This window comes from Archangium sp. Cb G35 (assembly GCF_001896145.1).
GTDB lineage: Bacteria > Myxococcota > Myxococcia > Myxococcales > Myxococcaceae > Archangium > Archangium violaceum.
In genome coordinates this window covers 1-56,281 of record NZ_MPOI01000007.1, presented here as the reverse complement: position 1 = coordinate 56,281, position 56,281 = coordinate 1, and the positions used below count along the sequence as shown (strand labels likewise).

The 56,281-nt window shown below is 67.9% G+C and carries 53 protein-coding genes and 1 pseudogene (1 of these 54 cut by a window edge); 21 read left to right on the top strand and 33 right to left on the bottom strand.

Translation table 11 applies throughout. The annotated features are described in order from the left end of the window. Window positions 1–283, bottom strand: the beginning of a protein-coding gene (locus BO221_RS21755; protein WP_073562417.1) for a hypothetical protein. 1,634 nt of this gene lie to the left of the window's left edge; the window shows 283 of its 1,917 coding nt (coding positions 1–283); it begins with the start codon at window positions 281–283; its stop codon lies off the left edge, out of view. 96 nt (window positions 284–379) lie between these two features. Beyond that, on the bottom strand, window positions 380–700 hold the full coding sequence (locus BO221_RS21750; RefSeq protein WP_073562416.1) for a hypothetical protein: 321 nt from the start codon (window positions 698–700) through the stop codon (window positions 380–382). Between the two features lie 128 nt (window positions 701–828). Here BO221_RS21750 and BO221_RS21745 point away from each other — a divergent pair, with 128 nt between their 5' ends. Then, window positions 829–1,257 carry a hypothetical protein gene (locus BO221_RS21745; RefSeq protein ID WP_073562415.1) on the top strand — a complete coding sequence of 143 codons (429 nt, stop codon included), beginning with the start codon at window positions 829–831 and terminating at the stop codon, window positions 1,255–1,257. Between the two features lie 31 nt (window positions 1,258–1,288). Here the strand turns inward: BO221_RS21745 and BO221_RS21740 are convergent, their stop codons facing one another. Beyond that, window positions 1,289–2,506 carry a hypothetical protein gene (locus BO221_RS21740; RefSeq protein ID WP_073562414.1) on the bottom strand — a complete coding sequence of 406 codons (1,218 nt, stop codon included), beginning with the start codon at window positions 2,504–2,506 and terminating at the stop codon, window positions 1,289–1,291. A 173-nt stretch (window positions 2,507–2,679) separates the two neighbouring features. Here BO221_RS21740 and BO221_RS21735 point away from each other — a divergent pair, with 173 nt between their 5' ends. The 3 genes from BO221_RS21735 (at window position 2,680) to BO221_RS21725 (ending at window position 4,629) form a co-directional block, all read left to right on the top strand. Continuing rightward, the gene (locus BO221_RS21735) at window positions 2,680–3,315 is read left to right on the top strand and encodes a hypothetical protein (protein ID WP_143195605.1); all 636 of its coding nucleotides are present in this window, start codon (window positions 2,680–2,682) and stop codon (window positions 3,313–3,315) included. 117 nt (window positions 3,316–3,432) lie between these two features. Then, window positions 3,433–4,137 (top strand): hypothetical protein, encoded by a 705-nt coding sequence (locus tag BO221_RS21730; RefSeq protein WP_073562412.1) that lies wholly within the window; start codon window positions 3,433–3,435, stop codon window positions 4,135–4,137. 201 nt (window positions 4,138–4,338) lie between these two features. Beyond that, on the top strand, window positions 4,339–4,629 hold the full coding sequence (locus BO221_RS21725; protein ID WP_073562411.1) for a hypothetical protein: 291 nt from the start codon (window positions 4,339–4,341) through the stop codon (window positions 4,627–4,629). Between the two features lie 15 nt (window positions 4,630–4,644). On the opposite strand, the gene BO221_RS21720 is transcribed toward BO221_RS21725, so the two are convergent. The 15 genes from BO221_RS21720 to BO221_RS21650 form a co-directional block, all read right to left on the bottom strand. Beyond that, window positions 4,645–5,220 carry a hypothetical protein gene (locus tag BO221_RS21720; RefSeq protein WP_073562410.1) on the bottom strand — a complete coding sequence of 192 codons (576 nt, stop codon included), beginning with the start codon at window positions 5,218–5,220 and terminating at the stop codon, window positions 4,645–4,647. A 213-nt stretch (window positions 5,221–5,433) separates the two neighbouring features. Continuing rightward, the gene (locus BO221_RS21715; protein WP_073562409.1) at window positions 5,434–5,658 is read right to left on the bottom strand and encodes a hypothetical protein; all 225 of its coding nucleotides are present in this window, start codon (window positions 5,656–5,658) and stop codon (window positions 5,434–5,436) included. Window positions 5,659–5,868: 210 nt separating this feature from the next. Next, a complete protein-coding gene (locus tag BO221_RS21710) occupies window positions 5,869–7,851 on the bottom strand; it encodes a hypothetical protein (protein WP_233166198.1) in 1,983 nt (660 codons plus the stop codon). A 459-nt stretch (window positions 7,852–8,310) separates the two neighbouring features. Then, entirely contained in the window at window positions 8,311–8,958 is a 648-nt protein-coding gene (locus BO221_RS21705) for a hypothetical protein (RefSeq protein WP_073562407.1), read from the bottom strand. Continuing rightward, a complete protein-coding gene (locus tag BO221_RS21700) occupies window positions 8,955–10,865 on the bottom strand; it encodes a hypothetical protein (protein WP_073562406.1) in 1,911 nt (636 codons plus the stop codon). The genes BO221_RS21705 and BO221_RS21700 overlap by 4 nt, the downstream gene beginning before the upstream one ends. Then, the gene (locus tag BO221_RS21695; protein WP_073562405.1) at window positions 10,865–11,701 is read right to left on the bottom strand and encodes a hypothetical protein; all 837 of its coding nucleotides are present in this window, start codon (window positions 11,699–11,701) and stop codon (window positions 10,865–10,867) included. The genes BO221_RS21700 and BO221_RS21695 overlap by 1 nt, the downstream gene beginning before the upstream one ends. Then, complete coding sequence (locus tag BO221_RS21690) at window positions 11,691–13,694, bottom strand: hypothetical protein (protein WP_073562404.1); 2,004 nt, start codon at window positions 13,692–13,694, stop codon at window positions 11,691–11,693. Before BO221_RS21690 ends, BO221_RS21695 begins: the two co-directional genes overlap by 11 nt. A gap of 14 nt (window positions 13,695–13,708) precedes the next feature. Next, entirely contained in the window at window positions 13,709–15,589 is a 1,881-nt protein-coding gene (locus BO221_RS21685) for a hypothetical protein (RefSeq protein WP_143195604.1), read from the bottom strand. Continuing rightward, window positions 15,589–16,215, bottom strand: a complete 627-nt coding sequence (locus BO221_RS21680; protein WP_073562402.1) for an OmpA family protein — start codon at window positions 16,213–16,215, stop codon at window positions 15,589–15,591. The genes BO221_RS21685 and BO221_RS21680 overlap by 1 nt, the downstream gene beginning before the upstream one ends. 9 nt (window positions 16,216–16,224) lie before the next feature. Beyond that, window positions 16,225–16,932, bottom strand: coding sequence for a MotA/TolQ/ExbB proton channel family protein (locus BO221_RS21675; RefSeq protein WP_073562401.1), 708 nt, complete (start codon window positions 16,930–16,932; stop codon window positions 16,225–16,227). A 15-nt stretch (window positions 16,933–16,947) separates the two neighbouring features. Further along, window positions 16,948–17,577, bottom strand: coding sequence for a tetratricopeptide repeat protein (locus tag BO221_RS21670; protein WP_073562400.1), 630 nt, complete (start codon window positions 17,575–17,577; stop codon window positions 16,948–16,950). Further along, window positions 17,574–18,536 carry a hypothetical protein gene (locus BO221_RS21665; RefSeq protein ID WP_073562399.1) on the bottom strand — a complete coding sequence of 321 codons (963 nt, stop codon included), beginning with the start codon at window positions 18,534–18,536 and terminating at the stop codon, window positions 17,574–17,576. The genes BO221_RS21670 and BO221_RS21665 overlap by 4 nt, the downstream gene beginning before the upstream one ends. Further along, window positions 18,527–19,732, bottom strand: coding sequence for a hypothetical protein (locus BO221_RS21660; protein ID WP_073562398.1), 1,206 nt, complete (start codon window positions 19,730–19,732; stop codon window positions 18,527–18,529). Before BO221_RS21660 ends, BO221_RS21665 begins: the two co-directional genes overlap by 10 nt. Further along, window positions 19,729–20,370, bottom strand: a complete 642-nt coding sequence (locus BO221_RS21655; RefSeq protein ID WP_073562397.1) for a hypothetical protein — start codon at window positions 20,368–20,370, stop codon at window positions 19,729–19,731. Before BO221_RS21655 ends, BO221_RS21660 begins: the two co-directional genes overlap by 4 nt. Then, complete coding sequence (locus tag BO221_RS21650; protein ID WP_233166197.1) at window positions 20,370–21,086, bottom strand: hypothetical protein; 717 nt, start codon at window positions 21,084–21,086, stop codon at window positions 20,370–20,372. The genes BO221_RS21655 and BO221_RS21650 overlap by 1 nt, the downstream gene beginning before the upstream one ends. Window positions 21,087–21,399: 313 nt before the next feature. Here BO221_RS21650 and BO221_RS21645 point away from each other — a divergent pair, with 313 nt between their 5' ends. Beyond that, on the top strand, window positions 21,400–22,962 hold the full coding sequence (locus tag BO221_RS21645; RefSeq protein WP_073562395.1) for a ricin-type beta-trefoil lectin domain protein: 1,563 nt from the start codon (window positions 21,400–21,402) through the stop codon (window positions 22,960–22,962). Here BO221_RS21645 and BO221_RS21640 read toward each other — a convergent pair. After that, window positions 22,959–24,221 (bottom strand): radical SAM protein, encoded by a 1,263-nt coding sequence (locus BO221_RS21640; RefSeq protein WP_073562394.1) that lies wholly within the window; start codon window positions 24,219–24,221, stop codon window positions 22,959–22,961. The two genes, BO221_RS21645 and BO221_RS21640, sit on opposite strands and share 4 nt — an antisense overlap. Window positions 24,222–24,251: 30 nt before the next feature. Next, window positions 24,252–24,440, bottom strand: a complete 189-nt coding sequence (locus BO221_RS21635; protein WP_073562393.1) for a hypothetical protein — start codon at window positions 24,438–24,440, stop codon at window positions 24,252–24,254. A 127-nt stretch (window positions 24,441–24,567) separates the two neighbouring features. On the opposite strand from BO221_RS21635, the gene BO221_RS21630 reads away from it, so the two are divergent. Further along, window positions 24,568–25,980, top strand: a complete 1,413-nt coding sequence (locus BO221_RS21630; RefSeq protein WP_073562392.1) for a hypothetical protein — start codon at window positions 24,568–24,570, stop codon at window positions 25,978–25,980. 13 nt (window positions 25,981–25,993) lie between these two features. On the opposite strand, the gene BO221_RS21625 is transcribed toward BO221_RS21630, so the two are convergent. Then, window positions 25,994–26,689, bottom strand: a complete 696-nt coding sequence (locus BO221_RS21625; RefSeq protein WP_073562391.1) for a pirin family protein — start codon at window positions 26,687–26,689, stop codon at window positions 25,994–25,996. 132 nt (window positions 26,690–26,821) lie between these two features. Between BO221_RS21625 and BO221_RS21620 the strand changes: the two genes are divergently transcribed. From BO221_RS21620 to BO221_RS21610, 3 genes are all read left to right on the top strand, one after another. Continuing rightward, window positions 26,822–27,205, top strand: coding sequence for a VOC family protein (locus BO221_RS21620; RefSeq protein ID WP_073562390.1), 384 nt, complete (start codon window positions 26,822–26,824; stop codon window positions 27,203–27,205). Window positions 27,206–27,274: 69 nt separating this feature from the next. After that, window positions 27,275–27,700 (top strand): YeeE/YedE family protein, encoded by a 426-nt coding sequence (locus BO221_RS21615; protein WP_073562389.1) that lies wholly within the window; start codon window positions 27,275–27,277, stop codon window positions 27,698–27,700. Window positions 27,701–27,712: 12 nt separating this feature from the next. After that, on the top strand, window positions 27,713–28,240 hold the full coding sequence (locus tag BO221_RS21610) for a DUF6691 family protein (RefSeq protein ID WP_073562388.1): 528 nt from the start codon (window positions 27,713–27,715) through the stop codon (window positions 28,238–28,240). On the opposite strand, the gene BO221_RS21605 is transcribed toward BO221_RS21610, so the two are convergent. Further along, on the bottom strand, window positions 28,194–29,015 hold the full coding sequence (locus BO221_RS21605) for a hypothetical protein (RefSeq protein WP_073562387.1): 822 nt from the start codon (window positions 29,013–29,015) through the stop codon (window positions 28,194–28,196). The genes BO221_RS21610 and BO221_RS21605 overlap by 47 nt on opposite strands. A 173-nt stretch (window positions 29,016–29,188) precedes the next feature. On the opposite strand from BO221_RS21605, the gene BO221_RS21600 reads away from it, so the two are divergent. Next, window positions 29,189–30,658: an MDR family MFS transporter gene (locus BO221_RS21600; RefSeq protein ID WP_073562386.1), complete on the top strand. Its 1,470-nt coding sequence runs from the start codon at window positions 29,189–29,191 to the stop codon at window positions 30,656–30,658. A gap of 83 nt (window positions 30,659–30,741) precedes the next feature. On the opposite strand, the gene BO221_RS21595 is transcribed toward BO221_RS21600, so the two are convergent. From BO221_RS21595 to BO221_RS21585, 3 genes are read right to left on the bottom strand one after another with little or no spacing between them, the layout of a single operon-like run. Then, window positions 30,742–33,888 (bottom strand): efflux RND transporter permease subunit, encoded by a 3,147-nt coding sequence (locus tag BO221_RS21595; RefSeq protein ID WP_073562385.1) that lies wholly within the window; start codon window positions 33,886–33,888, stop codon window positions 30,742–30,744. Window positions 33,889–33,890: 2 nt separating this feature from the next. Further along, a complete protein-coding gene (locus BO221_RS21590) occupies window positions 33,891–35,045 on the bottom strand; it encodes an efflux RND transporter periplasmic adaptor subunit (protein ID WP_073562811.1) in 1,155 nt (384 codons plus the stop codon). Then, window positions 35,042–36,436, bottom strand: coding sequence for a TolC family protein (locus tag BO221_RS21585; protein ID WP_073562384.1), 1,395 nt, complete (start codon window positions 36,434–36,436; stop codon window positions 35,042–35,044). Before BO221_RS21585 ends, BO221_RS21590 begins: the two co-directional genes overlap by 4 nt. A 120-nt stretch (window positions 36,437–36,556) precedes the next feature. Between BO221_RS21585 and BO221_RS21580 the strand changes: the two genes are divergently transcribed. After that, window positions 36,557–37,000: a MarR family winged helix-turn-helix transcriptional regulator gene (locus BO221_RS21580; RefSeq protein WP_073562383.1), complete on the top strand. Its 444-nt coding sequence runs from the start codon at window positions 36,557–36,559 to the stop codon at window positions 36,998–37,000. A 23-nt stretch (window positions 37,001–37,023) separates the two neighbouring features. On the opposite strand, the gene BO221_RS21575 is transcribed toward BO221_RS21580, so the two are convergent. Then, complete coding sequence (locus BO221_RS21575) at window positions 37,024–38,340, bottom strand: hypothetical protein (protein WP_143195603.1); 1,317 nt, start codon at window positions 38,338–38,340, stop codon at window positions 37,024–37,026. Between the two features lie 214 nt (window positions 38,341–38,554). Here BO221_RS21575 and BO221_RS21570 point away from each other — a divergent pair, with 214 nt between their 5' ends. Continuing rightward, a complete protein-coding gene (locus BO221_RS21570) occupies window positions 38,555–40,069 on the top strand; it encodes a hypothetical protein (RefSeq protein ID WP_143195602.1) in 1,515 nt (504 codons plus the stop codon). Window positions 40,070–40,075: 6 nt separating this feature from the next. Here the strand turns inward: BO221_RS21570 and BO221_RS21565 are convergent, their stop codons facing one another. The 6 genes from BO221_RS21565 to BO221_RS21540 all read right to left on the bottom strand — a co-directional run bounded on the left by BO221_RS21565 (window position 40,076) and on the right by BO221_RS21540 (window position 47,101). Then, window positions 40,076–40,471 carry a DUF2721 domain-containing protein gene (locus BO221_RS21565; RefSeq protein ID WP_073562380.1) on the bottom strand — a complete coding sequence of 132 codons (396 nt, stop codon included), beginning with the start codon at window positions 40,469–40,471 and terminating at the stop codon, window positions 40,076–40,078. Continuing rightward, window positions 40,471–41,193, bottom strand: a complete 723-nt coding sequence (locus BO221_RS21560; protein WP_073562379.1) for a YebC/PmpR family DNA-binding transcriptional regulator — start codon at window positions 41,191–41,193, stop codon at window positions 40,471–40,473. Before BO221_RS21560 ends, BO221_RS21565 begins: the two co-directional genes overlap by 1 nt. A 96-nt stretch (window positions 41,194–41,289) precedes the next feature. After that, entirely contained in the window at window positions 41,290–42,378 is a 1,089-nt protein-coding gene (locus BO221_RS21555) for a metallophosphoesterase (RefSeq protein ID WP_073562378.1), read from the bottom strand. A 168-nt stretch (window positions 42,379–42,546) separates the two neighbouring features. Further along, window positions 42,547–44,388 carry a translational GTPase TypA gene (gene typA / locus BO221_RS21550; RefSeq protein ID WP_073562377.1) on the bottom strand — a complete coding sequence of 614 codons (1,842 nt, stop codon included), beginning with the start codon at window positions 44,386–44,388 and terminating at the stop codon, window positions 42,547–42,549. A 167-nt stretch (window positions 44,389–44,555) separates the two neighbouring features. After that, complete coding sequence (locus BO221_RS21545; protein WP_083681256.1) at window positions 44,556–45,506, bottom strand: alpha/beta fold hydrolase; 951 nt, start codon at window positions 45,504–45,506, stop codon at window positions 44,556–44,558. 11 nt (window positions 45,507–45,517) lie between these two features. Next, entirely contained in the window at window positions 45,518–47,101 is a 1,584-nt protein-coding gene (locus BO221_RS21540; protein WP_073562810.1) for a sigma 54-interacting transcriptional regulator, read from the bottom strand. 110 nt (window positions 47,102–47,211) lie between these two features. Here BO221_RS21540 and BO221_RS21535 point away from each other — a divergent pair, with 110 nt between their 5' ends. The 6 genes from BO221_RS21535 (at window position 47,212) to BO221_RS21505 (ending at window position 52,960) form a co-directional block, all read left to right on the top strand. Further along, window positions 47,212–48,201 (top strand): cation diffusion facilitator family transporter, encoded by a 990-nt coding sequence (locus BO221_RS21535; RefSeq protein ID WP_073562376.1) that lies wholly within the window; start codon window positions 47,212–47,214, stop codon window positions 48,199–48,201. 150 nt (window positions 48,202–48,351) lie between these two features. Continuing rightward, the gene (locus BO221_RS21530) at window positions 48,352–49,404 is read left to right on the top strand and encodes a hypothetical protein (RefSeq protein WP_369865305.1); all 1,053 of its coding nucleotides are present in this window, start codon (window positions 48,352–48,354) and stop codon (window positions 49,402–49,404) included. Beyond that, complete coding sequence (gene rsmD, locus BO221_RS21525) at window positions 49,404–49,961, top strand: 16S rRNA (guanine(966)-N(2))-methyltransferase RsmD (protein WP_073562375.1); 558 nt, start codon at window positions 49,404–49,406, stop codon at window positions 49,959–49,961. Before BO221_RS21530 ends, rsmD begins: the two co-directional genes overlap by 1 nt. Before the next feature lie 33 nt (window positions 49,962–49,994). After that, window positions 49,995–50,477: a pantetheine-phosphate adenylyltransferase gene (gene coaD, locus BO221_RS21520; RefSeq protein WP_073562374.1), complete on the top strand. Its 483-nt coding sequence runs from the start codon at window positions 49,995–49,997 to the stop codon at window positions 50,475–50,477. 132 nt (window positions 50,478–50,609) lie between these two features. Beyond that, window positions 50,610–51,800, top strand: coding sequence for a pyridoxal phosphate-dependent aminotransferase (locus BO221_RS21515; protein ID WP_073562373.1), 1,191 nt, complete (start codon window positions 50,610–50,612; stop codon window positions 51,798–51,800). 557 nt (window positions 51,801–52,357) lie between these two features. Next, window positions 52,358–52,960, top strand: coding sequence for a hypothetical protein (locus BO221_RS21505; RefSeq protein WP_073562372.1), 603 nt, complete (start codon window positions 52,358–52,360; stop codon window positions 52,958–52,960). A 363-nt stretch (window positions 52,961–53,323) separates the two neighbouring features. Here the strand turns inward: BO221_RS21505 and BO221_RS21500 are convergent, their stop codons facing one another. Beyond that, the gene (locus BO221_RS21500) at window positions 53,324–54,541 is read right to left on the bottom strand and encodes an IS701 family transposase (RefSeq protein ID WP_233166195.1); all 1,218 of its coding nucleotides are present in this window, start codon (window positions 54,539–54,541) and stop codon (window positions 53,324–53,326) included. Window positions 54,542–54,826: 285 nt separating this feature from the next. On the opposite strand from BO221_RS21500, the gene BO221_RS21495 reads away from it, so the two are divergent. The 3 genes and pseudogenes from BO221_RS21495 to BO221_RS21490 all read left to right on the top strand — a co-directional run. Further along, a complete protein-coding gene (locus tag BO221_RS21495; RefSeq protein WP_073562371.1) occupies window positions 54,827–55,153 on the top strand; it encodes a hypothetical protein in 327 nt (108 codons plus the stop codon). Between the two features lies 1 nt (window position 55,154). Continuing rightward, the gene (locus BO221_RS53885) at window positions 55,155–55,448 is read left to right on the top strand and encodes a hypothetical protein (protein WP_143195601.1); all 294 of its coding nucleotides are present in this window, start codon (window positions 55,155–55,157) and stop codon (window positions 55,446–55,448) included. 324 nt (window positions 55,449–55,772) lie between these two features. After that, window positions 55,773–56,281, top strand: a pseudogene (locus BO221_RS21490) (helix-turn-helix domain-containing protein); the annotation flags it as partial.

Genomic DNA, 56,281 nt, shown 5'->3' with positions numbered 1-56,281 from the left:
TGCCGGGCAGCAGCGCGCGAGGGGCCGTGGAGGAGAACCGGATGGTGCCGGCGTAGCCCGGATCGACGGCACCCGAGGCGGTCATCGCTGTCACCGTCACCCTGAGTGCCACACCCGCCGACACGGAGGAGCCTGTGGTCAGACCCTCGATCGCGAAGGAGGCCGTGGCGGTGGAGGGGAGGCTGGCCGCCGCCACGGAGAGCAGGGGCGTGCCGGCCACCAGCAATGGAAGCAGCAGCAGCAGACAGTTCGTGCGGAGACGACGGCTCTGTGCCTGGTTCATCGTTCGGTCCGGGGAGCGCCAGGCAGCACGAGTCTGCTCAGCGGGGGGCTGCCATCGTAGAGACGGGTGCATGGATGTTGCAACCAATGGCTCGCATCAGCCGGAGCTGACACCCGCGGGCAGGAGCCCACGCTGGCGCAGCCGCATCAATGCGCCCGATACCGAGGACTCCGTGCCCCGCAGTTGCTGGGCCAGCGAGGCTCGCAACAGCGGATTCGCGCGCTCCTCCAGGCTCCGGGCCTGGAGCGCGGCGAACACCTGACGATCGAACGCGAGCTCGACGGAGGTGCGCTTGACCAACGCCTCCACCACGGACATGGCGGCATGCGCGCCGCGCGCTTGCTGGTAGGTGCCACCGGTGGAGATGGACAGGCGGCGGAAGGCGCGCTCCAGCACGGCGTCATGGTGCGGGTGCACCGAGTCCTTCGGAGCCTGCGTGCGCTTCCCAGAGCCACAGCGGGTTACGCCCTTCCCTACGAGGGCTCGCTCGACCGACGGCCTCCTCCCGAGCAGGTTCGCAAGCGCCAGCTGCTTAGATTCTAGCCATGGAGATACCCGACCGCGCGGTACTGGGGCAGTTCGCACGAGAGCGTCACGTGCACTACGACGTCGAGCGCGAGGTGGTCGAAGGCGAGCATCCCGAGGTCGTCGGATTCCGGGTCCGGCTCTTCGCCGCGCACGGTAAGCCGGGGCCGGGGACGCCGATGTGCCCGAAGTGCATCGAGCTGCTCCGCGAGCTGCAGTCGTTCGTGGAACGGCTTGTCCGCACGAGCGAGGTGGCGAGCCGCACGGAGATAGTTCCCGCGACGCCGACGCTGTACGAGTCCGCGGAAGACCGGAACGAGGACGAGGTAGCGCTCACGGTGCACGTCCGCTGCCAGTCACCCGAACACCGGCGGCCGGGGGCGGGCGAGGACCTCTGCCTGCGCGACGTCCGGGAGCGCCTGGACGCAGTCGGCGTTCCCCGGCGCTGAGCAACGGACGGGGAGAGGGCACGGTCGGGAGTCAGTAGAGCTTGTTCAAGCGCACCCGGTACTCGAACTCGGCTTCCTCTTTCGGGGATTCGGTGAGCAACTCCACGGGGAGGAGCATGAGCTGGCCCGAAACGAGGGAAGACGCCAGTGAGCGAGACAACCCCTTGGGCGGGTGATGCCAGCCCTCGACCAGCCACCGGGTCTTGAGCTCCTCCTTGTTCCGCATCACCTCGGGCGGGGGCGGTTCCAGCGCTCCCAGGGAGGCGGGCACCACCTTGAGCACGAAGGCATCGAAGAGGCGGTTGCCGGAGCTCTCCGCGAGCCGCGACCCGAGAAGGGCGCCCGTGCGGGAGTGGCGCAGCTCCAGTTGGACCGTGAGGAGCGCGCCGCGTTTCTCCAGCGCATCGAGTGTCTCGAGCGCCTGTGCGGAGGCGATCATCCCCTTGGCGTCGGCCTCGTCCCGGAAGCGCGCCGCGAGTTGCTCGCTGTGCAGCGGCGTCGTGGATGGGGGCGTGATGCCCGGGCCGCCGGTCTTGCCGTACTGCTCGGCGGCCTCCGTGTAGTTCTTCAGCAGGCCCGCGATGGGATTGTTGACGCCGAGATCCTTGGGCTTGCCACCGGGAGTGTGCCCGAGGGCCTCCGCGAGCGAGTCCCGCATTCCGCCCAGATAGGGATGGCCTCCGGAGCCCTGGGCGCGCACCCCGGCCGTGTCGTCATCGGCCCAGTCCTGCAACCGGGCGGTGAGCCGTTCAGAGGCCTCCTCGTTGGACTCCGGCCGCAGCTCGGGATCGCCCGGGCGCAACGTCCGCCCGCGGGACTCCGGCGTCACGGCCAGGGAGCCCGTCGAGGCAGGCGCTTGCATCCATGAGGGCAAGAGGCTGGGTGCACGGCGTACCTCCGCCACATCCACCGGGTTCTCTGTTCCCGCGGCGGGAGGCTCCGGCGGCTTCGTCATGGGCTCTGGAGGGGGAGGTGGGCTCTTGGCGACGGAGGGGCCCGCCTTCTTCTGCTGGCGCTTGGTGCGAGGGATGGGCGGGGGCCTGCTTCCGGGAGTCGTCGGCGGAGTCGTGGGCACGGAGGACGGTGCCTCGCGGAACTCCACTTCCACGGCGTGTGACGTCGTCGACATGGGCCGCACCGGCGTCGAGGACGGTTCTGTCGACCACAGCCAGACTCCGATCAGCAGGTGCAGGAGCACCGACAGGAGGAGGGGAGGGAGGAACCTGTTGCGGGAAGCCGGCGAGCTCATGACGGAGAGCCATCCTCTCTCCCCCGGAAGTGAGCCGGCAAGGGTGAATCATTCGCGCTTTTCAGTAATAAGCGGGGTGCCATCAGTCCCTGCCCGTCAAGCTGGCGTGACGGCCTGGCGTCACAAATCCAGCCTGGAGCCACTCCCTCTATCAGCAGAGAAGGGGGAGACAGATGAATTCGCTACTCGGGGTCCTCGGAACGTTGTTCTTCATGTTCCTCATCCTGGCCGCAGCGGTGGAGGTCATCCTGGATCTGTTCCGGGGGACCCTGGAACGGTTCGGGATTACCTGGGCCAAGGGGAAGGTGTCGCTCGACGACTCGCTCAAGCTCGCCTCCGAGTTCGCCCCGAACAACACCGAGCTCAACACCCGGCTCCAGGCCGTCCGCTCCGCCGCCGAGCAGATCAAGGACAAGGTCCCGGCCGAGATGACCCGGCTGGCCACGCTCGAGCAGAAGCTCACCGCGGTCGACGCGGCGGGGGTGAACGCCATCGCGGGCGAGCTCAATGGGGTGGCGGCCTCCATCAAGCTCCAGTTGGAGCAGAGCGAGCGCCAGCGCATCTTCATCCTGCGCGCGCTCGCGGCCGTCGTGGGATGTCTGCTCGCCTGGAGGGTCAACTTCTACGTCTTCCAGATTCTCGCCTCGTCTCCCGAGGCGAAGGACTGGCTGAGCACCTTGAATGGCTTGCAGTCGGATTGGCTCAACGTGCTCGTGGGTGGCATGGCAGCCGCGGCGGGTAGCTCCTACTGGCACGACCAGCTCGACAAGATTCGCAACATCAAGTCCGCCGTGGCGGGGCTCAAGTAGTCTGGGCCGCTCCCGGCGGAGGCTTGAAGGGAAGGGAGAAGGGCAAGATTCCGGCGGGTAGCGCGTTGAGCCGATTCGATTGCGGCTCGAAGGCGGGTGGAGATTAAGCTCCACGGCATGCGCGTGCTTGCCCTTCTTTCCTTGCTCCTCGGTGTCTCCGCTCGAGCGGAAGCGCCACAAGATGATCTCCTCCAACGTCTAGGCGAGGCGGAGGAGCGGAAGCTGGCCATCCCCGGCTGCCGCACCGTGGAGAGTTCGGTCACGGAGGAACTGGACGCGGAGGGCAAGGTGAAGGGACGGCTGACCCGCAGCTACGAGGTCACCCGCTCCGGAACCACGGTGGTTGCACGCAAGCTTCTCTCCCAGAAGGAAGAGGGGGACCTGAGCCGCCAGCTCAAGGAGGAGCCGAAGGACCCGCCGAAGAACGAGGACGACAAGGCGAGGCTGTCCCCGTTCCATCCGCGGGCCAGGGCGGATTACCGCTTCGACTCCACACCGGGTCCGAGCGAGGGGCTCGTGACCGTGAAGTTCGCCCCCTTGAAGCCGGACAAGAAGCGGATGAAGGGACAGGCGGTGGTGGAGGCGCGGGCCGGGAAGGTGATGAGCCTGCGCATTTCCCCCTCCGACATGCCCCCCATGTTGGATGAGCTCCAGATGGACTTCCTGGCCTACACGGAGACCCCGTGCGAGCGGCAGCCCACGCGGATGAACATCGCCGCCTCGGGCGGAGTCCTCCTCTACAAGGTGCGCTTTCGTACGGAGGTGACGGTGACCGGACACCAGAAGGTGGACGCGCCGGGCTCCGCGACCGGAGCGCGCTGACGGGTGTCTGCCCTCCGGAGATACATCCGGAAGAGGGGATGCCCTGACAACCGGAAGCGGCGTGTGCCGTCAGCAGCCCTCCTCGACCCCTCGGCTCCAGCTCTCTCCACCGCTATTGGAAGCGGTGGGAATCGAAGCCGCTAAGAGGGTGTTGAGCAAGAGCGAGGTGGAGGAGATTCAGCGCGCGGGCGGGCTCGCCTCGTGGCAAGCCCCGCCGCCGCACCGCTGAACAGGGACAACTACACCCAGCAGGTCTGGCGCTGGCTGAAGGAGCGGACCGGTGGCGCGCGGCCGGGGCCGGTCATCCTGCTCGGCTACGGGAGCGAGGACCGCCTCGCCCCCACCGACAGGCTGCTCGCGGAGGCGCTCCCGCCGGAGAACGTGAGGACGGTCCCCGGTGGCCACGACTGGGCACCCTGGAAGGTGCTCCTCGCGCGGTTCCTCGAGCACCCCGCCGTCCGCTCGCACTGCGGCGACGGGGTGCCGGACTGAGCGCTCCCGCGTCCGTCAGAACGCGAAGCCGACGCCGGCGCGCAGGCCGAAGTTGCCGATCTCCGCGCGCAGGGCCACCGTGTCGGCCACCCGGTAGGAGACACCCGGGCCCGCCGTGACGTAGAGGCCACCGACGTTGTACACGCCGAGGTCCGCGGCGCTCGTGAACGCGAGCACCCAGCCGAGGCCGACCTTGGCGTAGGCGTCGAACCGGTCGGTGAGGTGGAACGTCCAGCGCCCCTCGGCGGGGATGCCGATGGCCGTGTAGGTGAAGCCGCCGGTCCCGCCGAACCAGACGTCACCGCCGAACTCCAGCTCGACGGAGTCGTTGAGGGCGGGGATGAAGCCGTCATGGGCGATGGGGAGCGTATAGCGCGCGGCTGCGCCCATGCCGAAGCCGTAGTACCAACTCGGGAACGCGAAGACCGAGAGCATATGGTCCCGCGTCTGAGGGCTCCGGTCTAGCAGCCCGCCCTGCCGGCGGAAGGCGGACTCGCGGTTGGAGGAGGGCTCCGCGTCTTCGCTCGCGCCAGGGGCGCCGGAGGCGAAGAGGAGGGAACTGGTCAGGAGGGCAGCAGCAGCGGTGAGCATCGGTGTTCTCGTTTGGATTCCGGCCAAGCCGGGTGCGCGCACCATATGAAGAACCCGTGAGACGTGGCTAGTGCCCGGAGAGGGGGGATGTGAGCGAACCCGGTTAGGAGTGGGCTCGACTCAAGGCGGCGGGCAACCTCGATTGGAAGCGGCGGGAATCGAACCCGCCGCCTGGCACTCCCAGAATGGGCCTGGCAGTAGCGTGCGGAGTGATCAGCGCGGCTTCTGGAGAGAGAGTCCAAGCTGCTTCTTCAATACATCTCCAATCCGCGCGATCTCACTGGCATCTCGAGAACCTATCGAGACGCCCATTCCCTGTTTCTCGAACTGCGTAATGCCGATTGCCGTGTCGCCGCGCTCCGCGCAGACACAGATGCTGTCGGAGAACCATTCTTCATTGAAGCCGAGCTCGAGAATGACGCGGCGGGCGTCATCCATTCTGTTCATCAATCCTAGCGCTGCATAGGACGATGCGTAGAAGGCATGGGAAGGACGGGTGGATAGTCGACGACCTCTGCCCCCTCGTATCGCCCGGGCGCAACGCCCGCCCGCGGGGCTCCGGCGCCACGGCCGGGAGCCCGTCGAGGCAGGCGCTTACATCTACGAGGGCCCCCATTCCGCCGAGACCTGGCGGAACAGGCTCTGGCTCTACAGCGTCTTGAGGTACTCGATCAGCGCCCGACGCTCCGTGTCGGTGAGCACGGAGTTGAACTCATGTCCGCCGTTGTCCTGGCCGAACGCGTGGGTGTTGTAGATCTTCCGATCCTCGAGCTGCTGCCGCGTGCGCGTCGGCGGATAGAGGATGTTCCACGTGGCGACCAGGTTGCTGAAGAGCACGTTCTGGATTTCCTGCGCGAGGGGCGTACGGAACTCGTCGCCCGGGTCGCAGTTGATGTACGGCGACACCGCCGGGTTGAAGATCGAGCGCCACTGGCAGGCGATGGTGTCGTACTTCCAGCCGAGTTTCGTGGAGTCGAAGGCGCGTTGCAGGTTCGTGTCGAAGCCCATGATGGTGAGCGGCTGATCCCAGCGCGGAGGAGAGGAGACGCGGCGCCAGATGGGCTTGCGGTCAGAGGGCTTGAGCACCTCCCAGACATTGGGGACCGAGCCGTTGTGAAAGTACGGCGCGGTGGCCCAGACGCCGTAGAGCGGCGGCGCGAGGTAGCCGAGCTCCCGGTTGCCGCGAATGTGCGGCTGGTTCTGCGGGCCGCAGTCCTGGGCGGTGCCCGCCGTCGTCGGATAGCCGAAGAAGTTCTTGGCGCCGGCGGCCTGCACCGCTGCGTTGTTGGTGTTCACCCGGACAGGGTCGGTGCCGATGATGCTCAGGGGGACGATGTAGCTCGCCATGCCCTCCAGCGCCGGGGTCGCGAGGAACGCGGGGTCATTGACGTAGCGAGGCGAGTAGGCACCGTGGCAGCTCGCGCAGGAGCCGTTGCCCTGGGGCCGCGGCACGGAGTTGTTGCGCCCCGGCGCCCACATGTCGAGCGTGTGGAACAGCACCGCCCCCTGCTCGGCCAGCGCCTGGTTGATCGGAAGCGGATAGGGCGGTGACTTGAGCGAGTCAACCCAGGTGTTGAGGCTCGGACCGTTGGCGCGCATCCAGTCCTGCCCCGCTTCGCTCACCGGCCCGCCGATCCCGCCGAACAGGCCGAAGAACGGCGTGTAGAACACCATGTCCACGCGTGGCGCATCCATCGGGAACACACCGTCGACGAACTTCACCGGCCGGTGCCCCATGTTCCACCAGGCAGGCGTATCCATTCCGGCGGTCGAGCCCGAGTTGATGACGCCCAACACCTCGGAGGGCGTCAGCGGCTCCTCGTCCGGGAACAGGAAGGCGAGGTTGATGTCGCTGGCGTTGTTGGTGCCGCGGGTGCGGTTGAGGTTCAGGAACGTGGCCAGCGACGCCGGATAACCCAGGGGCAGCAGATCGGACAGGAACAGGTCCAGATCCGCCAGGCTGCTGCCGCCGCCCGTGGTCACCCCAAGGCCTGGACCATCCGTGGGCGTGCCCACCACGCCGCTGTGGCAGGCATGACAGGTGACTCCAATGCGTCCGCTCCAGGTGCCGTCCGGATTGCGCAGTTGCGTCAGCATCTGCGGGAGCTGACCGCTCCCGCCGTTGGTGAAGTTCGGGTTCTCCCAAGGCATCGGATAGGGATTACGTTCCGTGCTCATCCCCGAGCCGTAGCGCTGGGACACCAACGCATCGAAGTTGTCGGGACGGAAGGGGAAGCCCCAGATCCGCCACAGCTCGTTGTACTGCAACGAGGTGAAGGTGGCGATGCCGAACCCGGCCTCGAGGCGTGTGGGGTCGGTGCCGGTGAACAGCGCGCCCGCGCCCGGGTGGCCGTTCGTCAGCAACGCCTCGCCGAGGTTGAAGCGCCGGCGCAGTTGGCCACAGGTCTGTGCCGCGCCTTCCTCCTTCACCGCCACCGGGTCGACGTGGCAGTCCTTCCAGTAGGCATTGAAGTGCACCGCCCGGCTGTCGCTGATGCCGGGCTGCACCAGGGTTCGTGGGTCCGCCGGCAAGACGGCGCTATCCGGCTTGCCGTAGCAGAAGTCCCACTGTGCCGAGCCTCCTCGACTGCTGCCGAGCAAATCACTCGCGCTCGCGAGGCCGGGGAACACCAGGGCCCCCGCTGCAAGCAATGTTCGAATGAAGGGGACAACGGTCGTGCTCGCTCCTGCTGACATCCTGTCTGGACTCATGGGGTCTCCTCGTGCGCTGCGTGTTCCCACTTCGCTGGCAACGATGTGCGGCAGAGACCAGGCGGAGCCCGCTTCGAGGTTGATACCGCGCAGGCCAAAGCAGAAGAGAGCTAAAGCGGGAATTCCTGGCAGCCGCGAGAGTCAAGGTAGATCCCTATTGACAGAGGGTCAATAGGCTGTTGGCGGGATGTCAACAGTTGAGCTGGCTCTGACGCAATGCTTCACAGTTCTCGGAGGAGAGGATGAAGCTGTAACGCAATGAGTCATGCTTCCCGCGCGCGGTTTCCGCATCGCAGCGGCGGAGGGCACGGCGGCGGAGTCTGCGCGGTGGGCAGTCCGGTGCCGTGCCGGTTGGGAAGTGCTGATTCGAGCGCCTCGTCAGAACTCGATGACGATGCTGACGCGGCCGGGAAGGTCCTGCTTCTGCTCGGGCTTCAGCCGGTAGCTCGGGCTGGAGAGGACGCCCTGGACGCAGTCGCGTTGCTTCCCGCTCAGCTCGCCTCCCGTTCCCACGGGCTCGAGCGCATGGTCGGAGACGGAGCCGCTCGCGGCGTTCACCGCGGCCGTCCAGCGCAGGGCCCCGGGCCGCTCGGTCCCACTGAAGCACTGCGCCAGGCGCGGGCTGCGCGCCGCGACCTGAATGCGGAAGTCGTCCAGCCAGCTCGGCGAGGTCTGCGCCTCGTTCTGGTAGTTCCCCCTCCGCTGGCGCTTCATCCGCTCGCTGAATGCCTTCGGCTTGCTCGCGGGCGGCTCGGGCTTCTTCGGCTTCACCTCCGCTGGCGCGGGTTCCACCACTGGCTCCGGAGGCGGCACGGGCGGCGGCTGGCACTCACAGCGCACCAACATCGCCAGGAGCAGCAGCGCGGCGATCGTCACCGCTCGGCGAATCCGTTTCCGCCTCTTCTCGCGTTGGACGGATGGGAGCTGCTCCACCCGCTCGCGTGCCGCCCGCTTCATGAGCTCCACCGAGCGGCGCAGCTCCTTCTTGCGCTGGCGCAGCTCGCGCCGAAGCTCCCTGGGATTCATTCGGAGAGCCTCCACCCGAAAACGAGTGCGCCCTTCGCGTCCCGCCACTCCACCGGCTCGAGCACGATGGGCGTAAAGACGGACGGCGCCTGGGGCTCGGGCGGCCTGAAGGGCCATGGCAGCGGATCGGCCGGCGCGAGGCGGATGTTCCCGGCGAAGGTCGAGCGCGTGGGTGACAGCGCCCGCGCGTTTCCGCTCACCGAGTCATCGAGGTGGCTCAGGCCGTCGAGGATCGACTGGGCCCGATCCATGAGCTCGCCAGCCGTCCGGCTCTGCGACTTCACCGTCGTGGATTCTGCGTTCAGGGGACGGAGCACCTCGAGCAGGTGCTTGAGCGTTGGAACGTTGGCCCGCCGGACGTCCGCATCTTCCGCTTCGATGTTCTCGAGGAGCTGTCTCACGAACCTCAGCACCGACGAGGGCTCTTCGCGGATCGCATCGCGCAACCGCGTCGCCATCTCACCCGGCTTGCCCTGCGACAGCGGCCGGAGCCGCTCGATCGCCGTGTCGAAGGAGCCACCGCGCCGGGCAGTCTGGGTGATCCGCTCGAAGGATCGATCATCGGCGCGAAGCGCCGCGCGCCAGACCAGATCCTCGATGACCTGGTTGTACTCCTGCCGAGGAACCAGCGCCTTCAGCGTGGCGACGACCTCGTCGTTGGTCTCGTAGCGGGAGAGCACATACGACAGCCACCGCCGTGCGAGCCCCTGGGTGACGGCCGCCTCGCGCGAGGTCTCGGCCTGCTGCAAGGAATACGCGAAGGCTCGCAGGGACTCCTGCAGCTCTCCCGCCTCCAGGAAGCCCACGCCCCGGTGCAGCGCGATGACTGCCCGCTCGCGGAACCCGGTGTTCTCATCGAGTTCGAGGAGGCTCTTGCCTCGCTCGCCCGAGGTCAGCGCGCCGCGCAACTCCGCCGAGTCGCTCGCTCCCACGAAACCGATCCAGGCCTCGAGCTCCTTGCCGTCCTTGCGGCGGATCAGCTCGTCGATGATCTCGAGCATGAGCTTCTGGAGCGCGGCCGGATCCTTCGACAACGGTTGCGCATGGGCGAACAGGTACAGCCGCCGTTCCCGGTTCAGCGCCAGCCACTCCCGCGAGGTCCAGGTCAGGCTTCGTCGAAGGAACGCCGCTTGCGGCGAGTTCTCGGGGAATGTCTCCAGACTGCTCCGGAGCTCCGCCGCGCCGGCCGCGGAGACACCGGCCACCCGGGCCTGCTGCGCGACACTCCGGGCGTTCTGACGTGCCTTGCGTGCCTCCTCGCCCGCGAGCATCAGGTCGAGATCGAAGATGCGCGCTTCCACGACCGACAGGTTCCGGACCTTCTCCCGCACGAGGGTGGCGCGCGACCTCGCCAGCAGATTGCGTAGGCGCCAGCCCGTGTCTTGTCGATCCTCGAGCTCGATGAACGGGGTCCATCCGAACCGCAGCGCGGTGGTGGCCGGCTGCAGGCAGTCGGTCCGGAAGAAGGTCACGGAACGCAGCTCCTCCGCCGAGAGCACGTCCTGCAGCGAGATGAACCGTTGCTGGCGCCCGACCTGGAAGACGTCCCACGGCGCGGGCATCGAGGGCGGTGGGCCCTTGCTGAGCGAATGGACGATCGTGTTGTGCAGCCCCAGCGGCCAGAGGCCCGCGCCCCCTCGCTCGTCATCCTCGAATCCGTCCTGGCACAGCCCGATGCTCCCGAGCGCCGCCCACACCACGGAGCGGAATTCAGGATCCTCTCGCGGGCGCTCGCCCCGCTGGAGAAGGCTGTTGCGAAGCAGCCACAGCTTGAGCGCGTCCTCCGGACGGCCGTCCCGGAGCGCGAGGCGCGCGTTGTAGAAGACCACGGTCTGCCTGGACGCCGTCTCCTCCGCGGCCGCGGCGCTCGACAACAGGCCAGCGATGATGGCGGCGGCCCAGCGCATCAGAATGTCCAGCCCGCGGCGAGCGAGAGCTCCCACCAGAGCCCCAGGCCTGTTCCGGTGACGATGCCCACCAGTGGCACGGCCATCATCGCCCGCGGCGACAGGAAACCTCCGGACCCGAAGTACACGTCCACGGAGATCCCCGCGAGGAGGCCATACCGGGCAGGGTCGATCTGCATGCCGCCTGGCCGCGAGGACTCGAGCTGCCCCAGCTCGTGGTCGGAGAGGCGCGGCGCGAGGAGCGAGGTGGCGACGTCCTGGAACTTCATGCCGCCCATCGCTCCCGGGTAAAAGAGGTAGCGGAAGCCCGCGTTGGCCGAGAACACCAGCTCGGTCGCGGGGAAGAAGCCGGGCAGGGCGGTCACCACGCCCTCCGCCAACGGGTACCCGAGGTTGACGTCGAGCTCGATGCGGCTGGGGCGGCCGTATTGGCGGTACGGCGTGAGCGCCAGCTTCTCGGTGCTGTCGGTTCCCCACGTGAACGCGCGGGAAATCGCCAGCTCCCCCATGAATTTCCCGAACGGCCTGCGCGCCAGGAGCCCAAGGCGGGTGCTGCCGAAGTTGTTCCGCTCGAGGAGTTCGCTGCCGATCAGCCCGATCCCGAGGGTGGACTTCCGCCAGTCGAAACGCACCGACTTCGAGGCCGTGCCGATCATCCGCTCGGTGAGCGCGTCGAGCGGCGTGCGGAAGCCCTCCAGCGTGTCGTCGGCCTTCTCGGGGCCGGCGGGGGACGATTCCGGGGATGATTCCGGGGACGGTTTCGGGGCCTGCTCTTCCGCGGCCAGCACGGCGCGCGGCGACAGGAGGACGAAGAGGACGAGAAGGCTACGGATCATTCGGGAAGCCTCCGTCACCCGGCCGCGGGAACAGCGGGCGATAGCACTGCATGCGGTAGGCGTCCCGGAACGGCGCATGGACGTTGTAGGTGACGCTCGTATCGAACGTCGGGTGATCGCAGAAGCGCGTGCATTGCGCCAGGATGTTGCCCACGGGGAACTCGCCCGTCGTCCACAGCTGGCTCGCCCAGGTCTCCTCGTTGGAGTTGACGATTCCGAATGGCACGCTGAAACCGTAGGCCGTCACGGCTCCGGCGAGAGAGCTCTCGTAGTTCGCCTTCAACAGGAATGGGAAGTCCCAGAACAGCCCGAGCGCATAAGCGGGCTGCGGGGCCGTCTGGTGCAGCGCGGGAAGCACCTCGAGCCCTGCCGGAGCTGGAGTGCTCGGGGTGCGGAACACGATCTTCCTCTGGTCCGCGTCCGGGCAATAGGAGAACGCATCGCCCGGCTCCGCCGTGATGATCTCGTTGTTGTAGAAGGTCGCGGTCCCGAACTCTCCGACCGGGACGTTCTCGGAGAGGGGCGTGTGCTCGGGAGCCCGGAACGACATCGCGGTCATCCTCCCCGCCTGTCCCTCCGAGTACTTCTCGATGAACCGGAGGTACTGCGTACGGGTCGTCAGGATCGGAAGCTGATTGAAGCGGAACGGCCCGAGCTCGATGTCGGGGATCTGCGACACCGCGGGGCAAGTGCTCGACGCCGCTGCTGGGACGTCGTCGAGGTCGTCGAACAGGAGGTTGGGTGGGCACCACAACACCAGCCGCCGGAGCTCCGGGCGCCCGACGGTGTGCGCCATGCTGTCGTAGACGAAGGCGCCGGTGACCCGCGGCGAGCTCTTGTCCCGCTCGAAGGGCAGCACTTTCTGGAGCGCCTCCTCGAGGACGTTACCCAGCCGGCCCGTCGTATCGTCGTGATGCAGACCCAGCACGAGGACCATGTCCCGCCCCTGCATCCGCACCTCATCGATCTTCGTGCGGAGCCGGACGGAGAGCTCGTCGGCGAACCCGCGAGCGTTCCAGTCGTCGATGCAGATCTCCGGAGCGTCCTCGAGGAAGAGGCGCTGCTCCTGCATCTTGTAATGCGGCGAGGAGATCGTCCGCCGGCACGGGCTCAACATGAACTTGATCGGGGTGTTCTCGGTGATCGGGCTGCGCAGCACCGGGAAGGCCGGGCGGACCTGCGGGTTCTTTCGCGCCAGAGCCACCGCCTCGAAGGTGCCCCGCTTCGCCTCGGTGACGATCGAGCGCGCACAGACGGCCGGGGACTCGGATGCCGACAGCGGAAGCGTGCCCACGTCGAACACGGCCCGAGCGGTGGTCTCCACCGGCCCGAAGTCCAGCGGCGGCAGTGCTCCCGGACAGCCAGGAACCGAGCCGTAGCCGTACGGGTTGGCGCCGAAGTCCGCGGCGATGGCGCCGTGCCGCCGGCCGGCGATGGAGAAGTGGCGCCGCAGCCCGTACTTCTGCACCTCGTGATTCCGCAGCGTCGGGAACTGGTGCCGGGCACGCCATTGCACGTGCGTGTTGGTTTCGTCGAACACGCCGTACACCAGGAGGCTCCGGTTCGTGTGCGCGGCCCCCCTGCCGATGATGTTGAGGGCCACGGGCGCGTTCATCGTCATCTCGCCGGCACGGTGGTAGCGCAGCCGCAACCTCACGTCGCGCGGCTGCTCGCTCAGTGCCAGGCTGGTGCTGCCGCACACGCTCTTGGGGCCGCAGTCGGCCGGAACGTGGGTGTGGACCGTGCTGAGCTGTGACAGCGGCGTCCAGGGCAGCTCGAAGTGATCGGTGCGGACCGTGAGCTCGAGCTGGGTATCGGGCCCCAGCCCCTGCTCGGCGTTGGCCTGGTAGAAGACGAAGAGCGTGTCCTCCTCCTCGAACCAGGCCACGTCCGCGAGCGAGAAGCCCGCGTTGATGTCGACGATCGGCACCTTTTCGCAGGCGGCGACCGCGATGGCTGTGACCCCGATGAGCAGCAGGCGCGCGCGGTCCATCCCGTCCACCCCACCTAGGCGATGATCTCCGCGAAGGAGACCTTCCCTCGCGCGACCTGCTTCTTCACGGCAGAGATCAACTCGTTCTGGCCGCGCCGCGCGGCCCGGAGCTGCTCATCGCGCGAGACGAACGACATGTTGGCGCGGATGGCGTTCTGCATCGTCGGCGCGAGCCGCGTGATGAAGCTCTCCTGCCACGCGGGCTGCTGTACCGAGGACCAGCCGGCGAGCCCCCGGACGTCGACGTCGAGCAGCAGGTCCCTCTGGAGCTCGTCGGGCAGCTTGAGCAGCATGTCGCCGTAGAGAATGTCCTGGTACCAGAGCGGCAACGTCCCGCCGGAGCGGCCCTGCGCCCGCGCGAACAGCGCGCCGCGCTCGGAGGATTCGATCAGCGGCAACAGCACCGAGAGCGCGCCGGCCGCGTCGAACTGGCGGCCCCGGTCCAGGATGCCCTGGGCCGGAGGCGCCGGGGGAAGCGGCTTGCCCGCGCGCGCGGCGTCGAGCACCTCGAACAGGTGGACCGTCTCCTCCTTCGAGATGCGGTTGGACGTGAGCAGCTCGTTGGCGATCCGCACCCGCAGCTCGGGCGGCATGATCCGCACCACGTCCTGCTGGCAGTCGGTGGGTACGTGCCCGAACAGCAGTGCCCCATGACGGGGCGACAGGCTCTCGATCAGGTGCGCCACGCCGTTGGAGCCGAACTCCTCGCGCAGGCTGCGGTACACCTCGGCGTCCGCCTGGGCCATCAGCGTGGAGGAGATGGCGTGCTGGTTCAGCAAGCGGAAGAACTCCGCGTCCGAGATCAGCGCCTTCTCGTCCACCGTCTTCAGATACCCGGCGAACTCCACCTTGCGCACGGCGAGCTCACCGTCCGAGGTGAAGGCCAGGGACAGCCGATCGCCGAAGACGAAGATGGCCTTGGCCAGCAGCTCGAACTCGCCGGCCTTCAGCCAGTCGCGCAGCATCTCCACCACCATGCCCTCGTCCTTGGCCAGCTCGGCCTGGGCGATCCGCTCGTTCCACTGCTGCTGCTGGGCCGTGACGAACGCGAGCTCCGCGTCCCCCCTGGCCAGTGCCGGGTCCGCTCCGTCTGGAGACGGCTCCTGGGCATTCGGGGGCGTCCCAGCCTCCGGCGCCTTGTCGAGCGAACCCGCCGCGAGCTGCGCCGCCAGGGCCTTCTCCTCGAGCGTCTCGCGCCCAAGGCGGCGCAGGCCCCAGATGATGGTCAGCGCCGCCATCGTCAGCATGATCACCGCGATCATCCACGAGAAGTGCGGAAGCAGGCTGACCCAGAGCTCCCGCAGCGCGACGTCGGCTTGCCACGTCACCGGCGCCGGCGGCTCCACCGGCTTCTCCTCGGCCACCGGCGCCGGCTCCGGCGCTGCCGGCTTCGGGGGCTCGGGGGGAAGCGGAGACTCGCGCAGTCCCGGAGAGATCGGCTGGAGGATCTGCCGGCCGACCTTCACCTTGAGCCAGCCCTTCGACAGCCGCTGCTCGAGGCGCCGGACCAGGGCCTGGACGTCCTGGGTGGGGACCGATTTCTCGTGGGTGAACTCGCACTGCGCCTGCGTCAGGTACTCCTGCGGCGGCACGCTGCCGGGGCCTTCGGTCTGGCCGAGCCCGGGCAACGAGCTGCTGCGCGGCATGTCGACGGTGACGTGGTCGCGGTAGACACAGCCCTTGGAGAAGCAGCGCTCGGGGGCGCAGTCCTGGGCCAGCGCGAGATCGAACTGGCTCTCGAGCGTGCGCAGCTCCAGGAGCACGGGCGCGGGGACATGGCCCTGCGGCACCGGTGTCGGCGCTTCAGGGAGGCTGGTGCCCGCAGGGGGTGGGGTCTGGGCCTCCGCCACGGCGCTCAACGCGACCCAGGCGACGAGGACGGCCAAGCGTCTCATCAGTAGATCCTCACGACGACACGGCGGTGCCGGGCCAGGCGCTCGTCGTCACTCAGGCCCTTCAGCAGTTGCTCGGGGAGCGGCTTCGTCTCGGCGTAGCCCTCGACGCGGATGCGCGAGCGGTTGATCCCCACTTCCTCCAGCCGCTGCCGCACCACGATGGCGCGCGCGCTGGAGAGCTCCCAGTTGCTCGCGAACAGTCCACCGCTCACGATCGGTGTCGAGTCGGTGTGCCCCTCGACGGCGAAGTTGTACTGCGACGAGTACGGCGTGAGCTCCTTCAACATCGACGCCACGGTCTCATCGAACTCCGGCCGGATCCTCGCCTTCCCCGAGTCGAACACGAGCCCGGAGTTGAGGGACACCTCCAACCCCGCCTCGGTCACCGTGGTGGTCACGAGGTTCTGCAGGTTCTTGGCGGCGATCTGCTCCTCGAGCTCCTTGCGGATCGACTCCAGACTCGCCGGGCTCTGCCTGCCGGAGATGCTCTGGGCGATCTGCTGCATCTTCATCTTGTTGAGGTTCGCCGCGGTCAGCAGCACCACGAAGAACAGCAGCAGGTTGGTGATCAGATCGGCATAGCTGAGTAGCCAGCTCTCCTCCTGCCCCGCTTTCCGTCTTTGCATGGCTCACCTTCACCGCTCGCCGCGGGAGACGATCTCGTTGACGCTCTTCTCGCACCGCTCGAGCAACCCCAGGCGGTCGTCGAGCAGCCCGTTGAGGTAGGTGCCGATCGGACCGGCCACGCCGGCGCCGAACGCCACGCCGTACAGGGTCGCGAGCAGGGCCAGTGACATCGCCGCGCCGATGTTGAGGTTCTCCGAGCTCATGTTGCGGAAGAGCTGGATCATGCCGGTGATGGTGCCGACCATGCCGAACGCCGGCCCCAGCTTGGCGAGCATCTCCCAATTGTGGATCGCCGGCTGCCACCGGCTGATCTCCTCGTGCCGCAGCTCGGTGAAGGTCTTGCTGCTGGAGGCGTCGGTCGCCCGGTTCAGGATCAACTCCAGCATCTGCTTCACCGCGGGGAAGCGGCTGTTCCCGGCCAGATCGACCGCCTGGCTGCGCTTGCCGTCACGCCACAGCGCGGACAGTTGCTCGCGCTCGGCCTCCATCGCCCGGGTGGTCCGGCCGAACAGCGCCAGGCCGGGGACCAGCTCACGCAGGCACAGGAGGGTGCGCCACACGGTGGTGTGGCTGGAGCTCACCAGCACCGCCGAGCACGACCCGACCAACACCATCACCATCGCGTGGGCGTCGAACGCGGAGATGACCGCATCGCTGCGATCCTTGAACCCGTACCAGATGATGAAGCCCAACAGTATGAACCCGATGATCTGCACGACGTGCTTCTCCTGTTACTGCTGGCGCTGGAGCTCTTCGAGCTTCTTGCGAACGCCCGGCTCACTCTCGATGGCTTCGACCTGCTCGTAGATTTCGATGGCCTTCTCGCGCTCTCCCATCATCAGGAGGAGCGAGCCCTTGGCCCGAAGGAACTCGGGGTGCGACTTGTAGCGTGCCAACACGGTCTCACACCACTCGAGGGCCAGGTGGTAGTTGCCCTCGCGGGTGGCCTGCTCCATCAAGGTGCGCGCGCGGGTGATGCTCACTTCCGCCGCCGCCTCGTCGATGCGCAGGCCGCGCGCCCGGTATGCCTCGATGAGCGCCTTGTCCGCACTGGAGGGCGGCGGTGGCACCACCCGGCTGGCGGGGAGGGTCTTCACGTCGCCGTTGCCCGCGCCGTGTTCGATGACGATGCGCTGACCCGTGCCCAGCATGGGCACGTCCACCTCGGTCATCAGGTTGCCGTCGTTCCAACGGACCTTCATCACCGTGGTCGAGCCGAAGCCGAAGGGCCGCACCAGCGTCCCTTCCTCCTTGAGCGCCTCGGGCTTCTTCGGAGGCGGCTCGACCAGGTAATAGGTGTAGTTCCGCGTCGCGCAAGCGGAGGCCAGGATCGGCAGCAGGATGAGCAGGAATCGATTCATGGCAGGAAGGGCAGGGCGGTGATGTTCAGGAGGGAGATCCCGATGCCGATTCTCCCGTTGGTGGACGCGGTGAACGTGACGCCGTAGTTCGAGCTGGCGATCGGCACCCGCAGCACGAAGACGCCAGTCAGCAGCGGATCGAGAACCTGGGTCGGTGTGCCGCTGATGCCGCTGGCGATGGCCGTGGGCACGCTCAGCAGGATCTTCCCGCCGACCATGAGGTTCATCGCGTTGGGGATGACGCGGTAGTAGGAGCCGCCCACTCCCACCAGCGGGTCATAGATGGAGACGGACAAGCCGGCGAGGTTCGCGTTGGAGTCGCCCCACTGCTCCGTCCAATCCAGGGAGACGTGCTGGCCGGGGTACATCGTCACGTCGAGGAACGTGTGGGTGAGGCTGTCTCCCCGCGCGCGCCGCTCCAGCTCCTCGGTGAGGGTGAAGTTGCGGCGGGTGCGGGCCATCTCGGTGAGCCCCGGGTCGAAGTTCTGCACGAACACGATGCGGCTGTTGTGCAGATCGATGATGCGCAACGAAACGCCCTCCGGCGTCTCGTCGAGCCAGATCGCCGCCCGGGCCGGCGGGGCCTTTCCACGCGCGTTCTCGTCCAGCCGGATGATCTCCGCCGAGCCCAGCGCGGTCGTGAACTGCTCGAGCCGGCCCTCCTCCACGTACAGGCGCGAGGCCATGCACGCCTCGCAGGAGCGGAGCGCGGCGGAGCCGAACACGCGAACCAGGGTCTGCAACGCAGCGGCCGGGAACCAGGCTTTCGATTCCTCGAAAGCCGGCGAGACGCTCACCACCATGGCGGGAGTCACGTCCTTCAACGTGATTCCTCCCTCCTCCAGGCGCAGGGTGAGGGTCTCCTCCATCCGGGCGAGCGCCTCGCGCGAGGTGTCACGCTGGGCGAGGGCCACGGCCGGCAGCAGCGCGGCGAGAAGTGCGAGTTGCCTCAGAAGCAAAACGTCACCTCCGCGCCCACCGTGTGGAACTTCAGGATGTTGAGCAGGTTCAGGTGGGTACCGATCGAGGGCGCGTTGTCGAGCGCTGGCGCGGACTCGAGGAAGACCGAAGCCGCGATGCGATTCCCGACGCGCAGCTCGAGCCCGATCGGAAACGCGGCGAAGGTGGCGTGGGGCTCGACGAGCAGCGACGGGATGTCGGAGAGGACATCCTCCAGGTTCAGCACCTCGCTCCGGAACACCCGCGCCCCCTGCCCGTGGATGGACATCACGGAGCCGCCCAGGAAGACGTAGAGATCCGGCTGGGTGAGCGAGGCGACCGAGCCGGTGAGCAGGCGGGAAATGCGCGCCTGCCCCATGAAGCCCGTGTGCAGCTGGGGCATCCAGGTGACGCCCACCGAGAAGGTGCCGGTCCAGGCCCGCGCCTGGGTGAGCGCCACCTCGGCTCCAGCCTGGAGCCAGATGAAGGGCATCGCCGCGATGGGTCCTCCGGTGGAGGATTGGGCGTAGCTCCGCACCGCGACGCGCACCGGCACGGTGAGCAAGCCGCGGCCCTGGAGGGCGTCGAGGTACTCCTTCCGCGCCTCGGCCGCGCTCTTGAGGTGGTCTCCCGAGCGCAGCAGCGCCGGCGACGACGTGGAGGTCGTGAGGGTCTTCGCGTGGATGATCGGAAGCGCCGGCTCCAGCGAGGTGATACGGGCGCGCAGCACCAGCGCGCTGCCTTCCGCCTCGAAGTCGAGGAAGATCGCATGGCGCGCACCGGAGAGCGCGCCCGCGGTGGCCAGCGCTTCCGGCTGATCCACGCCGCGGGAGACGATCGTTCCCTTCGCGCCCGAGTGCACCACCACCGCGGTGCACTGCGGACAGTGCGCCAGGGTCAGCCGGGTGCGCGGGTTCTTCACCACCAGCTCGGCGAAGTGGTTCTCGATCAGGGCCGCCAGTCCGCTGCCGAAGCCCACCGGCACCGTGACGTCGGCGAGCACCACCGGCGTTTCCAGCTCGAAGACCGGCTGCCGCGTCCAGCCGTAGACGAGCTCGTCGAGCAGATCGTACGCCTGGAGCTGGATCTGCCCCGCCACCTCCCCGCGGAGCTTCTCCATCTGCGCCCGTTGCGCCTCGGCGATCTCCGGGGCCACCTCCGCCCACGACGACGAGGAGACCAGCGCGAGCGTGAGTGCGAGAAGCGCCGGCCTCATCGCAGCCACCTCCACTCTCCATTCAGACACAGTCCGGCGTGGAGCTGCGTCTCCCGTTCGTCGATCAGCATGATCCCCAGGAACGCGTCGTTCTCGCCGAGCGCGCGTTGAGCGAAGTAGCGCTTGCACGCCAGCGGATAGGCATCCTTCGGCGCCATCCGGCCGAGCACCACGATGTCGCCAGCGGCGAGGACCGGCACCTTGTCGGAGACCCGGCGTCCCTGCTCGGCGAGCTCGGTGCGCGCCGCCACGGAGATCTTCGCCGCCACCTCGGGCTGGGGATAGAAGGCATCCACGTGCCAGGTGAGCTTGCCTTGCCCCAGCGCGCTGGCGACCTCGGCGATCTCTCCCACCGACTCGCGCAGCGAAGCGAGGATGAGCTCGTCGCGCTCCGGCCGCTCTCCATTGCGCATGATGCGCCGCGTGCAGACGAGCGCCTCGGATTCCTGGTTCGCCAGGCGCGCGAGCGGCGCGGGGATCTCGCCCGGGCGGAGCTCATGCGCCCGCTGCTGGCTCATGCGCGAGCAATCGAGGTTCCGTGCCTCTGACTTGTCGTGCCAGATGCCAGGCGCGGGGTCGTACGGGCGCCCCTCGGACACCGCGAGTTGCACCAGGAGGAAGACCAGCAGGGTTTCCATTACGGCACCGCCCCCGTCTGGCGTGGGTTGCTCCCGCTCTGGGGAAGGGGCTCGAATGAGCGCAGCACGTCGGCGCGGACCCGCGCGTTGAAGGCGAGCTGGCTCAACTGTGCGTAGAAGTCGCGCGAAAAGTCCTTTGCCGCCGCATCGCCCGTGATCTCCTCCTCCGGCGGGCGCACGACGGCGTCGAGCACCCAGTTCACGCCCCATACTCCGGCGCCGAAGTACTCGATGAAGCGCGCCTTCAGGCTGTCGGAGGCGAGCACGAATCCGCTCGAGTCGCGAATGGTCACGTCCTGCGCGACGCTGTACTCCGTGTAGGCCGGCACGATCGTGAGCGTGAGGACCGTGAGGGCCCACAGCGGGCCGCTGCTCTCCTTGTGGAGGAGCCGCGACGACAGATTGACGACCAGGTCGGGCGGGGTGCCTTCCTGGAGGTTCCGCGATGATCTGCCATTGCGGGGCACGTCGGTTTCGACCCTCGCGCCCTGGTTCCGGAACAGCGCGCCGACCTTGCGGCAGAGGAGGTCGGCGGCGCCCGCCTGGAGGTAGTCCCCCGGGACGCAGCGCACGAGCAGGCGCATGCCCTCGAAGTTCGCGAGCTGCGGATCGACGATCGCCGGGCGCTGCAATGCGCTGAGCGGCTGGTACACGGTGGTGGTGACGCAGCCGGACAGCAGCGCACCGCACAGCAGTACCCAGCCCGCGTTCCTCACCCTGCGCCCGAATTTCACAGCACGGCGTGTCATGTGGTCGACGACTTTATGCAACTGTTGCGCCGACGCCTATAGGCGAGAGAACGAGGCGCGTTGTGCACTCCGGGAGCGGGGATCCGCGACACGGATGTCGCGACCCGGCTTCAATCGAGCCTTCATGTGCACAAGCGCCTCCGACGCTAGAGGTTTCGCACCGCCCGGCGGAACGCTCTGTCAAACGGAACCAGCCCTGTCAATTGACAGGATTGCTCGTGAAAATTACACATGCGGACCGTAAAACCCCGCAAACCCCCATCTCCACGAGAAACCATCAATGAAGAATCGCAAGCTCAACGCGCTCTCCACCGTGACGGCGTTGTTCGCTGGCCTGGCGACCCTCCACGGCTTGCCCGCTGCCGCCGCTGAAGCCGAGTCCGCGCCGGAGGTGTCCCCGGAGCTGCTCACCGCGATGCGCCGGGACCTGAATATCGACGAGGAGCAGCTGCGGCGCCGGTTGGTATTCGAGGCGAAGGCTCCGTCCCTCGAGAAGAGCCTGAGCACGCAGCTGGGAGAGCGCTTTGGCGGAGCCTGGCTGAACGAGGATGGCACCCAGCTCATCGTCGGTGTCACCGATGAGGCCAGCGCCGCTCGTGTCCGCCGCGCCGGAGCCGAGCCGCGGCTCGTCAAGCACAGCAAGGCGAGGCTGGAGCAGATCCAGGCGGAACTGGACCGCAACGCCCACAACGCCCCCGCCTCGGTCCACTCCTGGTACGTGGATGTCGCCACCAACAGTGTCGTCGTGCAGGCGGAGAGCGGCTCGAGCCTGATGGCTTCACGCGCCCAGTCGTTCGCCGCCCTGAGCAGCGGCGCGCGGGACGGGGTGATTCGCGTGGAGCACTCCACCCAGGCCCCGCGCCCGGCCTACGACCTGCGCGGCGGAGAGATCTACTACTTCGGCACGGGGGCCGGTGGCGGCTATGGTGTCTGCTCGGTGGGCTTCTCGGTGCACGGCGGCTTCGTCACCGCGGGACACTGCGGCGGGGCGGGCACCCCCACTCTGGGCAGCAACTGGCAGGCCATGGGCACCATCCAGGGGTCGGTCTTCCCCGGCGGTGACTACGGGTGGGTGGCGACCAATGGCTCGTGGACGCCGCAGCCCTGGGTGTACAACTACAACAACGCGCACGTCCTCGTTCAGGGCTCCAACGTGGCCGGCATCGGCGCGTCCATCTGCCGCTCCGGCACCACGACCGGCTGGCGGTGTGGAACGCTCCTGGCCACGAACGTCACCGTCAACTACTCCAATGGTCCCGTTTATGGCCTGTCCACGACCAGCGCGTGCGCCGATCCCGGTGACTCGGGTGGCTCGGTCCTCTCCGGCAATCAGGCGCAGGGCGTGACCTCGGGCATCGCGGGTGGCTGCTCCAATGGCAATCCTCCCCAGACGTTCTTCCAGCCCCTCCTCCCCATTCTCAACGCCTACCGCCTCACGCTCGTCACGAGCGGCGGCAGCAGCGGCGGCAGGTCGTTCGTCTCGCGCATGAACGGCAAGTGCATCGACGTGCCCAACTCGAACTTCTCCGATGGTGTCCAGGTGCAGATGTGGACGTGCAATGGCACCAACGCCCAGAAGTTCACCTTCGACGGACGCAAGGTGCGGATCGCCGACAAGTGCCTGGACGTCTCCGGCGCGTCGACGGCCAACGGAACGCGCATCCAGATCGCCAACTGCAACACCAGCCCCGCCCAGGACTTCGTGCTGAGCGGAGCGGGTGACCTGGTGAGCTACCTGGCCAACAAGTGCGTGGACATCGAGGGCTACAACGCGAACGACGGCGCGAAGCTGAGCATCTACGACTGCCACGGCGGTTCGAACCAGAAGTGGGACTACCGCTAGCGGGTTCCGCTGGCCTCGGGCAGTGGGTAGGCCTCCCAACCCGGAGGCCACTCCACGCGCTCATACGTGAAGTGATGCGGATCGTCCGACGGCCAGGGCGACTCGAGCGGCTCCTCCACCAGCTCGAAGACGCCGTGGTCGAAGGGCAACCCCGTGCCGGGCGCGGCGCGGATGACGCGCTCTCGCACACCGCTCTCGGCCAGCCGGAGCGAGCGGTGGTGGCAGTAGGGGTTGTTCCCCCGCTTGTTGAAGAGCACATGCGCCCGTTGTGAGCACCCACCCCGGCAGGCCTCGGCGTAGCGGCAGCTCGCGCAGTGGCCCCACAGGTGCGCGAAACCCTCGGGCGTACCGGCCGAGGCGTTGAAGGTGAGCTCGCGCGTCTCCAGGATGTCGGCCAGGGGCTGCTGGCGGATGTTGCCGCCAACGAACTCGGACGGCAGGGTAGGGCACGCCTTGATGCCGCCATCCGCGTGGATGCCCAGCACGGACAGGCCCGCCTTGCAGCCCGCCCACACCTTGGCCCCGCTGGAGGCGAAGAGGATGTCGTCGTACGGGCCGAAGTAGCCCACGTCGTTGCCGGGGACCAACGACAACCGGGACTCCTCGCGGACTCGCAGGGCGACGCGGGCGAGCATCCGGTAGAGGTCCGGCAGCTCCGCGGGCTGCAGCAGCATCCACGCGTTGTCCGTCCCGTTGCCCATGGGGCCGGTGAGCTGGACCTGCCAGGCGCGGATGCCGGCGTCCCTCAGGCGCTCGTACAGCGCGGGCAGCTCGGGGGCGGACAGGCGGTTGACCTGCGTGTTCGAGCTGATGGGGATACCCGCCGCGCTCAAGTGGCCCAGCGTTTCGAAGCAGAAGCGGAACGAGCCCTTGCGGCCACGGATGCGATCGTGCGTGGCCTCCAGGCCGTCCACGGAGACGGAGACGTGCGCGATGCCCGCCTCCTTCATCCGCCGCGCCGTTTCGCGCGAGAGGCCATAGCCTCCCGTCGTCATGGTGCAGAGCATTCCGTGGTCCGAGATGGCCCGCGCGATGTCGAGCCAGTCGGGACGCAGGAACGCCTCGCCGCCCTCGATGGTGACTTCCTGGATGCCCACCTCGGCGAGCTGGCGCACCAGGTCGAGCGCCTCCTCGCGGGAGAGCTCGTTCTTGCGGCTGTCTCCCGCCCGCGAACCGCAGTGGCCGCAGGCGAGGTTGCACTTGAGGGTGAGCTCCCACACGGCATAGGCCGTGCGGGTCTGGACGGTGGGCTGAGGCATGAGACGGGGGCGGGGACGGCGAGGGATCAGCTAGGGAAGCTGGAACTTGGGATTCTTGATGATGGTGTCTTCATCCGGGGGCGGCAGGCCGTAGTCGGCGCTGCCTCCGCGGATCTGCTCGAGCGCCTTCTCATCCAGCTCCAGCACCTGGAGAGCGCGCTCGTTCTGACGCTCGATGACCTGCGTACGCGGAAACTTCTTCTCGACCTTCTTCGTCATGGCGGTCCTTTCGCGAGTGGACGTTAGAGGATAAGGCTTTCTGATGGTCGAGAGCAATCCGGAATATCTGGCTTGACGGTAGCGGGGTCATCCCCACCTTCGGTGCTCCAAGCACTGGAGGTGCGGGATGCGGTGCATCGGCTTACGAGGTGGGTGGGCGGCTCTGTTCATTCTGGCGGCCTGTGACGGAGGAACGGAGCTGCCTCCGGCGCGAGTGGAAGCGCCCGCTCCCCCCTCGGTGGATGACACGCCATCGTCCCAGCAGGAGCCCCCTCCCGTCGTCTCCCCGCCGCTCCCCGCTGCTCGCTGCATGCCACGGCCGGCGGAGCCCGCGCCCCTGTTCACGAATGAGCGGGGGCAACCGCGCTCCTGGGTGCCCGTGGGCCCCGCTCTGGACGCGAACCCCGAGCGCAACACGCCGCAATCCCGCCTGGGGCTGGCGGTGGAGCCCACGGGGGCACCCGTCGTCTCGTGGGGCGAATACAACGGCGCGGTGTGGGGCTACTTCTTCCGGCGTGCGGAGGGCAACGCCTGGTCCCAGGCGGCGGCTTCCGTGTTCCCCCTGCCCGCGGCCACGTTCAGCATGCCCACCCGCCCTGCCTTCACTGTCGATTCACAGGGCCGTCCGGTGATGGTCCTGTCCGAGGCGACCGGTCTCTACACGGGCACGATCCGGGTCCGCCGCTGGGATGGCCAGTCCTGGGAGATCCTGGGACTCGGTCTCCAGGCGGCCCACAATCGGCTGACGAGAGTCACCAGCGCGGCCCTCGCCTTCAACTGTTCCGGAGAGCCCGTGGTGGCGTGGGGCGAGAGCGGCCCGGGCGAGCCCTCCGTGGGTATCCATGTGAGCCAGTGGAATGGAACCTCCTGGCAGCGGATGGGGGAGCGGCTCGGCGCGTATCCGGATGGCGTGCTCGGGGATGGCTCCAATGCGGATCGTCCCAGTCTCGCCGTGGACTCGCGGGGCTTCCCCATCGTGGCCTGGGACGAGTCGGCCATGCGCGAGTTCATCGACCGTGTCCACGTCCGTCAGTGGGACGGCGGCCAGTGGCTGCCCGTGGGCGGGGGCGTTGCCAGCGAGGACCTGCCCTCGAAGGGCAACTCCTATTTGCCCTCGCTCGTGCTCGATGGCGCGGATGTGCCCTATCTCACGTGGACCCAGTGGGACAGCAGGGGGGAGGGGGCGCAAGTGGTGAATCAGGTCCGGCGCTTCTCGGGGGATCAGTGGGCGGGCAGCCTCGCGCCTGGTCCCAGGAGTGAGCCGGTGCTCGCGGCGCTCGGGTCCCGGGTCTTCGTGCTCTTCGCGCGGGAGGAGCAGCTCGAGGTCCACACCTGGGATGGACAGGCGTGGCGCCCCGTGGGTGGACGGCTCCAAGCGCTACCGGGTGCGACGAAGCTGGGCGAGTGGGCGCTCGCCGTGGACCCGAGAGGGCTGCCCGTGGTGGCCTGGATCGAATACACCCGCAACCCCATCCCCAGTGGAAGTGGGGGGGGGGGAGACGAGGGCGAGACCCAGGTCCACGTCTGGCGCTTCCAATGAGCCATTCACGCTGTCAGGCCAGGTCGAAGAGCAGGGCTTCGACCGGCTCGGAGGCCGTGAGTACCAGCCGCGACTCCTCGGACACGGCCACGCCGTCTCCGGCCTTCAGCTCCACGCCGTTGAGCGTGCCCTTGCCCCGTGCGAGCTGAACCCAGGCGTGGCGGCCCGGAGCCAGCGTGTACTCGGCCTGCTCGCCCTTGCCCAGCAGCGTGCTGTGCAGCAGCACGTCCTGGTGCACGGTGAGGCTTCCGTCGCGGGCGTCGGGGCTGGCCACCACGCGCCAGTGGCCCTTGCGCTCGGACTCGGAGAAGAGCTTCTGCTCATAGCCAGGCTTCAGTCCACGCTGCTTGGGGAGGATCCAGATCTGCAGGAAGTGCAGCTCCTCGTTGGCGCCGTTCATCTCGCTGTGCTGCACGCCGGTGCCCGCCGTCATGCGCTGCACCTCGCCGGCGCGCAGCAGTCCCTCGCCGCCCGTGCTGTCCCGGTGCGCGATGGCACCGCTGAGCGGGTAGGTGATGATCTCCATGTCCCGGTGCGCGTGCGTGTCGAAGCCGTCGCCCGCCGTGACGCGGTCCTCGTTGATGACGCGCAGGGCGCGGAAGCCCATGAAGTCCGGGTCGTAGTAGCCACCGAACGAGAACGTATGGTGGGAGTCCAGCCAGCCGTGGTTGGCATGTCCGCGCGATTCAGAGGGTCGAACGATCATCATGATGGGGTGCTCCTTCTCTCGTTGAAGACACCTACAAGATGCCCGCGAGACTGTTGCCGCACCAGGCGTGAATCCTGGAAGGACTGTTCCACCCATGGGACAAAGTCCCGCGGGTGAAGTACACCCTCGGGGATGATCGACCACACTGGCATTGGCGTCGCCGACGTCGCCCGCTCCGCTGTCTTCTACGATGCTGCTCTTGGAGCCCTCGGCCTGCGCAGGGTCATGGAGCTTCCCGAAGGCAACGGGTCCGATGGCATCGGCTACGGCGTCGGCTTCCCCGTCTTCTGGATCGACCGCTTCCATCCGCACTCCGTCAAGCAGCACACCGCCTTCGCGGCCAGGAGCAGGGCCGAGGTCGACGCCTTCCACGCCGCCGCCGTGAAGGCTGGTGGCACGGACAACGGTTCGCCCGGGCTGCGCGACACGGCCAAGGGCTACCCGCCGGGCTACTACGCCGCCTTCGTGCTCGATCCCGACGGCAACAACATGGAGGCCGTCTATCGTGGTGGCTGAAGCCCCCGTTGGGACACGGCCGGAATTTCCCGGTGAATCCTTTTCCGGGGAGGCTGGCTCTCACGGATCATGACTTCTTCCTTCCTGCTTCCTCTCCTGGGTGGGGCACTCATCGGATTGAGCGCCTCGCTCCTCCTCCTGGCCAACGGCCGCGTGGCGGGCATCAGCGGCGTGGTGGGCTCGCTGCTGGCTCCCGTTCGCGGTGACATCGCCTGGCGCGTCCTCTTCTTCGGGGGCCTGCTCACCGGCGGCCTGCTGCTGGCGTGGTTGCGCCCCGGGTCCTTCGCGGTTCCGGCGGACCTGAGTTCGGGCGGGGCCTTGCTGCTGGTGGTGGCCGGGCTGCTGGTGGGCTTCGGCGCGCGGCTGGGCAACGGCTGCACCAGCGGGCATGGCGTCTGCGGCATCAGCCGAGGCTCCGCCCGTTCCATCGTGGCAACGCTCACCTTCATGGCCACCGGCGTCCTCACCGTCTTCCTGGCCCGGCACGTCTTCTGAGCGGAACTCCCCATGCGTCCTCTTCTCAGCGCGTTTCTCAGTGGCCTCCTCTTCGCATTCGGCCTGGGGCTCAGCGGCATGACGGACCCGGCCAACGTCATCGGCTTCCTCGACCTCGCGGGCGACTGGGACTTCCGGCTCGCGTTCGTGATGGGCGGTGCCATCGCCGTGCACGCGGTGCTTCGGCCCCTCATCTACAAGCGGCAGCGGCCCCTGTTCGCCGCGAAGTTCCCTTCCTTTCCCGTCAGCCGGGTGGACTCGAAGCTCCTCGTGGGCGCGGGCCTCTTCGGCGTGGGCTGGGGACTCGGCGGCTATTGCCCCGGCCCCGCGCTTACCGCGCTCTCCAGTGGCGCGCCCCAGGTGCTCGTCTTCGTGCCCGCCATGTTCGCCGGCATGTTCCTCGCCCAGCTGTTCCAAACGCGGCGGAGCGCGAGCGCGGGGGCTATGAGCCCGGACACGATGTCTTCACGGCCACCGGAGTCGGTCCCAACCCCTACCGGCTGGAGGCCTGAGACCCAGGGGGCGCGTGGAGCGAAGTGACATAGGTGTCCTGGTTCGGAAGGACACCGTGGAGCTCGCGCCGGTAACAGCCGAGCGCCGGGTCGATGATCCCCTGTGATTCCTCCGCGATCACCACGCTGGAGAGAACCCGTGCGCTGACATACCTGTCCGCCGCGCCCGCGGGGGCCTGCCAGTAGAGCGTGTGGTCGAAGGCCGCCGTGCGGTGCACCGCGCCATCGTGCACGTGCAGCGTGGGGAAGAAGAGCGAGCGCGCGTCACGCAGGGGAAACTCGAACGCCATGGGGTGCACGCTTCGGGTGGGGTGGCTGCCTCGCCGCCACATCCGGTTCCAGAGCCCGGTGCCGAAACCGCGCAGTTTGAACACCGCGAAGCCCCAATCGGAATAGCTCGGCAGGGCCTTCCATGCGGCCGGTGGGAGCCGGAAGCGTGGGTCGAGCCGTTCGAAGTCCTGCACGCGGGGGACGAAGGACGCCTCGAACTCGCCCACGTCGTACACGGCCAGCTGCGCGGTGGGGACCTCGTCGCCGAGCAGATCGTAGTCCTCGCGCGAATCCTCGTAGGCCGCGAACGCCATGCCCAGGTCATCGAGCAGCGTGGGGTAGCCGGACAGGTCGATGAAGCGCACCCCGTCCTCGGGCGTGCCACGAGGGACGGGCAACGGCAGCACCATGGCGACGTCCTCGTTCGCCGCGAGTTCCATCGCATACACGAGCAGTTGCCGCCCCGGCGAGGTGGCGCGAGCGAAGATGCGGGTGCCGGACACATGCAGGATGGGGCGCGAGAAGCAGCACATGGGCCTCCACCATAGCAGGAGGGGCGTGCGGCCCCGGAGTCCACGCGCGCTGACACCGGGCGAGCGGGCTTCGGGACACTCGGAGGGAGCGGGAATACTTGACGATGGCGGCCCTGGCCCGCACCCGTTAAGCAGGACGCCACTTTTCCGTCCGGCAATCCCGATCCGACAGCATGAGAACCACCCACCGTCCCCTGACCACCGTTGCCCTGGCCTTGAGTCTCTTCATGGCGGCGCTGGAGATGACCGTCGTCTCCACCGCCATGCCCACGGTGGTCGGTGAGCTGGGCGGGCTGCAGAGCTACGCCTGGGTCTTCACCGCGTACATGCTCGCCTCCACCGTGACGGTGCCCATCTACGGGAAGCTGGCGGACCTCTATGGGCGCAAGCCCGTGCTGCTCTTCGGCATCGGTCTGTTCCTCGTCGGCTCCGTCCTCAGTGGGCTGGCCACGTCGATGAACATGCTGATCGCCTTCCGCACGTTGCAGGGGCTGGGGGCGGGCTCGATGCAGCCCGTGGCACTCACCATCGTGGGAGACCTCTACACGCTGGAGCAGCGGGCGAAGGTGCAGGGCGTCTTCAGTGGGGTGTGGGGCCTGGCGGGGCTGGTGGGCCCGCTCACTGGTGGCCTCATCGTGAAGTACCTCACCTGGCACTGGGTCTTCTTCATCAACGTGCCGGTGGGGCTGGGCGCCTTCGCGCTGCTGGTGTTCTTCTTCCACGAGCAGGTGCAGCACAAGCCGCAGAAGCTGGACTACGCGGGGGCGGTGCTGCTCTCGGCCGGAGTGGTGGCGCTGCTCTTTGGCGTGCAGGGAATCGGCCGCAACCTGCCGGAGCTGCTGTTGGGGGCCGTGCTGCTCGCCGCCTTCGTGTGGGTGGAGCGCAGGGTGGCCGAGCCCGTCATTCCCATGACCATCTTCAAGAACCCGGCCATCACCATCTCCGCGGTCGCGGGGGGACTCTTCTCGGCGGCGATGTTCGGGGCCACCACCTACGTGCCGCTGTATGTGCAGGGCGTGCTGGGCGGCTCGGCCACGATGGCCGGCGGGATGATCACCCCGATGATCGTCGGCTGGCCCGTGGCGAGTCTCTTCGCGGGGCGGTTGTTGCTCAAGACGGGCTTCCGTCCGCTCATCGTCGGAGGGCTGGGGCTGTCGGTGATTGGCACGGGGGCGATGGCGCTGCTGCTCAAGCCGGAGTCCTCGCTGCTGATTCCGGAGCTGGCCATGGCGCTGTTCGGCATCGGCCTGGGCTTCACGGCCACCTCGCTGCTCATCGCGGTGCAGACCAGCGTGGGCTGGGAGCTGCGCGGGGTGGCGACGGCGAGCCACATGTTCTTCCGCACCATCGGCGGGGCGCTCGGAGTGGGGTTGATGGGCGGCGTGGTGGTCTCCCAGCTCATGAAGGATCCGACCGTCCCCCTGGAAGCCGCCAACGAGCTGCTCGGCCCCGAGCACGGCCGTGGCTTGTCTCCGGCCTTGTTCCAGACGCTGAGCGGAGCGCTCGGCACGGGGCTGACGATCAACTTCTGGATCATCTGCGCCGCCACCGTGGCCGCCTTCGCCGCGGGGCTCTTCTTCCCCAAGGTGAAGCGCGGCGAGGGCGTGGCGGTCTCCTCCACCGACGTGGCGGCGCCTCACTGAACTCGGGTTGGGCCCGCAATGAAAAGGGGCACCGTGTTTCCACGGTGCCCCTTCGTACTTCCGGAGAGCTCCAGTCTTCTACGTCACGGCGCGGGCGCGGGAGCGATGGTCTCGGGCTCCGCGCTGCTCCTCTTCGCCGCACCCCGGAGCTGCTGCATCAGCACGTACAGGCCGGGGATGAAGACGAAGTTGACGATGGTGGACACGAGCATTCCGCCGAAGACGGCCGTGCCCAGCGAGTTGCGCGCGGCGGCACCGGCGCCCGAAGCCGTCATCAGAGGCACCACGCCCAGCAGGAAGGCGATGGACGTCATGAGGATGGGGCGCAGACGCACCTCGGCGGCCTCGACCACCGCGTCGATGGCGCTCTTGCCGCCCTCGCGCAGCTGCTCGGCGAACTCCACGATGAGGATGGCGTTCTTGCTGGCCAGGCCCACCAGCATCACCAGTCCGACCTGGCAGAAGACGTCATTGGCGTAGCCACGCGCCAGCTGCAGTCCCAGCGCGCCCATGACGGCCAGAGGCACCGAGAGGATGATGACGAAGGGCAGGGTGAAGCTCTCGTATTGGGCCGCGAGCACCAGGAAGACGAACAGCAGGCCCAGGGCGAAGATGATCAGCGTCTGACCGCCGCTCTCCTTCTGCTCGAGGCTGATGCCCGTCCACTCCGAGCTCATGCCCTGGGGCAGCACCTGCGACGCCAGCTGCTCCATGGCCTCCAGTGCCTGGCCGGAGGAGACGCCCGGGGCGTTCTGCCCGTTGATCTCCACGGCGCGGAAGAGGTTGTAGTGCCGGATGACCTGGGCGGAGGCCGTGGGCGTCACCTTCACCAGCGACTCCAGGGGAATCATCGCGCCGGTGTCGGTGCGCGTGTAGAAGGCCCCGATGTCCGACGGGTTGTCGCGGAACTGCTGCTCGGCCTGGACGTAGACGCGGTAGGTGCGGTTCGCGTAGTTGAAGTCGTTGACGTACTGGCTGCCCATGTACAGCTGCATGGTGCCGAAGATCTGCTCGATGGGCACACCGAGCGCCTTGGCCTTCTGGCGATCCACCTCCACGTCCAGCAGCGGCGTGTCCGCGTTGAAGGAGGTGAAGACGCCGCGCAGGTTGCTGTTCTGGTTGCCGTTGGCCACCAGCTCCTGGGCGGTCGAGGCCAGCTGATCCAACGAGATGCTGCCTCCAACGTCCTCGATGATGAACTGGAAGCCGCCCACGCTGCCCACGCCGCGGATGGCGGGGGGCTGCAGGGGCATCACCCGGGCTCCACCGATGGCGGCGAGCGGCCCGCGCAGCCGCTCCACGAGCGCGGCCACGGACTGGTTCGGGTTGGGCCGCTTCTCCCAGGGCAGCAGGGGAATGAAGATGGTGGCGTAGTTGGGGCCGGTGCCCTGGAAGGAGAACCCGCCGATGGCGAAGATGGTGACCACCTCGGGCTGGGCCTTGAGGATCTGCTCCGCCTCGGCCAGCACCTTCTCCGTCTGCGCGAGCGACATTCCCTCGGGGCCCTGCACGGAGATGATGAGGTAGCCCTGGTCCTCGTCGGGGATGAAGCCGGTGGGCGCCGAGCGGAACAGCACCACCGTTCCCGCGATGCACAGGAGGAACGCCACGAGGATGATGAGGGGGTGCTTGAGCAGCGAGCGCAGGCTCCGGCCATAGACGGCCTTCGTCCAGTCGAGCGCCTTGTCCATCCAGCGGAAGAAGATCCACTTCTCCCCGTGGTGGTGCTTGAGCAAGCGGGCGCTCAGGGCGGGCGTCAGGGTGAGGGCGCAGAAGGTGGACAGGGCCACCGACGCGGCGATGGTGAGCGCGAACTGGCGGTAGATGGCGCCCGTGGTGCCGGGGAAGAGGGCCACGGGGATGAACACCGCCACCAGCACGATGGAGATGGCCACCACCGCGCCGGACACCTCCTTCATGCCCTCGCGCGCCGCCTGCATGGCGGACAGGTGCTTCTCCACCATCAACCGCTCGATGTTCTCGATGACGACGATGGCGTCATCCACCACGAGGCCCGTGGCCAATGTCAGGCCGAACAGGGTGAGCGTGTTGATGGAGAAGCCCATCAGGTAGACGAAGGCGAAGGTGCCCACCAGCGAGACGGGGAGGGTGAGGGCGGTGATGAGCACGCTGCGCCAGCCGTGCAGGAAGAGGAAGATGACGAGGATGACGAGCGCGATGGCTTCCACCAGCGTGCGCACCACCTCGTTGACGGAGGCGCGCACCGCGAGCGTGGTGTCGTTGCCCGGCTTGTACTCGAGCCCCGGGGGGAACTGCTGGGCGAGCCGGTCCATCTCCTTGATGACGCCATCACGCACGTCGAGCGCGTTGGCGGTGGGGAGCTGGAAGATGGCGAGGCCCACGCCCGTGCGCCCGTTGAAGCGCAGCAGCGTGCCGTAGCTTTCCGCGCCGAGCTCCACGCGGGCCACGTCCTTGACGCGCACGAGCTTGCCGTCGGTGGTGTTGCGCTGAAGGACGATCTCCCCGAACTCCTCGGGCTCGACGAGCCGGCCGCGCGCGCGCACGGCGATCTGATAGGGCTGCTCGTCGGCGGAGGGCGGCTGGCCCACCTGGCCGGCGGCCACCTGGAGGTTCTGCTCCTGCAGGGCGCGCACCACGTCCTGGGGGGTGAGTTGGCGGCGCGCCAGCTCGGTGGGATCCAACCACAGGCGCATGGAGAACTTGCGCTCGCCGAAGATGCGCACCTCGCCCACGCCGCGCACGCGCTTGATGGCGTCCTTGAGGTTCACGTCGGCGTAGTTACTGAGGAACTTGGCGTCGTAGCGGTTGTCCGGGCTGGACAGGCCGAGCGTCAGCAACATCTGGCTGGAGGCCTTGTTGACGACGATGCCCGTCTGATTCACCTGGGCGGGCAGACGCGAGGCGGCGCGGCTCACGCGGTTCTGCACGTCCACGGCTGCCACCTCGATGTCGCGCGTGGGCTCGAAGGTGACGGTGATCTGGCTGGTGCCGTCGTTGCTGCTGGTGGAGGTGATGTAGCGCATGCCCTCCACGCCGTTGAGCTCCTGCTCGATCGGAATGGTGACGGCGCTCTCCACGACCTCGGCGCTCGCACCCACGTAGGTGCTGGTAACAGTCACCTGGGGCGGGGCGAGATCCGGGTACTGAGCGATGGGCAGGGTGGGGATGGCGATCAACCCCACCAGCGTCAGCAGGATGGAGCAGACCGCGGCGAAGACGGGCCTGCGGATGAAGAAATCGACGAACATGGTTAGCGGCTGCCCCCGGCGGCTCCTCCACCGCCCTCCGTACCCCGCGTGACGGCCCGGGCGGGCGGGGGCTTCACCTTCACCGGCGCGCCGTGACGCAGCGCCTGCAATGAGGTGACGGCCACCTGCTCACCCTCCTTCAGTCCACCCTCCACCACGTAGGCCATTTCCCCGAGCGCCCCGAGCGTCACCGGGCGGCGCTCCACCACCATCTGGCCTTCCTTCTCCGCCACCACGAGGGCGAACGGCTGGCCGCTCTGGCGCACCACCGCGAGCGCGGGCAACTGCAGCGCCTGGCGGGTGGAGTAGACGAGCCGCGCGCGCACCAGCTCGCTGGGGCGCAGACCCACGGTGTTGCGGAAGGCCGCCTTCACCTCCACCAGCTGGGTGCGCGGATCCGCCTGCGGGGCCACGAAGAAGATGGGGCTGGAGATGAGCACCTTGCCCTGGGAGTCGAGCACCTCGAGCGGCGTCTCGGGCCGCAGCGAGCGGGCGCGCTCGGATGGCACGGCCACGCTCACTTCGAGCACATCCGCCTGGGCCACGCTCGTCAGGGGCGTGGTGGCGCTCACGAAGTCGCCCACGCGGGCGAGCACGTCGCCCACGGTGCCGGCGAAGGGGGCGCGCACGGTGTTGAACTGAAGCTGCACCTCGCGCTGGGCCTCCGTGGCGGCGGCGGCGCGCGTGTTGGCCTCCAGCGCCTCCACCTGGGCCCGGGCCTGCTCCAGCTCCTGGGCGCTCGCCAGCCCCTCCTTATAGAGGGACTCGATGCGGGCGCGCGTGCGGCGGGACTGCTCCAGGTTCACCTCGGAGGAGGTGCGCTGGGCGCGGGCCGTCTCGAGCGCCGCCGTTTCCTCACGGGCGTCCACGTCGATGAGCGGGGCTCCCGCCTCCACCTTCTGTCCCGGACGCACGTGGATGCGGCGCACGTAGCCGGCCACCTGCGGCAGCACGTTGACGCTCTGCCGCGACAGCAGGCTCCCGAGGTACTCGCTCGTGTCACGCACCTCGCTGGGGGCCAGCTGCACCACCTCGACTTCACGGGGTGGGGGAGCGGCCTTGGCCGCCGGCTTGCCACCGCAGCCCACCACTCCGGCCGCGAGGGCGGCACCCCACACTCCCACTGCCAGCGCCTTCAGGGGGCGTACCCTTCTCACCAGTCGCACCGGGCCTCCGTCAGAAATGCGTCCAGGCGCGCCTGGACAAGCTCGAATTCACGCAGGGCCAACGCCAGCTCCGCCTGACGCAGGGCCGCCCCGCTCTGTACCAGTTCCAGGCTGCTGCCGCGGCCGACCTCGAACGCTCGCCTGGTGAGCTGATCCGTCTTCGCGGACAGCTCGCGCGCCTCGGTCGCCGTCTTCACCAGCGACTCGGCCACCTCCACGCTCCGCCGGGCGCGCGCCACCTCCACCTCCACGTCGCGCCGGGTCCGCTCGAGCGTCTCGGCCGCCTGCTGCTCCAAACCCGCGCGCTCGCGGACGATTCCCGCCCGTCCGCCACCTTCCCAGATGGGCACCGACAGGACGGCGGCGATGCTCCAGGTGGCCACCCGTCCGGGGCCGGGCTCCGTGGTGAAGGCGTTGATGTTGCTGTTGATGCCGAGCGTGGGCAGGTAGCCGGCGGACGCCTGACGCGTGCTCTCGCGGGCCGAATCCACCTGCGCGCGCGCGGCCTCGAGATCCGGCCGATCACCCAGGGCCTTCAGCGGCGTACAGGTGGCCCGGGTCTGCTCCACCAGGCCCTGCAGTTGGAAGGACGGGTTCACTCCCACCTCCTGGGGCAGGCCCAGGGACAGGCCGAGCGCCTCGCGGGCGCGGCGCAGCTGCTCGTCACCGGAGATGAGCGACTGCCGGGCCACCTCCACGTCCTGGCGCACGCGCACCACGTCCAGCTGGGTACCCGCGCCCAGCTCCAGCGAACGCTGGGCGAGCGCGGCACGCTCCAGGGCCCGGCGCAGGCCCACGCGGTTGATCTCCGCGGCACGCTCGGCGGCCACGGTGGCCACCAGGGCGCGCGACAGCCCCAGGGTGAGGCGGCGCTGCACGTCCTGGAGGTTCGCCTGGGCACCGTCCTCGGCCGCCGAGGCCGACGACAGCCCGCGCCAGGCACCGATGTCCACGACCGACTGCGTCAACGACACGGAGCCACTCGCGAGCGGCACGGTGGGCCGGAGGGTCGACGACCCCCCCGTCTGTGCGGCGATCGGAATGCCCGTGATGCCCACGGCGAGGCCGGGGTTGAGCAGATCCATGGCCACACCCGCCGACACGCGGCCATTGGGCAGGAGCGTGGCCAGGGCCTGGCGCCATCGGCCCTCGGCGCGCTGCACGTTGGCCTCCGCGGTCCGGAGATCCGTGGAGCGCTCACGCACCAGCCCGAGCGCCTCTTCCCAGGTGCCCACCTGCCTGGAGGCGGGCTGGGCCGGGGTGAGCATGGGATCGTCCACCTGCGGCTGGAAGGGGGGCGGGGCGGGTAGGAGCGGATCCTGGCCGGCCAGGGCGGGGGCCGCGGTGAGCGCCAGGAGGAGGAGGGCGATACGAGAGCTCATGCCAGGGGGGAACCAGGGAAAATCGGGTGTCGCGTGCTGTCCGGCTGCCCCTATAACGGCCGGTTCGTTCGATGTCATTGACAAATGTTGTATACAACAATCATTGTATTCTTAGGTTAAATGACCCTCGCGGAGCAAATAGGCGCCCTTCGGCGCACCCTGTACCGGCTGCTTACCCGGCGGCTGAGCGTGAGGTCGCGCCGTCCCCTCACGCAGCTACTGGCAGTGAAGTTCATCGCCGTGCGCGGTGTGCGGACCCAGGCCGAGCTGGCCGAGCGGTTGCTGGTGGATGCGCCCGCGGTGAGCCGGCTGGTGGATCGCCTGGAAGAGGACGGGCTGGTGAAGCGCTGTGCCGGGGAGGATCGCCGGTGCGTGAAGCTCCAGGCGACCGACGCGGGCCGGGTGGCGATGGAGGCGTTGGAAGAGGCGACGCTGTCGATTGATGAGGAAGCGGCCCGGTGTCTGACGGAAGTGGAGCTGGTGGAGCTGAAGCGCCTGCTGGACAAGCTGCAGGACGGGCTGTCCCAGGTCGCCGCCCAGCCCGAGGGCGAGCCCCAGAGCTGACACCCGCCAGAGGGTGATGGGACTCAGTCCGGCCGCAGCGTCGTGCTCGCGCCCTCCAGGCGCAGGGGCGCGAAGGCCGCCGTGGGCGCGAAGGCCTTCACCAGCAGCACCCTGTCGTTCGTCCTGTAGAGGGAGACCTCGAACAGGAACGGCTTGCCGTTGCGCACCGCGCTGCCGGTGAGGGTGGCGATGCTCGGGTCCTGGAGGGGCGTGCCGTTGTCGGAGGTCTCCGCCAGCTCGAAGTCGGGGTACTGCACCTTCAGGTCGCGCAGCGCCACGTCCCGCGCCTCGCGCAGGTTCTCCGCCTCCGCGTCATTCCAGTCGCGCACGGACACCACCAGGCTGCCGGCGTACTCCGGGTGGGTCATCCACACGTCGATGCTGGCGTCCGCGCTCCGGGACACCTCGCTCTTGCGGCGGTACCACCCATCCGACGGGAGGCGCAGCTTGTAGGGGTGGCGCTCGCCGACGATGGATTCGCCCTCGCCGAGCTGGCGGCCCTCGAGGTCCGGCCGCAGGGCGATGCGGGCCCGGTCGCTCAGGGGCTGCACGGCGGCCAGCTTCTGGAAGCCGATGAGCTCCACGCCCAGGGAGAGCAGCACGGCGGTGAGGCCGACACCGGCCAGGAAGGCCGAGGGCTTGCCCCAGATGAGCACCAGCGTGCCGCAGGAGAAGGCGAACACGACGAGGGTGAAGAGGTACTGCGCCTGGTAGAGGCTCATGCCTCCGAACAGGAACATGCCGACCACGAGCCGGATGAAGCCGAGGGTGAGCAGCTGGGTCTTTCCGCGCAGGAAGCTGAAGCCGAGCAGCACGTCGAGCCCCACGCCGACGAGCGTGCCCGCGAGCTGGGCCGCCCGGAGCGAGGGATCCGTGGACACCGAGGGCAGGAACAGGAACTCGAAGAGGTGGAGGACCGCGTTCACCAGCAGGATGACGCCGCCCACGGGGAGCGCGGCGTTCACGTTGGATGCGGCTTCCGCCGGGGGAGCCGGCATCGGCTCGGAGGTGGGGGCTCTCTCCCGGGTGGGGATGGAGTCCAGGGACGGGATGTACTCCACGGTGGGGACGTGTTCCGCCGCACGGGCGGGCACGGGGGCCACGGGGACGCTGGCGGGAGCGGCCCGGGCAACGGGAACGCTGGCCACGGGTGTGACGGTGCGGTCCGCGACGCCCGGCATGGCCACGGAAGGCCGGGGGAGGGCGGCGACGCTCGGGATGGCCGTGGTGGAGGGGCGCGAGCCCGTCGAGCCCCGGCCACAACGGGGACAGAGGCTCTGGGCCCTCGGCCGGTGCTTGAGTCCGCAGTGGGGGCAGTTGATCCAGTTACTGTCGTCCACGGTATCCCCTTCCGACGCTTGTCTTCTAACAGAGTGGGACTACCGGGTGATAGGTGGTCCCCCGACGACCTGTGCGCGGATGTCCGCCACGGGAGACGTTCGTCCCGGCCGGGGACGGGCGGACGAGCGCCGCCGGCATGGTTTCCGAGGGAAGCGGGGCTGGAGCCGCCCTTGCAGTGGGGCGTCCGCACCCATCGCTCTCGGAGGCGGAAACATGAGTACGGTATCGCGGCGCGAGTCCCACAACCTGGCATCCACGGACCCGCGGGTCCCGGACGCGGAGTCTCACGGCATTGCATCCCGGGTGTCGGCGAGCGGGCCAGCACGGACGGGCAGGAGCACCGGGAAGCAGGAGACCCCGGCCGGTGCGGTCCCGGGCAATCAGGTGGAGACGTACCGGGGTCCCGTGGAGAGGCCACGCGCTCAGGGGCCGGGTGGTGCTTCCACGGGGACGGAGGGTGGGGGAGGGCTGACGGCGGGCCAGCTCGCGCTGGGCGGAAGGGCGGCAGACGCGGCCCGGGCGGATGCTGCCTATGCGGACATCCAGGCCACCCTGCACACGGATTGGAAGGACTGGGCCGTCACGGACGCGGACGTGCGCCGGGTGCACGAGCAGTTGGAGAAGCTGCCGCCAGCCGACTACCGCCGGATGATGGAGCGGATGGAGCAGGGCGGGCTGCTCGGGAAGTACCTGAAGCAGATGAGCCCCGAGGCGGGCGAGGCGTTCCTGTCCCAGGCCGTGAGCAAGGGCTACGTGACCCGCGAGCCCGGGAAGAAGGCCGAGCCGGCGCCGTGCAATCCGCCCGATGGACCGGCCCTCGACAAGAACGACGCGAACCTGCCCGACAGTGTCCGGCAGCTCGTTCATGAGAAGAACAGCGAGGCCAGAAAGGCCTATTACGACGCGCACCAGGCCTATGTGCGGCGGTACTCCGAGCAGGTCATGCAGGCGAAGGAACTGCCGGCCATCCGCGACCTGGGATATCCGGTGGCTCCGTTCACGCTGAGCGAGCCCGGGGTGATCTCCTCGCACCCGGATTACTCATCCTTCCGTTCGAGCTGGGCCCGGGTGCCGGACACCCGCGGTCAGGCCTACACAGCTGTGTCGCACCGTTCCCGGGATCTGGCCGATGCGCAGCGGGCTGGAACGCTCAAGCTCAAGCAGGAGACGGAGCTCAGCGTGGAGAGCGAGGGCATGACGCTGAAAGTGTCCCGGGAGACGAGTGTCACCCAGTACGGGAAGATGGACAGCTCCTCGAAGGCCGGAGCGGAGGCGTCTCTGGGGCACCAGAAGATGGCCGCTGAGATCGAGTCCTCGGGCGCGGCCAAGACGTCGAAGGGGATCGACTTCGGGGTGGGCAAAGCGAGCATCGATTCAGAGGGCACTGTCCGCATGGAGCTGCCCATCCCCGGTACCGATTACGGCGCCTACTCCGAGTTCAATCACGAGAAGGGGACGTTCGGAGGCGGCGTGAGCGTCGAGAAGGAGGTCTCGAAGGACTCCAAGGTCAAGAGGGAGTACGGCGTCACCATGCAGGGCTCGCGGCTCGAGCGCGCACAGGACGTCGCCTCGATGACGCCCGGTACGATCTTCGGACCGCTGCCCGAGCTGGAGCAGGGTCTCGCCTGGAAGGACATCCCCGTCGAGCGTCGCGCGCGCATGGAGCGGGATGGATGGAGCGCCGGGAGCTGGGCCTCGGAACTCCAGAAGAGGTCCGTTCGCCGCTGAGCGGCCCTACTTCCTGGGCTCCAGATCTCCCAGCTGGATCTGGAGCGCCCGGATGGAGATCTGAATCTCCCAGATGGACAGCGCCAGGGAGCCGAGCATCAGCAGCAGGCTCCCGGTGAAGACGTACTCCGCGGGCCGAAGCAGTCCCGCGAAGAGCAGCATCATGCACACCACGCAGAGGAACAGGCTGGAGACCCCCAGGACCTGCATGTCGCGGATGAGCCGGACCCGGATCTTCAGGTTCTCGATCTGCGGCAGGAGCAGGGGATCCGGGTTGGCCTGGTACTGCGCGTACATGTTCCGGATCAGCGCGGCGAGGGCGAGGAACCGGTTGGTGTAGGCCAGCAACAGCAACGACACCGTGGGAAAGAGCAGCCCGGGCGTGGTGAGCGTCAGTTCCATCACGCCAGGTTGTGGAACACGCGCTGGACGTCCTCGTCCTGCTCGAGTGCGTCCATCAGCTCCAGCACTTCCTTCGCCTTGTCCTCGGGCAGCTCGATCGGGGTCTGGGCGATGTACTCGGACTCCGAGGAGATGGGATGGATGCCCTTCGCTTCGATGGCGGCCTGGAGCTGTCCGAAGTCGTTGAAGGCACAGCGGATGATGATCTGCTTCTCACCCTTCTCGCCGGTGCCTTCGCCCATCTCCTGCAACCCGTGGTCGATCAGCTCCAGCTCGAGCGCCTCCAGATCCAGCCCCTCGGGGGCGAGCCGGAAGACGCCCATGCGCTGGAACATGTAGGCAACGCTGCCGCTGTTACCCATGTTGCCGCCCCAATCCTTGAAGTGCATGCGGACGTTGGCGACGGTGCGCACCACGTTGTCGGTCGCGGTCTCCACCAGGACGGCGATGCCGTGCGGCGCGAAGCCCTCGTAGAGGACGACCTCGTAGTCCTTCGCGTCCTGGCCGCTGGCGCGCTTGATGGCGGCCTCGACCTTGTCCTTGGGCATGTTCGCGGCGCGGGCGTTCTGAAACGCCCGGCGGAGGGCCGGGTTGTTGTCCGGGCTCGGGCCTCCAGCCTTCACCGCGATGGCGATGTCCTTGCTGATCCGCGTGAAGATCTTCGCCATCTTGTTCCAGCGGGCGAACATCGTGGTCTTGCGGGTTTCGAAAATGCGTCCCATGGGCCGGAGAATGGCCGAGCCCCCAGGCCTTCTTCAAGGCTATCGGTGCTCCCTGTCACTCCGTGGGCAGGTGCCCATCCGGCCTGGGCGCGCGCTTCACGCCCGGCGAAGGGTGATGACCGCCAGCTCTGGCGGAGCCCCCAGCCGCGCCGGTGGCCCCGTGGTGCCCACGCCCCGGTTCACGTACAGCCACGAGCGGCCCCGCCGGTACAGCCCCGCCGTCCAGACGGTCATGAACCGCGCCAGCGAGAGCCGGGGTACCCCAGGGACGCCAAGCTGGCCCCCATGGGTGTGGCCCGAGAGCGTCAGTTCGACCGAGCGGGCCTGGGCCTCCGGGAACAGGTCGGGGTCGTGCGCGAGCAACACTGCCGGGGCCCCCTCCGGTCTCGCCCGGAGGGCCCGTGGCAGGTCGTCGCGTGAGGTCCAGGTGTCGTCCACGCCCGCGACGTAGAGGGAGGCCCCGTTCCGCTGGATGACCGTCCCCTCGTTGCGAAGCACGGTGAGGCCGTGGCGCTCCAGTTGCCGCACCAGGTCCTCGCCGTCGGTGAAGTAGTCGTGGTTGCCCATGCACGCGAAGGCGCCGTCCTTCGCTCGCAGGCCGCCGAGCGCCCTCGCCACGGCCTCGACGTGTGACGAACCGTGGGTGATGAGGTCCCCGGTGACGGTTACCAGGTCCAGCTCGAGCGCGTTGAGCCGGGCGACCCAGGTGGCCACCCGCTTCTCGGGCACGTGCGGGCCACAGTGGACGTCGGAGATCTGCCCGATGCGGTAGCCGTCCAGCGCTGGAGGCAGCCCCTCCACTCGCACCACCCTCCGCCGCAGCCTCGGACGCCCGAGGACCGAATCAGCCCCCAGTCCCAGCGAGAGGGCTCCCGCCAGACCCCAGGCCGGTCCGAAGGGAACTCCCGCCCCGATGGCCAGCGCGGTGGGCACCATCAGCAGGCCAAACACCAGGCAGGCCGACCACCAGCCCAACGCCAGGTAGGTGGAGAGGTTTCGCTCCGTGGTCTGCCAGGGGCTCTGGAGCTGCCGCAGGTACGGCCAGGAGAGCAGCGCCGCCACGAGCATCGGCAACGGCGTCCGCGTGAGCCAGCAGAGCCATAACACCGCCGGGAGCTGAACCAGGGTGGTGAGGGCGACCGCGATCAGGTGGAAGCGGTTTTGGAGTCGGGCTCGGCTGGACATCGGACTGGATGTGTAACCGGCCCGCGGAGGCTCCGCTTCGGCTTCAAATGGCAAAGGGCCACGGTGGGGGCCTCGTAGACCCTCACCCCAGCCCTCTCCCAGAGGGAGAGGGTGATCGGAACCCGATTGGGCTCGATACCCTCACCCCGTCCCAGTGATTCCTGGGCTCTACGCCTCGCCGCGCTCCTCGCGCTTGCGATCACGCTCGGCACGGTAACGCTCGCCCGAGCTCAGCGCCTTCTTGCGCATGCGCACCGACTTCGGCGTCACCTCCACCAGCTCGTCGTCGGCGATCCACTCGAGCGCCTTCTCCAGCCCCATCTCGCGCGGCGGGGTGAGAATCACGTTCTCGTCGCGGCCAGCCGCGCGGATGTTCGTCAGCTTCTTCTCGCGGCACGCGTTCACGTTCAGCTCCGACGGGTGCACGTGCTCGCCGATGATCATCCCCTCGTAGATCGTCACGCCAGCACCCACGAACAGGTGGCCACGCTCCTGGATGCTGAAGAGCGCGTAGGGCACCGTCTCGCCCAGGCGGTCCGACACGATCGCGCCGTTCGCCCGCTTCGGGATGTAGCCGAACCACGGCTCGTACCCATCGAACTGGCTGCTCATGATGCCCTCACCACGGGTAATCGTGAGGAACTCGGACCGGAAGCCGATGAGGCCACGCGCCGGGATGCGGAACACCAGGCGCGTACGCCCGCCACCCAGCTGCGTCATGTCCGACATGCGGCCCTTGCGAGGCCCCAGGCGCTCCGTCACCGCGCCCACGCTGCCCTCGGGCACGTCGCAGAACATCAGCTCCATCGGCTCGTTCAGCACGCCGTCGATCGTCTTCGTCACCGGCTCCGGGTTGGAGGCCGTCAGCTCGTAGCCCTCGCGGCGCATCGTCTCGATGATGACCGCCAGCTGGAGCTCGCCACGGCCCACCACGCGGAAGGCGTCCGGCGTCTCCGTGTCCTCCACGCGGATGGACACGTTACGGTAGGCCTCACGGTACAGGCGCTCGCGCAGGTTGCGGCTGGTGACATACTTGCCCTCCTTGCCCGCCAGCGGCCCGTCGTTGACCTTGAAGATCATCATCATCGTGGGCTCGTCCACGGTGATGCGCGGCAGGGCCACCGGCTTCTCCGCATCGGCGATGGTGTCGCCGATGGAGATGGACTCGATGCCCGCGATGGAGACGATCTCTCCGGGGCCCGCGTCCGCGATCTCCGTGCGCTTGAGACCCTGGAAGCCGTAGAGCTTCACGATCTTGCCCTGCTCGATCTTGCCACCGTCCCGCATGACGGCCACGGGCATGTTGGGCGCGAGCCGGCCGGACTGGACGCGGCCCACCGCGAGGCGGCCCACGTAGTCGTCATAGTCCAGGTTGGCCACCAGCAGCTGCAGCGGATCCTGCGTCGGGGCCGGCGGGGGCGAGATGTGCGACAGGATGGCCTGGAACAGCGGCTCCAGGGTCTTGCCCGGCTGCTCCAGCGAGGTCGAACTCTGGCCCTGGCGGGCGACCGTGTACAACACCGGGAACTCGAGCTGGGTGTCGTCCGCGCCCAGGTCGATGTAGAGCGAGTAGACCTGATCCAGGATCTCCTTGGGACGGGCGTCCTGGCGGTCGATCTTGTTGATGACGAGCACCGTCTTCAGGCCCATGCCCAGCGCCTTGCTGAGCACGAAGCGCGTCTGGGGCAGGGGGCCTTCGGCCGCGTCCACCAGGAGGATCACGCCATCCACCAGGCGCAGGCCGCGCTCCACCTCACCGCCGAAGTCCGCGTGGCCCGGGGTGTCGATGATGTTGATCTGCTTGCCCTGGTAGGTGACGGCCGTGTTCTTCGCGAGAATGGTGATGCCCTTCTCGCGCTCGAGGTCGTTCGAGTCCATGACCCGCTCGGTCACGGCTTCATTGCTGCGGAAGATGCCCGCCTGGCGGAGCATGTGGTCGACGAGGGTGGTCTTGCCATGGTCGACGTGGGCGACGATGGCGACGTTACGGATGTTCTCTCGGGCAATCATGTCGAGGTGAGCCGGAGCTGCGTCCTCCGGCTGAGAAGATCGTGGATGGGCAAAGCGCCCAGGCCCCGCGCGGGGGACCCTGTGTGAACTTCACAGGAACGCGGAGGGCGGGCGCTTATATGCCGGGGGTGTCCACTGTGCAACGTGGCTGCAAGAAAGAAGGGCGGTCAGGTAGGCGACGCGGCCACATCCAGCAGCAAATCCCGCCCGCTCTCCCGGTGTGCGGGGAGGGGAGCGGGCGGCGAGGCGGGCAGATGCTCTCGCAGGAAGCGCTCCACCCGGAGCTCCACCAGATCGCGGTGCTCCAGGGGGGCGGCATGGGTGCCCTGGGGCACCATCATGAACTCGGCGTCCGGGATGTGGGCGGCCATGCGCCTCGACAGCCACGCCGGGGTGAATTTGTCGTGCTCGCCCGCGACGATGAGGGTGGGCACGTCCACGTGGGGCAGGTGATCCCACGCGCTGTGGTGGGCGGCGGACTCCAGGGTCCTCACGAAGACCACCGGATCCATGTTGGCCAGGTGGGTGAAGTAGGGGACCAGGTCGCTCTTGGCCAGCAGCGATCGGTTGAGCTCCACGGAGAGGGCCACCTGCATGGCCAGATCGGTGCTCAGCAGGGTGCGCGTCAGCCGGGCGGCGGGCTCGGGGAAGCGCTCCACGGTGAAGCGGATGAAGGGGAAGAGCCGCTTGAGCCAGTCGCCGTCGTGGAAGGTGTCCAGCAGGCTGCCATAGCTGCCGCAGAGGAGGACGAGCCCCTTCACCCGGTGGGCGTAGCGGCGGTGGAACTCAAGCGCCACCTGCACTCCCATGGAGTGGGCGAAGAGCACGGCCTGGTCGATGCCCGCCGCGTCCATGACCCGGTTGAGGTCATCGCAGGTGTAGAGCATTCCAATCCGCTGACGGTCGCGGGGCAGTCCCGAGCGCCCATGGCCCCGGTAGTGCCAGCGCAGCACCCGGTAGCGCTGCTCCAGGTAGGGCGCGAGGTACTTCCAGACGAAGCCGTCGCAGCCCAGGCCGTCGCACATCACCATCCCCGGCTCGCCCTCACCCTGCACCTGGTAGTACAGCGATGCCCCATCGGGCACCGTGAGGAAGTCCTGCCGGAAATAGTGGCTCATGGGTTATCGGATCACGCGTCTGCCCCGGCGTCGGGTGGGAGACCCTTGTCGAGGCCGTACTTGGCGATCTTCAAGATAAGGTTGGAGCGGCTGATGCCAAGCTCCCTCGCCAGCCGGCTCTTGTTGTTGCCAGTGCGCAACAGTCCCTGGTGGATCATGTCGCGTTCCAACGTCTCCACGGCCTCGTGCAGCTTGCCGGCGGCGCGGGCGGTGAGCATGGAGAGGCTCCCGGGCGTCACCGCATCCCGGATGCGGCTGGAGATGAGCTCGGCGGGCAGCAGATCCAGGTCTCCACCGAGCACCAGCAGGCGCTCCATCTCGTTCTCCAGCTCGCGCACGTTGCCGGGCCAGGCGTAGGAGGCGAGCAGGGCCATGGCCTCGGGAGACAGGCCCCGGGCGCGCTGGCCCTCGCGGTGGTGCTTGCGCAGGAAGTGGTCCACCAACAGGGGCAGATCGTCCCGGCGCTCGCGCAGCGGGGGCAGGTGCACCCGGATGACGTTGATGCGGTAGTAGAGGTCCTCGCGGAACTCGCCCCGCTTCACCATCTCCCCCAGATCCTTGTGCGTGGCGGCGATGACGCGCACGTCCACCTCGCGCGGCTCGGTGCCACCCACGGGCAGGAAGGTGCCCTCCTGGAGCACGCGCAGCAGCTTCACCTGCAGGGCGGGGGACATGTCGCCCACCTCGTCCAGGAAGAAGGTGCCCGTGTCGGCCACCTCGAAGAGGCCCTTCTTGTCGCGCATGGCGCCGGTGAAGGAGCCGCGCATGTGGCCAAAGAGCGCGCTCTCCAGCAGGTTGTCGTTGAAGGCCGAGCAGTTCTGCACCACGAAGGGGCCGTGCCGCCGCGGGCCGTTGGAGTGGATGGCGCGCGCCACCAGCTCCTTGCCCGTGCCCGACTCCCCATTGATGAGGATGGTGGCCTCCGAGTTGGAAACCTTCTGCAGCAGCTTGAAGATCTCCTGCATGGGCCCGGAGCGGCCGATGATGTCCTCGAAGCGGTAGTGCTCGCCGCTGCCCGGGGTGACTCCCGGCGGACCACTCTCCTCGCGGCGGGCCTTGTCGGCCTCGAAGGCGGCGATCTCGCTGGAGCCGTACTCGAGCAGATCCGCCAGCCGCTCCATGCCCTCGTCGCCGAGCACCGGCAGGCGCTCCACCACGCGCTCCACATCCGAGCTCACCGCGCCCAGCTCGCGCAGGCGCGTCTTGAGCACGTCCACTTCCCGGCTCGAGGGCCGTTCGCGCAGGAAGCCCTCCACGAAGAGGCAGCCCTCGTACTCGTCCTGCACGTAGATGGGCGCGCCCACGAGGCTGAATTGCAGGTGGCACGGCTGCACGGTGGCGCGGCGCAGGCGCCGGTTGGTCCGGAACTGCTCGTGCAGCTGGCGCACGGACTGGTTGCAACGCCGCAGTCCTTCCCGCGAGCTGAGCGACAAGCGGCAGCACCCGTTGGGCGTCGGGGGAATATCTCCTCCCTTCTGCCAATCCATCACCAGCCCGTTGCGGTCCGCGAAGTGGAGCTCCGCTCTCCACCACTTGCGAATGATTTCCCGCAGCATGATGATGGTGTGCAGGTTCTGGTGCCTCTCGAAGTCCATCTGCCGTGCCTTGGGGAGGTTCAACAGGGAAAAACCTTGAACCCGCGATGTTTTGGGACTCTAGCCGTTTGGTGCTTCTCCGTGGATCTGCGTTCGCACATCATCCGCTCGTGACTACCTCTACCCACATCCATGGCGCATCGGGACATGACCATGATCACGCCCACGGCGAGGCGTGTGAGGGGCACGGTCACGGTCAACCCGCGAAGCGGCTGCATCCTTCCATGAAGGAGGAGCGGCGGAAGGACCGGTCGCGGCTCCTGTTCGCCCTGGTGCTGACGGGGACGATCGCAGTGGCGGAGGCGGTGGGAGGTTACCTCACCAACTCGCTGGCGTTGATGTCCGACGCGGGCCACATGCTCACGGATGTGAGCGCGCTGGCGCTGAGCCTGTTGGCGCTGTGGTTCTCGGGCAAGCCGGCGGATCTGAAGAAGACGTACGGCTACTACCGCATGGAGATCCTCAGCGCGCTGCTCAACGGCGTGCTGCTGCTGGGCATCACCGTCATCATCCTGCTGGAGGCCTGGGAGCGGATGCGCGCCCCGGCCGAGGTGAAGCTGGGCCCCATGGCGATCGTGGCCACGGTGGGCCTGGTGGCGAACCTGGGAGCGCTCGGCTTCCTGCACCGTTCGCACTCGATGAACGTGCGCGGGGCGTTCCTGCACGTGCTGGGGGACGCGCTCTCCAGCGTGGGGGTGCTGATCGGCGCCGGGGTGATGTACCTGACGGGCTGGTACATGGTGGACCCGATCATCTCGGTGCTCATCTCCGTGGTGATCGTCGTGGGCGCCGTGCGGCTGGTGCGCGACGCGGTGGACGTGCTGCTGGAGGCGGTGCCGGCGCACGTGGACCTGTCGGTGGTGAAGGACCTGCTGCTGAAGGTGGAGGGCGTGCGCGACGTGCATGATCTGCACGTGTGGACCATCGCCAGCGGGATGCACGCGCTGTCGGCGCACCTGGTGGTGCAGGATCCGATGGTCTGCAACAACGACCACATCCTCACCGCGGCCAAGCACGAGCTCTTCGAGCGGTTCGGGATCGACCACACCACGATCCAGATCGAGAGCGAGACCTACGCCCACCAGGGCGAGGTGCACTGAGCCGCTTCCGCCGTCCGCCGCCGTGAGGCCGCCAACACGAGCGGGCCTCCGCGCGGCCCTGGCACTCCCGACGACCGTCTCCTGGGGCGCGTCAGGTGAGGGGCTGAACGAAATTCCCCATATCGCGCTTGCGGCCTCCCTCGGGAGCGGATGATTCTCGTCCTCCGGATGAACGTGCTCGACAAGGTGCTGACGCTGAGGCCGACGAGCGTGGTGGCGCGGCTGGGGACCCGCTCGCGGCTGCCCGCGCTCAACCCGCGCGATCTGCTCGCGGCGCTAGAGGGGGTACCGGCGGCGCTGCCGTGTGCGCCCGTGCCCGTGCGGCCGATGTTGCCGGGGTTGCTGGCGGCGGCGCGGAGCGAGGACGCGGTGCTGGGGCTGATGTGCCCGCACCCGTTGGCGGACCGGGGCGCGGCCGAGCGCTTCATGGCCTCGGTGCAGGAGGTGGCGGAGGCGGATGGCCACACGCGTCCCGTCTTCCTGCAGGCGGGGCCGGTGCGGGTGCCGAGGGCGGAGCCGGAGACATTGGGGCAACTCGAGGAGGGCCTCTTCCGCCTGGTGGACGCGGGCTTCTCGCTGGTGTCGCTGGACGTGACGCGGCTGGACGCGGGCGCGGCGGCGGATGCGGTGCGGCGGCTGGCCGGGCCGGTGGTGGAGCGGGAGCTGGCGCTGGAGGTGTCGCTGCCCGCGGGCGCCGAGGGCAGTGAGCTGGACGATGCCCGGGATCTATTGGAGGGCCTGCGGCGGCGGGGCCTGGCGGTGCTGTTCCTGCGTGTGTCCGCCGCCCTGTTGGGTGAGGAGGATCAGGACGTGCAGTTCCTGCGGAGCCTCGTGGAGCTGGCGGGGCAATACGGAGTCGGGGTGACGGTGGGGGAGGCGGGACGGCGTTCGGCGCGGGTGCTGCCGACGTACGTGGCGGCGGGGGTGAAGAAGGTGGAGTGCACGGCGCCCTTCGAGCGGCTGGCGCTGGCCTCGTTCCCGGAGCAGGTGCGCACGAGCCTGGAGCAGAAGGCGGAGAAGGCCGGACTGGGAGCGGGGGAGTTGCTCGGGGTGATGGGTGCACAGCTTCCGGCGCTGGAGGGCACGGAGGCGACGCGGCTGGAGGCGCTGACCTTCACCGAGGCCTGCGAGGTGCTGGCGGCGCTGGGCGCATCGCGGACGGGGTGGAAGTCGATGCTCTTCCTGGCGGAGCGGGGAGACTGATGCGGATTGTTGCGGGCAGTGCGAAGGGAAGGGCGCTGGCGGGCCCCAAGGCCACGTCGAAGCACATCCGCCCCACGGCGGACCGGGTGCGCGAGACGATCTTCAACGTGCTCGGCCAGTGGCTGGAGGAGCAGAAGGTGCTGGACCTCTATGCGGGGACGGGGGCGCTGGGCCTCGAGTCCGTCTCGCGAGGGGCCACCCGGGCCGTGCTGGTGGATTCGGACCGCGAGGCGCTGTCTCTCTGCCGGACCAACACGGAGACGCTGGGCTTTGGCGCCCGGGTGGAGATCCTCGCGCAGCCGGTGGAGCGGGCGCTCGAGGTGCTCGGCCGGAAGGGGGACAGGTTCGAGCTCATCTTCGCGGACCCTCCGTACGCGGCCCGGGTGGTGGAGACGGTGCTGGAGGGGATCGCCCGGAGCAAGGTGCTGGCCCCCGGGGGCACGGTGGTCGTCGAGCACGACAAGCGGGAGGCGGCCCCCGAGTCCCACGAGGGCTTCGAGCGGGTGGATCAGCGGCGTTTCGGTGACACATTGGTCAGTCTGTTCCGCATTCCTTGACCGGTTGTCACGGTGCGTCGAGACTGGGAGCGCATGCGCACTGCCATCTATCCGGGCTCGTTCGATCCGCTCACCAACGGTCACCTCAGCATCATCCAGCGCGCACTCCAGATGTTCGATCGGGTGATCGTCGCTGTGGCGGTGAACCCGAAGAAGGTCCCGCTCTTCAGCGAGGAAGAGCGCAAACAGCTCATCCTCGAGGCCTGCCAGGATCCGCGGGTCGAGGTGGATGCCTTCCACGGACTGCTGGTGGAGTACGCGAAGAAGCGCAACGTGAACGTGCTGCTGCGCGGACTGCGGGCAGTTTCGGACTTCGAGTACGAATTCCAGCTGGCGAACATGAACCGCAAGCTGGCGCCCGGCATCGAGACCGTCTTCATGATGACGGGCGAGGACTACTTCTACGTGTCGTCGCAGCTCGTGCGCGAGGTGGCCTCGTTCGGCGGCAACGTGGAGGGACTGGTTCCGCCCAACGTGCTGAAGGTGCTGCGCGCGAAGTACGCGAAGCAGGGCTGAGCGGCGCCAGAAGCGTGGAGCGATGACGCGGTGTGCCGAGAGTCACTGGTGCACCGTGGCAGGGCGTGGATCTGTTCACTGGTGACTCCGGGCTTCTTGTCCACCCGGGGTGCGCGCTGTTAGTCACCAGCCATGAATCTTGCGAACCGGCTCAAGGCCATCAAGCCGTCACCCACGCTCGCGCTCAACGCGAAGGCGAAGGCGCTGGCGGCGCAGGGCGTGGATGTGGTGGGGCTCGTGGCGGGCGAGCCCGACTTCGACACGCCGGAGCACATCAAGCAGGCGGCCATCGAGGCCCTGCGGCAGGGCTTCACGAAGTACACGCCCACGGCGGGCATCCCGGAGCTGCGCGAGGCCATCTGCGGCAAGCTGGAGCGGGACAACCGCCTCAAGTTCGCGCCGGATCAGGTGGTGGTGTCGGTGGGGGCCAAGCAGGCCATCTACAACGCCTTCCAGGCGCTGCTGAACGAGGGCGACGAGGTCATCATCCTGGCGCCGTACTGGGTGAGCTACCCGGAGATGGTGCAGTTGGCGGGTGGCAAGCCCGTCTTCGTGCAGACGCGCGAGGAGGACGGTTTCGCGCCGGATCCGGACGCCATCCGCCGGGCGCTCTCTCCGCGCACGAAGGCGATCATCCTCAACAGCCCGAGCAATCCGTCCGGAGCGGTGTTCTCGCGGGCCGCGCTGGAGGGAATCGCGGAGGCGGTGCGCGGGCACGAGTGCCTGGTGATCAGCGATGACATCTACGAGAAGCTGCTCTACCAGGGCGAGTTCCTGAACATCGGCAACGTGGCGCCGGATCTCGTGCCGCGGCTGGTGGTGATCAACGGGATGAGCAAGGCCTTCTCGATGACGGGCTGGCGCATGGGTTACGCGGCGGGGCCCAAGTGGCTCATCGCGGGCATGCAGATGGTGCAGGACCAGTCCACGTCGAACGCGGCGTCCTTCGTGCAGAAGGCGGCGCTGGCGGCGCTGAAGGGCCCACAGGACATCTTCGTGCCCATGGTGGAGGAGTACCGGGGGCGGCGGGACATGGTGGTGGATGCGCTCAACTCGGTGGAGGGCGTGCGTTGTCGGCGTCCCGAGGGCGCCTTCTACGTGCTGCCCAACGTGAGCAGCCTGCTGGGGCGCACGTACAAGGGCGAGCCGCTGACGGGCTCGATGCAGATCTCGGAGATCCTGCTCAACGACTTCCGGATGGGCGCGATGCCGGGAGCTCCGTTCGGCATGGAGGGCTACCTCCGGATGAGCTTCGCGACCTCGCGCGAGCAGCTGCGCAAGGGCCTGGAGCGCTTCCGCGAGTTCGTGGGCTCCACGCGCTGAGACGCTTGTGCCGCCCATATCGCCCGCATAGCTTCGGCCGGATGAGAAGCGGGAAGTTGCAGTTGGGGGTACTGGCCCTCCTGGGAGTGCTCGTATCGGGCTGTGCATCCGGACCGGCAGGTCCGGGGCCGGCTCATGATGCGAGCACCCGTGGGCCCGTGGAGATGGCTGGAGACAGCTTGTCCCCAGCCGTCGGAGAGCTCGACCAGTACGTGCTCGTCCTCCAGGAGTCCCCTAGCGGTCACCTCACACACAGCTGGCGCCCCGTTGTGGAATTCGACCTTTCGCAATTCAGGTTGCAGGAAGGGCTGCTGGCAGCCGTACCTCGATTGCGAAGAGCTGCAGAGGCGCCGCCCTCAAGAGTTCTCGGCCACGAATCAAGCGGTTGACTGGTTGAAGCGCAACCGCAACGGATTGTTGGTGGGAAGTATGGTCGTCGTTGCAGGAGTTGCCTTCATCGTGGCCTTCCCCCCTGGAGTGCTCATCGCGTTGATTCCGGCGGCTGCATTGGCGTCCTCGGAGTCTGATGGCGAGCTTCGATTCACGGCGGTGGCGCAGTGACGATCTTCGACCGCATCCTCGAAGCACAGGAGTTGCTCGGCAAGAGCCGGGAACATGCCCAGTCTCCCGAGGAGAAGGAGTTGTTTCTCCTCGCCATCGATGCGCTCTGGTTCGTCTGGCAGAATGGTCAGGCGTATGAGGTCGAACGTTACCGCAGTGATGTTGAATCCAAGACGCCCCCGTGGGTCATCGCGTCCTTCAACACCCGCGACGAAGCAGAAGTCTGGATCAGGGAAAGGCCCCTGTCGCCCGATCTGGCCCTCTTGTTGATCGCGGACGATTACCACGTCGTCCTTTCGTCTCGCGACGGAGAACGCCGTGGGCTTGTTCCAGATCTGGCGATCGCGATTCATATCGAAGAGATGACGCGAAACGGTCTCCCTCCTGTGGTGGCCACGTTCAACACGCGTGACGAGGCGGAGGCTTGGTGGGGTGCTCAGGCCGAGCATCTTGCTCAGGCCGTCATCCAGATTGGGAGCGAACGCTTTCTGGCGGCGTTCTACGCGAACATCCAGCACCGCGCCCTTTTCCCCTTCTCCGTTGTGGAGAGACTCCATGCAATTCGGAGGAGGAGGGAACAAAAGGAGGCGGGCGAGTAGAGGCGGCGAGCCCTTCAGTACCGAGCCGTTTTGATGGGTGTCAGGTCCCCGTGCGGAACCCGGACTGGAAGTTGATTAGCTTCTGGTCTGGAGCTCAGCTCGCTGCTGCGGATTCTTCAGAGGGGGTTGAGGGACACACCGCGATATTGCGAACCACGTATGTGTACCCGGGCGGTGAAGAAACCATGGGGACAGGTTTTAGCACTACTGCGTCAGGGCCCGGACGGATGAACGGAAGAGCCCAGGGGCCCGCGAGATGAGTTCGGGCACCTCCGATGGCATGTGGGGCAGCGGGGCAGCCAGGAGGCAATCACCCGGGCGATGGCGAGCCGTGCGGTGATGACGCTGTCGTGGAAGTGGCGCTCAGGCCTGGAGCGGCTGCGCGTAGGCTTCATCCGCCCCTCTGGCCGAGGGGGGGAAATGCCGCACGCGTTCAGCAATGATGAACGCGTAGCAGCAAAGGGCCACGGAGACGTGGTGGTGCCAACCGGGAAAGCGACGGCCCTCGTAGTGGTCGAGTCCGAGCTCTCCCTTCAAGTCCTCGTAGACGCGCTCGGTTCTCCAGCGCTGCATGACGAGGCGGATGAGTTGCTTCTTGGTGATGCGGTCCGGCACGGAGATGAGGAAGTAGTTGGCCGGCTCGGGCTCGCCCTCGCGCCACTCGATGAGAAGCCAGAGGGGCTCTTGTTGGCCCTTGGGCACTCCCGCGGCGAAAACGCGACGCAGGGCAAAGCGCGCCGAGAGTTCCTCGCGGGTGCCGCTACGCCAGATGCAGCGTCGAAAGCCCCCACGCTCGTGGATGCTCAAAGCCATCTCTTTGACGCTCACCGCCTGGCCGTGAGGGCGCCCCTCGTTGTCGAGGAGGCAAATGGTTGTCTGCGGCTCTACCCCCACCGCATAGTGCAACCCCAAGGAGCGCACCTGCGCGCGGAAGTCACTGGAGGTTCCGTACGCGGAGTCCGCCAGGACGACTCCCTTGGAAACGCCGTCCGCCACGGCCCTCTCAATCATTTGCACAGCCAGCTGGGGTTTGGTCTTGAAGCCAATCCCTGGAGGGATTCGGGCCTCTTGGCGGCGAGTCGAGTCATTGGCCCAGGACTCGGGCAGGTACAGTTCAAAGTCGATGGGGAGGTGCTCGGTACGGGTGGCGACGCTGAGGCTGACGCCAATCTGGCAGTTGGTGATTTTTCCCGCCGAGCCGGTGTATTGCCGCTGCACTCCCACCGAATGCTTGCCCTGTTTGAGGAAGCCGGTGTCGTCGACAATCCAGGCTTCCACGGGCTCGCGTCGCGTCATGGCGGAAAGGGCATAGCGGGCAGCCTCCCGGCGTACATCCCGGTCGCTCCAGCGCGAGTCGACGGCGAAATGCAGCAGTCGCTGGTGCATCGCATCCGTCTTCGTGGGGTCAGGGCAGGCACGAGCCGCAATGGGTTCGATGCTCTTGCGCTCCCCATCTCCGAGCAGCCCCATGGCGTAAACAGCAAAGGAACTCCGGCGGCTCTCCTCTCCCAGGATGTCGCCAATCCTTCGGAAGTACTCCTCGAGCCGTTGAACCCCGCCAGCGTCCATGAAGGTGTCCATCGCCTGACTCACTGAATCGTGCTCCACCTCCCAAGTAGTACGCACGAGTCGACCTTTGACACCAAGCGACCGGCCAGCCGCTTCCTGGCTGCTCCGGTAGGGCTCCTCACGCTACTAACGCAGTAGTGTTAGCCCTCCCTTTGCGCTGCCCATCGGCTTTGGCGGGCATGGTGTGCGAAGCCCTGCTTGGTGGGGTCGGCTGGTGTGGCGCCAATACGGTCAATCACCGCCGCTGGTTGTTCCACACGTCATGCAGGCTCGAGACCCATTTCGCCTCAGACGTTCATGATCGCCTCCGACCCCAGTCGGCTTATCGCTGCACATGCCCGCGACCAGAGCACCCTCAATCTGAAGACGGTCGACCTCTGCTTCGGGCTCTATCTCCGTGCCGATCGTGCCGCGCCGGCCTCGTTCGAGGAGGACATGCTCGTCGACGTGGTTGAACCCGGTGCTGAGAAACCCGAGCACGCGCGCGACGCACGCGATCCAATGCCGTGCGAGCAGCGAATGCTTGAACAGGTGGAGGGAGCGGGCATTGGTCGGATGGGTTCGAAGCAGCCGAGCGATGCCAGTCACTGCTCGACACCACGACGGACACTCTGCGCGAGCTGAGGTGCTCACCACGATTGCGGGGAACACCAAAGCGGAGGAAACCATTCAGCGACTCATCGAGCATGTGGATCGCATCGCCGCATGGGGGCCGCACGTCAACGCACCTGGTCCGACTGCTACCAGTACGCCCATCATTATCTGCGTGGTGCGCCTGGAGCTCGAGCGTGCGCTCAGCCTGCGGCTCCGGGACCAGAACTCAGGATGGACGGAACGTCCCTTCTTCGTGCGTGTGGCCCATCATGCGCCATCCGGCTCCTGCGTTCGCTGGAATCACGCGTCGAGCGTCCCGCTGTGATGCGCCCGCGCGTTGATCGGGAGACTCTACCGTCCGTGGTCACTTCAGGAGATACGCTTGGAAGGTGTTCGGGACCGGCATGCACCTGACCCTCTGGCCAGCAGCCGAAGGGTGGCGGTGACGAGCTGGGGCCACTCCTGGCTGGTTAGGCGCGTGCAACTGCCCTGCATCCCGGGCCGCTTCTTCAGCCTGCTGTAGAGCGACAGCAAAATTGACCCCCTGGCGACACTAAAACTGACCCCCTCCCGGGGCCTCCACACCAAGGAGGTAACCTCGATGGGAGAGACGGCAGTAGTTGTGGCACCCCGCGCGGCGGAGGTGCCGATGGTCGAGCAGGAAGTGGTGCGACGCATCCGCGTGCTGGCGGAGGCGGGCTGGGGCCACAAGCGGATAGCGCGCGAGGTGGGCGTGGCGCGCAACACGGTGAGGCGCTACCTGCGCGCGGGCAGCGCGGCCGACAAGCAGGTGCGGCCCAAGGCGCGGCGGCTCACCGGGGAAGAGCAGCAGCGCGCGGTGGAGCTGTGGAATGGAGCGGCGGAGGGCAACGCCGTCGTCGTCAAGGCGCTGCTGGCCCAGGAGGGCGTGGAGGCCAGCGTGCGCACCGTGCAACGAGCGGTGGAGGAGAGACGGCGGCAGGTGCACGCGGCACAGGTGGCCACGGTGCGCTTCGAGACGAAGCCGGGACAGCAGATGCAGGTGGACTTCGGTGAGAAGAAGGTGCTGCTGGGCGGGCAGTTGGTGAAGGTGTTCCTGCTGGTGGCGGTGCTGAGTTTCTCGCGACGGCTGTTCGTGCGCGCCTTCCTCAATCAGCGCGGAGACGACTGGCGCGAGGG

Coding starts and splice junctions, on each gene's coding strand:
- BO221_RS21730 (WP_073562412.1), top strand. CDS start 3,433: ATGCGCGTGCTTGCCCTTCTTTCCTTGCTCCTCGGTGTCTCCGCTCGA.
- BO221_RS21630 (WP_073562392.1), top strand. CDS start 24,568: ATGCGGTGCATCGGCTTACGAGGTGGGTGGGCGGCTCTGTTCATTCTG.
- BO221_RS21705 (WP_073562407.1), bottom strand. CDS start 8,958: ATGAATCCCAGGGAGCTTCGGCGCGAGCTGCGCCAGCGCAAGAAGGAG.
- BO221_RS21495 (WP_073562371.1), top strand. CDS start 54,827: ATGATCGCCTCCGACCCCAGTCGGCTTATCGCTGCACATGCCCGCGAC.
- BO221_RS21555 (WP_073562378.1), bottom strand. CDS start 42,378: ATGTCCAGCCGAGCCCGACTCCAAAACCGCTTCCACCTGATCGCGGTC.
- BO221_RS21600 (WP_073562386.1), top strand. CDS start 29,189: ATGAGAACCACCCACCGTCCCCTGACCACCGTTGCCCTGGCCTTGAGT.
- BO221_RS21530 (WP_369865305.1), top strand. CDS start 48,352: ATGATTCTCGTCCTCCGGATGAACGTGCTCGACAAGGTGCTGACGCTG.
- BO221_RS21585 (WP_073562384.1), bottom strand. CDS start 36,436: ATGAGCTCTCGTATCGCCCTCCTCCTCCTGGCGCTCACCGCGGCCCCC.
- BO221_RS21745 (WP_073562415.1), top strand. CDS start 829: ATGGAGATACCCGACCGCGCGGTACTGGGGCAGTTCGCACGAGAGCGT.
- rsmD (WP_073562375.1), top strand. CDS start 49,404: ATGCGGATTGTTGCGGGCAGTGCGAAGGGAAGGGCGCTGGCGGGCCCC.
- BO221_RS21695 (WP_073562405.1), bottom strand. CDS start 11,701: ATGATCCGTAGCCTTCTCGTCCTCTTCGTCCTCCTGTCGCCGCGCGCC.
- coaD (WP_073562374.1), top strand. CDS start 49,995: ATGCGCACTGCCATCTATCCGGGCTCGTTCGATCCGCTCACCAACGGT.
- BO221_RS21715 (WP_073562409.1), bottom strand. CDS start 5,658: ATGGATGACGCCCGCCGCGTCATTCTCGAGCTCGGCTTCAATGAAGAA.
- BO221_RS21610 (WP_073562388.1), top strand. CDS start 27,713: ATGCGTCCTCTTCTCAGCGCGTTTCTCAGTGGCCTCCTCTTCGCATTC.
- BO221_RS21680 (WP_073562402.1), bottom strand. CDS start 16,215: ATGCAAAGACGGAAAGCGGGGCAGGAGGAGAGCTGGCTACTCAGCTAT.
- BO221_RS21570 (WP_143195602.1), top strand. CDS start 38,555: ATGAGTACGGTATCGCGGCGCGAGTCCCACAACCTGGCATCCACGGAC.
- BO221_RS21735 (WP_143195605.1), top strand. CDS start 2,680: ATGAATTCGCTACTCGGGGTCCTCGGAACGTTGTTCTTCATGTTCCTC.
- BO221_RS21635 (WP_073562393.1), bottom strand. CDS start 24,440: ATGACGAAGAAGGTCGAGAAGAAGTTTCCGCGTACGCAGGTCATCGAG.
- BO221_RS21700 (WP_073562406.1), bottom strand. CDS start 10,865: ATGCGCTGGGCCGCCGCCATCATCGCTGGCCTGTTGTCGAGCGCCGCG.
- BO221_RS21690 (WP_073562404.1), bottom strand. CDS start 13,694: ATGGACCGCGCGCGCCTGCTGCTCATCGGGGTCACAGCCATCGCGGTC.
- BO221_RS21615 (WP_073562389.1), top strand. CDS start 27,275: ATGACTTCTTCCTTCCTGCTTCCTCTCCTGGGTGGGGCACTCATCGGA.
- BO221_RS21720 (WP_073562410.1), bottom strand. CDS start 5,220: ATGCTCACCGCTGCTGCTGCCCTCCTGACCAGTTCCCTCCTCTTCGCC.
- BO221_RS21670 (WP_073562400.1), bottom strand. CDS start 17,577: ATGAATCGATTCCTGCTCATCCTGCTGCCGATCCTGGCCTCCGCTTGC.
- BO221_RS21595 (WP_073562385.1), bottom strand. CDS start 33,888: ATGTTCGTCGATTTCTTCATCCGCAGGCCCGTCTTCGCCGCGGTCTGC.
- BO221_RS21660 (WP_073562398.1), bottom strand. CDS start 19,732: ATGAGGCCGGCGCTTCTCGCACTCACGCTCGCGCTGGTCTCCTCGTCG.
- BO221_RS21740 (WP_073562414.1), bottom strand. CDS start 2,506: ATGAGCTCGCCGGCTTCCCGCAACAGGTTCCTCCCTCCCCTCCTCCTG.
- BO221_RS21655 (WP_073562397.1), bottom strand. CDS start 20,370: ATGGAAACCCTGCTGGTCTTCCTCCTGGTGCAACTCGCGGTGTCCGAG.
- BO221_RS21540 (WP_073562810.1), bottom strand. CDS start 47,101: ATGGACTTCGAGAGGCACCAGAACCTGCACACCATCATCATGCTGCGG.
- BO221_RS21500 (WP_233166195.1), bottom strand. CDS start 54,541: ATGGACACCTTCATGGACGCTGGCGGGGTTCAACGGCTCGAGGAGTAC.
- BO221_RS21645 (WP_073562395.1), top strand. CDS start 21,400: ATGAAGAATCGCAAGCTCAACGCGCTCTCCACCGTGACGGCGTTGTTC.
- BO221_RS21625 (WP_073562391.1), bottom strand. CDS start 26,689: ATGATGATCGTTCGACCCTCTGAATCGCGCGGACATGCCAACCACGGC.
- typA (WP_073562377.1), bottom strand. CDS start 44,388: ATGATTGCCCGAGAGAACATCCGTAACGTCGCCATCGTCGCCCACGTC.
- BO221_RS21545 (WP_083681256.1), bottom strand. CDS start 45,506: ATGAGCCACTATTTCCGGCAGGACTTCCTCACGGTGCCCGATGGGGCA.
- BO221_RS21640 (WP_073562394.1), bottom strand. CDS start 24,221: ATGCCTCAGCCCACCGTCCAGACCCGCACGGCCTATGCCGTGTGGGAG.
- BO221_RS21560 (WP_073562379.1), bottom strand. CDS start 41,193: ATGGGACGCATTTTCGAAACCCGCAAGACCACGATGTTCGCCCGCTGG.
- BO221_RS21565 (WP_073562380.1), bottom strand. CDS start 40,471: ATGGAACTGACGCTCACCACGCCCGGGCTGCTCTTTCCCACGGTGTCG.
- BO221_RS21605 (WP_073562387.1), bottom strand. CDS start 29,015: ATGTGCTGCTTCTCGCGCCCCATCCTGCATGTGTCCGGCACCCGCATC.
- BO221_RS21620 (WP_073562390.1), top strand. CDS start 26,822: ATGATCGACCACACTGGCATTGGCGTCGCCGACGTCGCCCGCTCCGCT.
- BO221_RS21515 (WP_073562373.1), top strand. CDS start 50,610: ATGAATCTTGCGAACCGGCTCAAGGCCATCAAGCCGTCACCCACGCTC.
- BO221_RS21580 (WP_073562383.1), top strand. CDS start 36,557: ATGACCCTCGCGGAGCAAATAGGCGCCCTTCGGCGCACCCTGTACCGG.
- BO221_RS21685 (WP_143195604.1), bottom strand. CDS start 15,589: ATGAGACGCTTGGCCGTCCTCGTCGCCTGGGTCGCGTTGAGCGCCGTG.